This is a genomic window from Kitasatospora sp. NPDC005856 (genome assembly GCF_040629945.1).
Lineage (GTDB): Bacteria > Actinomycetota > Actinomycetes > Streptomycetales > Streptomycetaceae > Kitasatospora.
The window spans coordinates 1-41,693 of record NZ_JBEXWT010000083.1 but is presented as its reverse complement, the minus strand read 5'-3'; the positions used below and the strand labels follow the sequence as shown (position 1 = coordinate 41,693).

The 41,693-nt window shown below is 73.2% G+C and carries 43 protein-coding genes; 14 read left to right on the top strand and 29 right to left on the bottom strand.

Annotation, left to right across the window (positions count from 1 at the left end):
• A partial coding sequence (locus ABZ449_RS33665) for an amidohydrolase family protein (protein WP_360353715.1) occupies positions 1 to 497 on the top strand: 497 nt, incomplete at its 5' end.
• A 70-nt stretch (positions 498 to 567) separates the two neighbouring features.
• Here ABZ449_RS33665 and ABZ449_RS33660 read toward each other — a convergent pair.
• Positions 568 to 1,596, bottom strand: a complete 1,029-nt coding sequence (locus ABZ449_RS33660) for a hypothetical protein (protein WP_360353713.1) — start codon at positions 1,594 to 1,596, stop codon at positions 568 to 570.
• Between the two features lie 170 nt (positions 1,597 to 1,766).
• Entirely contained in the window at positions 1,767 to 3,551 is a 1,785-nt protein-coding gene (locus ABZ449_RS33655) for a diguanylate cyclase (protein ID WP_360353712.1), read from the bottom strand.
• 371 nt (positions 3,552 to 3,922) lie between these two features.
• Between ABZ449_RS33655 and ABZ449_RS33650 the strand changes: the two genes are divergently transcribed.
• Positions 3,923 to 4,450 (top strand): flavin reductase family protein, encoded by a 528-nt coding sequence (locus tag ABZ449_RS33650; RefSeq protein ID WP_360353710.1) that lies wholly within the window; start codon positions 3,923 to 3,925, stop codon positions 4,448 to 4,450.
• An 11-nt stretch (positions 4,451 to 4,461) separates the two neighbouring features.
• Here ABZ449_RS33650 and arfB read toward each other — a convergent pair whose 3' ends face one another.
• Positions 4,462 to 4,896, bottom strand: coding sequence for an alternative ribosome rescue aminoacyl-tRNA hydrolase ArfB (gene arfB, locus ABZ449_RS33645; RefSeq protein ID WP_360353708.1), 435 nt, complete (start codon positions 4,894 to 4,896; stop codon positions 4,462 to 4,464).
• Between the two features lie 107 nt (positions 4,897 to 5,003).
• On the opposite strand from arfB, the gene ABZ449_RS33640 reads away from it, so the two are divergent.
• Together ABZ449_RS33640 and ABZ449_RS33635 are read left to right on the top strand one after the other, a co-directional pair.
• A complete protein-coding gene (locus ABZ449_RS33640) occupies positions 5,004 to 5,492 on the top strand; it encodes a hypothetical protein (RefSeq protein ID WP_360353706.1) in 489 nt (162 codons plus the stop codon).
• Between the two features lie 146 nt (positions 5,493 to 5,638).
• Complete coding sequence (locus tag ABZ449_RS33635; protein WP_360353704.1) at positions 5,639 to 6,214, top strand: TerD family protein; 576 nt, start codon at positions 5,639 to 5,641, stop codon at positions 6,212 to 6,214.
• A gap of 85 nt (positions 6,215 to 6,299) precedes the next feature.
• On the opposite strand, the gene ABZ449_RS33630 is transcribed toward ABZ449_RS33635, so the two are convergent.
• From ABZ449_RS33630 to ABZ449_RS33600, 7 genes are all read right to left on the bottom strand, one after another.
• Positions 6,300 to 7,499: a hypothetical protein gene (locus tag ABZ449_RS33630; protein ID WP_360353702.1), complete on the bottom strand. Its 1,200-nt coding sequence runs from the start codon at positions 7,497 to 7,499 to the stop codon at positions 6,300 to 6,302.
• A 134-nt stretch (positions 7,500 to 7,633) separates the two neighbouring features.
• The gene (locus ABZ449_RS33625) at positions 7,634 to 8,122 is read right to left on the bottom strand and encodes a DUF3180 domain-containing protein (RefSeq protein WP_360353700.1); all 489 of its coding nucleotides are present in this window, start codon (positions 8,120 to 8,122) and stop codon (positions 7,634 to 7,636) included.
• Between the two features lie 197 nt (positions 8,123 to 8,319).
• Positions 8,320 to 8,919 (bottom strand): 2-amino-4-hydroxy-6-hydroxymethyldihydropteridine diphosphokinase, encoded by a 600-nt coding sequence (gene folK, locus ABZ449_RS33620; RefSeq protein ID WP_360353698.1) that lies wholly within the window; start codon positions 8,917 to 8,919, stop codon positions 8,320 to 8,322.
• A gap of 120 nt (positions 8,920 to 9,039) precedes the next feature.
• On the bottom strand, positions 9,040 to 9,399 hold the full coding sequence (gene folB, locus ABZ449_RS33615; protein WP_360353719.1) for a dihydroneopterin aldolase: 360 nt from the start codon (positions 9,397 to 9,399) through the stop codon (positions 9,040 to 9,042).
• 246 nt (positions 9,400 to 9,645) lie between these two features.
• Entirely contained in the window at positions 9,646 to 10,143 is a 498-nt protein-coding gene (locus ABZ449_RS33610; RefSeq protein WP_360353696.1) for a nuclear transport factor 2 family protein, read from the bottom strand.
• Positions 10,144 to 10,153: 10 nt separating this feature from the next.
• Positions 10,154 to 11,035 (bottom strand): dihydropteroate synthase, encoded by an 882-nt coding sequence (gene folP, locus ABZ449_RS33605; RefSeq protein ID WP_360353694.1) that lies wholly within the window; start codon positions 11,033 to 11,035, stop codon positions 10,154 to 10,156.
• A gap of 64 nt (positions 11,036 to 11,099) precedes the next feature.
• Positions 11,100 to 12,941, bottom strand: coding sequence for a phosphatidylglycerol lysyltransferase domain-containing protein (locus tag ABZ449_RS33600; protein ID WP_360353692.1), 1,842 nt, complete (start codon positions 12,939 to 12,941; stop codon positions 11,100 to 11,102).
• A 377-nt stretch (positions 12,942 to 13,318) separates the two neighbouring features.
• Here ABZ449_RS33600 and ABZ449_RS33595 point away from each other — a divergent pair, with 377 nt between their 5' ends.
• Together ABZ449_RS33595 and ABZ449_RS33590 are read left to right on the top strand one after the other, a co-directional pair.
• Positions 13,319 to 14,473: an alpha/beta hydrolase-fold protein gene (locus tag ABZ449_RS33595; RefSeq protein WP_360353690.1), complete on the top strand. Its 1,155-nt coding sequence runs from the start codon at positions 13,319 to 13,321 to the stop codon at positions 14,471 to 14,473.
• Positions 14,474 to 14,624: 151 nt separating this feature from the next.
• Complete coding sequence (locus ABZ449_RS33590) at positions 14,625 to 15,413, top strand: ferritin-like domain-containing protein (protein WP_360353688.1); 789 nt, start codon at positions 14,625 to 14,627, stop codon at positions 15,411 to 15,413.
• A gap of 66 nt (positions 15,414 to 15,479) precedes the next feature.
• Here the strand turns inward: ABZ449_RS33590 and folE are convergent, their stop codons facing one another.
• The 6 genes from folE to dacB all read right to left on the bottom strand — a co-directional run bounded on the left by folE (position 15,480) and on the right by dacB (position 23,432).
• Positions 15,480 to 16,085 (bottom strand): GTP cyclohydrolase I FolE, encoded by a 606-nt coding sequence (folE, locus tag ABZ449_RS33585; RefSeq protein WP_049654054.1) that lies wholly within the window; start codon positions 16,083 to 16,085, stop codon positions 15,480 to 15,482.
• Positions 16,086 to 16,192: 107 nt separating this feature from the next.
• Positions 16,193 to 18,247, bottom strand: coding sequence for an ATP-dependent zinc metalloprotease FtsH (gene ftsH / locus ABZ449_RS33580; RefSeq protein WP_360353685.1), 2,055 nt, complete (start codon positions 18,245 to 18,247; stop codon positions 16,193 to 16,195).
• 226 nt (positions 18,248 to 18,473) lie between these two features.
• A complete protein-coding gene (gene hpt, locus ABZ449_RS33575; RefSeq protein ID WP_030059589.1) occupies positions 18,474 to 19,028 on the bottom strand; it encodes a hypoxanthine phosphoribosyltransferase in 555 nt (184 codons plus the stop codon).
• A gap of 70 nt (positions 19,029 to 19,098) precedes the next feature.
• Positions 19,099 to 20,226 (bottom strand): tRNA lysidine(34) synthetase TilS, encoded by a 1,128-nt coding sequence (gene tilS / locus ABZ449_RS33570; RefSeq protein ID WP_360353683.1) that lies wholly within the window; start codon positions 20,224 to 20,226, stop codon positions 19,099 to 19,101.
• Between the two features lie 284 nt (positions 20,227 to 20,510).
• On the bottom strand, positions 20,511 to 21,683 hold the full coding sequence (locus ABZ449_RS33565) for a zinc-dependent metalloprotease (protein ID WP_360353681.1): 1,173 nt from the start codon (positions 21,681 to 21,683) through the stop codon (positions 20,511 to 20,513).
• 108 nt (positions 21,684 to 21,791) lie between these two features.
• Positions 21,792 to 23,432: a D-alanyl-D-alanine carboxypeptidase/D-alanyl-D-alanine-endopeptidase gene (gene dacB / locus ABZ449_RS33560; RefSeq protein ID WP_360353679.1), complete on the bottom strand. Its 1,641-nt coding sequence runs from the start codon at positions 23,430 to 23,432 to the stop codon at positions 21,792 to 21,794.
• A 76-nt stretch (positions 23,433 to 23,508) separates the two neighbouring features.
• Here dacB and ABZ449_RS33555 point away from each other — a divergent pair, with 76 nt between their 5' ends.
• Positions 23,509 to 24,000 (top strand): inorganic diphosphatase, encoded by a 492-nt coding sequence (locus ABZ449_RS33555; RefSeq protein WP_030059594.1) that lies wholly within the window; start codon positions 23,509 to 23,511, stop codon positions 23,998 to 24,000.
• A gap of 239 nt (positions 24,001 to 24,239) precedes the next feature.
• Here the strand turns inward: ABZ449_RS33555 and ABZ449_RS33550 are convergent, their stop codons facing one another.
• The 3 genes from ABZ449_RS33550 to ABZ449_RS33540 form a co-directional block, all read right to left on the bottom strand.
• Positions 24,240 to 24,449, bottom strand: a complete 210-nt coding sequence (locus ABZ449_RS33550) for a dodecin (RefSeq protein WP_360353677.1) — start codon at positions 24,447 to 24,449, stop codon at positions 24,240 to 24,242.
• 141 nt (positions 24,450 to 24,590) lie between these two features.
• Complete coding sequence (locus ABZ449_RS33545) at positions 24,591 to 25,550, bottom strand: asparaginase (RefSeq protein ID WP_360353675.1); 960 nt, start codon at positions 25,548 to 25,550, stop codon at positions 24,591 to 24,593.
• 72 nt (positions 25,551 to 25,622) lie between these two features.
• Complete coding sequence (locus ABZ449_RS33540) at positions 25,623 to 26,243, bottom strand: ABC transporter substrate-binding protein (RefSeq protein WP_360353673.1); 621 nt, start codon at positions 26,241 to 26,243, stop codon at positions 25,623 to 25,625.
• Between the two features lie 674 nt (positions 26,244 to 26,917).
• Between ABZ449_RS33540 and dtd the strand changes: the two genes are divergently transcribed.
• Complete coding sequence (gene dtd / locus ABZ449_RS33535) at positions 26,918 to 27,358, top strand: D-aminoacyl-tRNA deacylase (protein ID WP_360353671.1); 441 nt, start codon at positions 26,918 to 26,920, stop codon at positions 27,356 to 27,358.
• 21 nt (positions 27,359 to 27,379) lie between these two features.
• On the opposite strand, the gene ABZ449_RS33530 is transcribed toward dtd, so the two are convergent.
• The 3 genes from ABZ449_RS33530 to ABZ449_RS33520 all read right to left on the bottom strand — a co-directional run bounded on the left by ABZ449_RS33530 (position 27,380) and on the right by ABZ449_RS33520 (position 29,544).
• Complete coding sequence (locus tag ABZ449_RS33530; RefSeq protein WP_360353717.1) at positions 27,380 to 28,342, bottom strand: folate-binding protein; 963 nt, start codon at positions 28,340 to 28,342, stop codon at positions 27,380 to 27,382.
• A gap of 19 nt (positions 28,343 to 28,361) precedes the next feature.
• The gene (locus ABZ449_RS33525) at positions 28,362 to 28,844 is read right to left on the bottom strand and encodes a Fur family transcriptional regulator (protein ID WP_360353670.1); all 483 of its coding nucleotides are present in this window, start codon (positions 28,842 to 28,844) and stop codon (positions 28,362 to 28,364) included.
• Between the two features lie 115 nt (positions 28,845 to 28,959).
• Positions 28,960 to 29,544, bottom strand: a complete 585-nt coding sequence (locus ABZ449_RS33520) for an FABP family protein (RefSeq protein WP_360353668.1) — start codon at positions 29,542 to 29,544, stop codon at positions 28,960 to 28,962.
• Positions 29,545 to 29,892: 348 nt separating this feature from the next.
• On the opposite strand from ABZ449_RS33520, the gene ABZ449_RS33515 reads away from it, so the two are divergent.
• Positions 29,893 to 30,255: a DsrE family protein gene (locus ABZ449_RS33515; protein WP_030059603.1), complete on the top strand. Its 363-nt coding sequence runs from the start codon at positions 29,893 to 29,895 to the stop codon at positions 30,253 to 30,255.
• Between the two features lie 71 nt (positions 30,256 to 30,326).
• Here ABZ449_RS33515 and ABZ449_RS33510 read toward each other — a convergent pair whose 3' ends face one another.
• From ABZ449_RS33510 to ABZ449_RS33480, 7 genes are all read right to left on the bottom strand, one after another.
• Positions 30,327 to 30,599 (bottom strand): DUF3099 domain-containing protein, encoded by a 273-nt coding sequence (locus ABZ449_RS33510; RefSeq protein ID WP_360353665.1) that lies wholly within the window; start codon positions 30,597 to 30,599, stop codon positions 30,327 to 30,329.
• A 73-nt stretch (positions 30,600 to 30,672) separates the two neighbouring features.
• Positions 30,673 to 30,963, bottom strand: a complete 291-nt coding sequence (locus tag ABZ449_RS33505; RefSeq protein ID WP_030244525.1) for a DUF1416 domain-containing protein — start codon at positions 30,961 to 30,963, stop codon at positions 30,673 to 30,675.
• A gap of 39 nt (positions 30,964 to 31,002) precedes the next feature.
• A complete protein-coding gene (locus ABZ449_RS33500; RefSeq protein WP_360353663.1) occupies positions 31,003 to 31,839 on the bottom strand; it encodes a sulfurtransferase in 837 nt (278 codons plus the stop codon).
• Between the two features lie 233 nt (positions 31,840 to 32,072).
• Positions 32,073 to 32,153 (bottom strand): Ms5788A family Cys-rich leader peptide, encoded by an 81-nt coding sequence (locus ABZ449_RS33495; RefSeq protein WP_350517234.1) that lies wholly within the window; start codon positions 32,151 to 32,153, stop codon positions 32,073 to 32,075.
• Positions 32,154 to 32,477: 324 nt separating this feature from the next.
• Complete coding sequence (locus ABZ449_RS33490) at positions 32,478 to 33,209, bottom strand: DUF2993 domain-containing protein (protein ID WP_360353661.1); 732 nt, start codon at positions 33,207 to 33,209, stop codon at positions 32,478 to 32,480.
• 220 nt (positions 33,210 to 33,429) lie between these two features.
• A complete protein-coding gene (locus tag ABZ449_RS33485) occupies positions 33,430 to 34,818 on the bottom strand; it encodes a hypothetical protein (RefSeq protein WP_360353659.1) in 1,389 nt (462 codons plus the stop codon).
• Between the two features lie 5 nt (positions 34,819 to 34,823).
• A complete protein-coding gene (locus ABZ449_RS33480) occupies positions 34,824 to 35,117 on the bottom strand; it encodes a MoaD/ThiS family protein (RefSeq protein WP_360353657.1) in 294 nt (97 codons plus the stop codon).
• 730 nt (positions 35,118 to 35,847) lie between these two features.
• Between ABZ449_RS33480 and ABZ449_RS33475 the strand changes: the two genes are divergently transcribed.
• From ABZ449_RS33475 to ABZ449_RS33455, 5 genes are all read left to right on the top strand, one after another.
• Positions 35,848 to 36,579 carry a response regulator transcription factor gene (locus tag ABZ449_RS33475; protein WP_360353655.1) on the top strand — a complete coding sequence of 244 codons (732 nt, stop codon included), beginning with the start codon at positions 35,848 to 35,850 and terminating at the stop codon, positions 36,577 to 36,579.
• 191 nt (positions 36,580 to 36,770) lie between these two features.
• On the top strand, positions 36,771 to 37,829 hold the full coding sequence (locus ABZ449_RS33470) for a LacI family DNA-binding transcriptional regulator (RefSeq protein WP_360353653.1): 1,059 nt from the start codon (positions 36,771 to 36,773) through the stop codon (positions 37,827 to 37,829).
• 115 nt (positions 37,830 to 37,944) lie between these two features.
• Positions 37,945 to 39,219 carry a trypsin-like peptidase domain-containing protein gene (locus ABZ449_RS33465; protein ID WP_360353651.1) on the top strand — a complete coding sequence of 425 codons (1,275 nt, stop codon included), beginning with the start codon at positions 37,945 to 37,947 and terminating at the stop codon, positions 39,217 to 39,219.
• A 68-nt stretch (positions 39,220 to 39,287) separates the two neighbouring features.
• Entirely contained in the window at positions 39,288 to 40,061 is a 774-nt protein-coding gene (locus ABZ449_RS33460; RefSeq protein WP_360353649.1) for a response regulator transcription factor, read from the top strand.
• The gene (locus ABZ449_RS33455) at positions 40,058 to 41,551 is read left to right on the top strand and encodes a HAMP domain-containing sensor histidine kinase (protein WP_360353647.1); all 1,494 of its coding nucleotides are present in this window, start codon (positions 40,058 to 40,060) and stop codon (positions 41,549 to 41,551) included. Before ABZ449_RS33460 ends, ABZ449_RS33455 begins: the two co-directional genes overlap by 4 nt.
• The last annotated feature ends 142 nt before the right edge of the window (positions 41,552 to 41,693 follow it).

Genomic DNA, 41,693 nt, shown 5'->3' with positions numbered 1-41,693 from the left:
GCCCGATCGTCGCCCTGCTGGAGGACGAACGGGTCACCGTCGAACTCATCAACGACGGCGTGCACCTGCACCCCTCCGTCCTCGACCTCGCCTACAGCACCGCCGGCGCGAACCGCGTCGCCCTGATCACCGACGCCATGGGCGCCGCCGGCATGGGCGACGGCCTCTACCCCCTCGGCCCCCTCCAGGTCGAGGTCAAGGCCGGCGTGGCCCGGCTGGTCGAGGGCGGCGCGATCGCCGGCTCCACCCTCACCCTGGACATGGCGTTCCAGCGCGCGGTCACCGTCAACGGGCTGAGCCTGAACCAGACCGTGGAGTCGCTGTCCGCCACCCCCGCCCGGCTGCTCGGCCTGAGCGACTCGATCGGCTCGCTGGAGACGGGCAAGCTCGCCGACCTCGTCGTGGTCGACTCCCGGACCTACGGCCTGGTCGCCGTGATGCGCCGCGGCCGCTGGGTGCTCGGCGGCGAGCGGTTCTCCACCGTCAAGCCCGCCTGAGCGGCGCCCGGAACGCGACGGCCGCCCGTCCCCCTCGGGGGCGGGCGGCCGCGGCGCGTCCGGGGGCCGCTCAGGCGCTCGGCTCGATGGTGATCTGGTCGATCAGGATCGGCCCGGAGGGCACCGTGAAGGTCACCGAGTTCGACCCGGCCTGGAACTGCGGGAGTATCCAGGTGGAGAACCAGGCGGAGGTCTGGTCCTTGGGGGGCGCCCCGTAGACCTTGTAGGTCACCCCGCTCGGCCAGTCCTTGCCGTTCACCACGGCCGAGCCCTTGAGGTCCGCGCCCGTGTAGTTGTAGTGCACGCTCAGCTTGTACGTCCCGGCCGTGGCGACGTCGCCGGTCCAGGTCACCGAGCCGCCCGGCTGGAGCGTCAGGTAGCTGCCGTCGGCGGACTTGGCGCCCTTGACGCCGTTGCCGACCGGCGCGTTCTGCGCCTGGAGCTGGCCCGCGTCCACGTTCGTCGGGCCGGCGATGGCGCTCGTGGTCGCCGTGGGGGTGGCGCTCGCGTTGGTGGCCGTCGGCGCCGGAGCCCCGGTGGTCGGCGGAGCGGCGGTGCTGGTGCCGCCCTTGGCGTTGTTGTCGCCGTCCGGATCCCCGGTGGAGAGGGCTATGCCGGCCCCGATCGCTATCGCCGCGACCACCGCGACCGCGCCGATCACCGCGCCCTTGCTCCGGCCGCTGCCACGGGGCTCCTCGCCCGGCTGCGGCCGGGAGTGCTCCGCGTAGCGGGTCTGCTGGGTGGGCGCGGCACCGTACTCGGGCTGCGGCGCGGGCTGACCGTACGGGGCCTGCGGCTGGCCGCCCGGGTACCCCTGCGGCGGCATGCCCTGCTGGCCGTACGGCTGCTGGGGCTGCTGCGGCGCCCGCTGCGGCCCCCCTTGCTGGTAGTGCTGGCCGTACTGCGCGCGCCCGACCTCCATCGGCCGGCTGTACGACGTGCGCGGGACCCCCTGCTGCGGCTCCGCCGGCTGCCCGGTGGAACCGTCGGCCGGGCGGTAGAGGTAGCCGAACGGGTCGTCGTCCTGCGGGGCACCGCCCCCCTGGCCCTCGGGCACTCCGTTGCTGCCGGCGGTCGTCACGGTGGTCTGCTCCCCCATCCGGTGCGCCGCCGGCTGCGGGCGGCGCAGATCATGGACGCTGTCGTACCGGGAACCCTACCTGCCGTACGCGACAGCGGGAAAAGGCCCCTTGACAACTCACCGGTAACCCGGCCGGACCAGGGCGGACCCGCACCCGCGGCGCTCGCCCGCCCGCCCGTCCCGTCCGCTCAGCCCGCGCGCCGGTGCGAGCGCTCGCCGCGCGCGCCGCGCACCGCCCCGCCCCGGGCCCGCTTCTCGTCGTACATCCGCTCGTCGGCGGTGTGCAGCACCTCCTCGATGCTCATCCCGCAGCCGGCCCAGCCGACCCCGAGGCTCACCCCCACCCGCATCGCCCGCCCGTCGATCCGCATCGGCGGGATGATGGCGCCCCGCAGCCGGTGGGCGAGGTCCTTGGCCTCCTCGCGGCCGATCCCGTCGGCCAGCACCACGAACTCGTCACCGCCGAACCGGGCGACCGTGTCCCCGTCCCGGACGGCCTGGCTCAGCCGCCGGGCGACCTCGACCAGCACCGCGTCGCCCGCGTTGTGGCCGAACCGGTCGTTGATCGACTTGAAGCCGTCCAGGTCGCAGAAGAGGACCGCGAGCCCCTTGTCCACCGCTGCCGCGCCGCCGGAGCGGAAGGGCACCGACCAGGCGTCGCCGCCCGGCCCGTACTCGGCCGGGACCACCGCGTGCACGTGCTCCCCGTAGCCCGGGCCCAGCCCGCTCGGCAGGCCCTCGGGCAGCCCGTAGCCGTGCGCCGGCCCGGCGTACGGGTCCGCGCCCTCCAGCCCCTCGTGCGCCGTGTGCGCGCTGTAGGAGTCGGCCGGGTAGCCGTACGGCTGCGGGTAGGCCGCCTCGACCTGGCCGGCCGCGCCGACCGGCTGCGGCTGGGCGCAGAGCCGGCGGGCCAGCCGGGCCTTGAGCTCGGCGCCGTTCGGCAGCCCGGTGAGCGCGTCGTGGCTGGCCCGGTGGGCGAGCTGGAACTCGTGCCGCTTGCGGTCCTCGATGTCCTCGACGTGGGTGAGCAGGAAGCTCGGCCCTTCGGCCGCGTCCGCGACGATCGAGTTGCGCAGGCAGACCCACTGGTAGCCGCCGTCCCGCCGGGACAGCCGCAGCTCGGCGCGGCCGCTCTCGGCGCTGGTGCGCTCCAGCAGCGCCCGGTCCTCGGGGTGCACGAGGTCGGCGAAGCTCTGCTGCCGCAGCACCGCCCGGGGCCGACCGAGCAGTCGGCAGAGCGCGTCGTTGACCCTGGTCAGCTGGCCGCGCCCGGCGCCGTGCAGCTCGGTGATCGCCATCCCGCTGGGGGCGTACTCGAAGGCCTGGCGGAAGCTCTCCTCGCTGGCCCGCAGCGCCTGCTGCTCCTTCTCCAGGCGGGCCAGCGCGCGCTGCATCTCGGCCCGCAGCCGGGCGTTGCCGATCGCGATCGAGGCCTGGAGGGAGAACATCTCCAGCGCCTCGCGGGTCCACGCCCCGGGCCGCTTGCCGCTGCGCGGGCGGTCCACCGAGAGGACGCCGAGGAGGTCGCCGCCGGCGCTGTACATCGGGGCGAGCAGTCCGTCGGCGGGGTGCCAGTCGTTGGCGTACACCGGCAGCAGACCGTCCCCGATCCAGCGCGGGATGTCGCTGGCGACGGCCCAGCCGCGGTCGTACGGCAGGAAGCGCAGGGTGCCCCAGTGGTCGCTGACGCCGAGCAGCCGGTCCCAGGACTCCCGGGAGCCGACCTGGCCGAGCAGCACGGAGGGGCCGCCCATCGGGCTCTCCTCCAGCTCCCAGACGGCCGCCACCACGAGGTCGCCGTCCGGCCGGACCAGGCTGACCGCGGCGGCGTCGAAGCCGAGCCCGTGCACCGCGCCCTCGACGACGGCCTGGAGGGTGCCAGCGAGGCTGCGGGCAGCGTTGAGGTCCGCCACGACCCGGTGCAAGGTGCGGAGGGTCGCGAGACGGACGTACGGCTCCGACTCGGCTTCCATGCGGGGGCTCCCCGGCTGCTTCGGATAGTTCTTGATTGGTTATCGTCCGATTGCCAGAAGAACTGAATCACAGGGAGCACAGCGCTCGGCACGCTCGGTCAGCAATAGGCCGTCACTTGTGACTTAAATCACACGACACTAATGCGCCCTTAATCAGTTCATCTGTCCCATAGCAGGACATAAAGCGCTATCGGTACATTTCTGGTGGTCGACCGCATTGGCCCCCGGCTGAAGCCGACTGAGCCCGCCAGTCCGGCCACTTCACTCCTGAGGGTGAGTTCGACCACCGGGAGCAACCCTTCGGCCGGACCGCCGGTCCTACGACCAAGGCCCGATGCCGTTTCCCCTGGGCGACGACTACCGTGCGGTACGTGCACCCGTCCCCGCAGCCCGAAGCTGCCCCCCACGCCACGCCCGACGAGTTCCGGGCTGCCCTCTCCCAGCTCGCCGCCGGCGTGAGCCTGGTGACCGTCCACGACTCGGAGGACGGCGAGGACGTCGGCATGACCGCCACGTCCTTCCTCTCCGTGTCGCTGGAGCCGCCGCTGGTGCTGATCTCGGTCCGCGAGGACTCCCGGATGGACGAGGTGCTCTCCCGGAACGACACCTGGGCGGTCTCGCTGCTGACCGAGGGGCAGAAGACGCTCGGCTCCCGGTTCGCCATGAAGGGCCGGCTCAGCGACCGCCTGCTGTTCGCGGACACCCCGTACCGGCGCGGCCCCCGCACCGGCGCCCCGCTGATCGAGGGCGCGCTGGCCACCGTCGAGTGCCGCACCGAGCAGCGGATACCCGCCGGCGACCACACCCTGCTGCTCGGCCGCGTCCTGGAGGCCACCGTGCCCGCACCCGGCGGCCGCCCGCTGCTCTACTTCCGCGGCGGCTACCGCACCCTCGGCTGAGACGCCCCCGGCTACTCGCCGCCCCGCGGCGCCCGACGGCCCTGCTTCAGCTCGGAGCGGTGCCGCTTGTTGTCCAGCCGCCGCTCGACCATCCCCCGGCTCGGCCTGGTCGCCCGCCGGGCCTTCGGCGGCGGTGCGCACGCCTCGGTCAGCAGCGCCGACAGCCGGGCCGCGGCCGCCTCCCGGTTGCGCCACTGCGAGCGGAACTCCGAGGCCTGGACCACCAGCACCCCGCCGTCCACCAGCCGACCGGCCAGCCGCTCCAGCGCGCGCTCGCGCCACACCTCGGGCAGCGCCCTGGTCGAGGCCAGGTCGAAGCGCAGCTCGGCCTTGGAGTCGGAGGTGTTGACGTGCTGGCCACCGGGGCCGGAGGAACGCGAGAAGCGCCAGACGAGCTCGGCGTCGGGGACGACCACCGACCCCCGTACGCGGATGGGCTCGGACATGCGTCCATCATCGCGCGCCCGGCCCGCCCGGTCACGCGGTTATCGGTACGCCCCGCGCCGGCCCACCCGGTTACCCCCGGGCGCCCCGAGCCCCGACAATGGCGTACGTGATCGAGCTCGGCTACTCCCTCTCCAACCGCTTCCCCGACCCCCCGCAGACGGACTACCGCACCGCGTCCGTGCACGCCCTGCGGTACGACCTGTTCGCCGGCGACGTCTACCTGGACGGCGAGGGCGCGGAACTGTCCACCGCCTGGGGCTGGGTTCCGGTGCTCGACTTCGCCTGGGCGCTGTGCGACGTCGCCGAACTCCTGGACCGCGACCCGGACGGCGGCCGGGCCGCCCGGGTGCAGACCGCCGACCTCGACTTCACCCAGAACACCGAGCTGCTGCGCTTCGCCCGCCGCTTCAACTGGGTCGAGGTCACCGCCACCTGGCTGCCGGACGAGCCGCCGGTGGTGGTCCGCCACGGTGAACTTCGGCGCGAGGCCCGGGACTTCCTCCAGGACACGCTGGCCGACCTCTTCGACATGCACCCCGACCTGGCCGACAATCCGAACATCTGGACGCTGCAGGGCCGGTTCCCCCGGATCTGACAGCGGATCCGGCAACGGCTTTGCCCGGGCTTTGCCCTCCGATTGGCGCCCTCGAAGAATTCACGGCTCCTGCGGAACCAAGCCGACGGAGTATTGCGTTGTCCCGGGAAAAAGCGCACGAAACGAACGAAGGGACTGCAAACGTCATGCCAGTGAGCCTCTCCAAGGGTGGCAACGTCTCGCTGACCAAGGAGGCCCCCGGCCTGTCCGCGGTCACCGTCGGCCTGGGCTGGGACGTCCGCACCACGACCGGCGCCGAGTTCGACCTCGACGCCAGCGCGATCGTCCTGAACGCGGACGGCAAGGTGCTGTCCAACGCCCACTTCGTGTTCTTCAACAACACCAGCACGCCGGACAACACCGTCGTGCACACCGGTGACAACCGCACGGGTGAGGGCGCGGGCGACGACGAGGCGATCAACGTCAGCCTGTCCGGCCTGCCGGCCGAGGCCGTCAAGATCACCTTCCCGGTCACCATCTACGACGGCACCGCCCGCGGCCAGAACTTCGGCCAGGTCCGCAACGCCTACATCCGCGTGGTGAACGCGGCCGGCGGCAGCGAGATCGCCCGCTACGACCTCTCCGAGGACGCCGCCACCGAGACCGCGATGATCTTCGGCGAGCTCTACCGCAACGGCGCGGAGTGGAAGTTCCGCGCCGTCGGCCAGGGCTACGCCTCCGGCCTGGCCGGCATCGCCCAGGACTTCGGCGTCCAGATCTGACGCACCCGCGGAAAACACCGCGGCGCGGAAAGTCGGTCACTCCGACTTCCCGCGCCGCGGTTTTCGTTTCTCCGGCCGGCGGGCCTCAGCGCGAGGCGCGCAGCTCCGGCAGCTGGATCAGCTCGGTCTCGTCCTCCGGGGTCAGGTCCACCACGGTCGGCTCGCCCGGTCCGGGCCGCTCGGCCGGCTCCGCCGCCCGGGCCTCGGCCTCGGCCTTCGCGGCCACCGCCTCGTCGCCCACCACGTCCGCCAGGTCGGCGCGCTCGCCCAGTTCGGCGACGCTGCCCACCGCCGGCGCCGGGGCCGCCGGGCGTGCCGGGACTCCCGAGCCGCGGCCGAAGAAGCTGAAGCCCTGCCCGCGCGCCTGCCCGGACTGCGCCGGACGCGGCCGCTGCCGCTCCCCCTGCGCGGGCGCCGCGGCGGGGACGGCCGGCGTCCCGCCGAGCTGACCGACCGTCGCGGTCAGCTCCGGACGCACCGGCTCGGGGCCGACCGGCTCGGGACGCACCGGCTGGGGGCGCACCGGCTGGGGGCGCACCGGCTCGGGACGCACCGGGGCCTGGGCTACCGGGGCCTGCCCCGGGGTGGGCACCGAGGGCGCCACGGGGGCCGGCACGGGCACCGGGGCGGGCACCGGGGCGGTCTGATCCGCCGGGACGATCGGGGCCGCCGGGGCGATCGGCGCGGGCGCCGAGGACGCCCGCAGGGCGACCTCCGCACCCGCCGTACGCGCCCGCTGGGCCTCCTGCTCCGCCGCGCGGCGCTCCAGGAGCCGCAGCACCGCCGCCGCCCGCACGAACGCGGCCGGGCTGGCCGGGTACTTCGGACGGCTCGCGGCGAGCGCACGCTGGGTCGCCTCGGCCTCCTTGAGCGCCTGCTCGGCGACCGTCACGGCCCGCTCGCGCAGCAGCCGGGCGATCTCGGTCTCGGCCTTCGCCAGCCGCGACTTCTCCGCCGTCAGCCGCCGCCCGAACCGGGTGGCCCGCTCCTCGGCGACCTCCGCCGCGTACTCGGCCTCGGCCAGCTGCTCCTCGAACCGCTCCTCGGCGCGCAGCCGCTGTGCTGCGGACATCTCGGCGGCCGCCCGGGCCGCCTTGTCCCGCTGGCGCAGCAGCAGCGCGAAGCCGAGCGTCGCGATCAACGTCGCGATGCCCACCGAGCGCACCAGGATGGTGTCCTGACTGAAAAGCAGAGCGGCCAGTGCGGCGACCAGCAGCACGCCGGCGGCGGTGGGGGGAAAGATCCGGCCGAGGACGGAGGAATGACGGTGGCGTCCGCGAGACATGCCCAAGAAACTAGCGTGCGAATTGGGGCCGTGTCAGCCCAGGGTCCCCTTCCGCCCTTGACAGGGTGCGGTTTTTACCGCACGTGCCCGGGTTCTCACTCAAGATCACGAGAAAGGCCCTGCTCAGCGACGCCTCAGCGGTGCGACGCCGCCTGACCGCCCGGGTCGTCGTGGTTCTCCGGCAACTTGCACACGTGCTGGATCCAGAGCGCCGCCGCGATCACCGCGGCTCCCGCCAGCACCGCGAGCCCGGCCGTCACGGCCTGGTCCTTGCGGGCCGACACGTCCAGCTCGCCCAGCAGGTAGATCCCGGCCCCCGCGTAGACGCCGGTGACCACCGCGGAGACCAGCGCGCTGGCCTGCCCCAGCACCACCGCCCGGGCCGCCAGCAGCGGGTCGACCCCCTTCGCCCCGGGCTGCCGCTCGCGCACCGCCTTCAGCCGGGCCCGCAGCGACAGCGCGGTCGCCAGCAGGATCACCGCGACCGCCGCCAGCACCACCGGCGCCGCGGCCGGCACGGCCGGCAGCGTGTCCACGGAGGCCCACAGCTTGGAGCCGGCCCAGGACAGCGCCGTCGTGGCGGCGGTGATGCCGATCAGCAGGCGGAGGCGAAGCAGCTTCACTCGGAGGAGGTCCTTCCCGGGTACCGGAACCGGCCGTCCGCCCGGTGGCCCGGCGCGGCGACGCCAAGCCACCGTACCGGGCCCGGCCGGGCGGACACCCGCGCGAACGGCGGACACCTACTCGTACGGCCGGGCCCCCGGCCGAGTTCCCCGGGCCCACGGCCCCGGACCTCGCCGCCCGGAGCCCGGCCCCGGGCCTACTCCGGCAGCGTCAGCCGGATGTCCTCGCGGCGCTTCACGCCCTGCGCGTCCGGGCCGCCCAGCGCGGTCAGCAGCGCGTCCACCCGCCCGTGCCCGGGCACCTCGGCCTCCGGCTGGGCGTCCAGCCAGGGAGCGAGCACGAAGGCCCGCTCGTGCGAGCGCGGGTGCGGCAGCACCAGCTGCGGGTCGTCGCTCAGCACGCCCTCGTAGGCCAGGATGTCGACGTCCAGGGTGCGCGGGCCCCAGTGGACGGTCCGCACCCGCCCGAAGGCGTCCTCGATGGCGTTGCCGCGCTCCAGCAGGTCCCGCGGGGGCAGCGAGGTGCGCAGCACCACGACCGCGTTGTAGTAGTTCGGCTGCTCCTCGGGCCCGCCGACGGCCTCGGTCTCGTACACCGCGGAGACGGCCTTGATCCTCAGCCCCGGGGTGTCGGCGAGCGCGTCGACGGCGCCCTGGAGGGTGTCCAGCCGGTTGCCCAGGTTGCTGCCGAGCGCGATCACCGCGCAGCGCTGGCCGTGCAGCGTGGTGTCGGCCGAGTCCACCCGGCTCTCCAGGTCGAACGCGTTCGGCGTGGCGGTCGGGTCGCTGGTGCTCATGCGCCCGCCTCGCCGCGCTCGGCAGGGGCATTCACCCGTGCGCGCCCCTTGATCATTCGCTCGCTTCGCTCGCTCATCGAAAAACGTCCTCTACATCGGATACCGGGCGCGCGGCGGGGGTCATGCGCGGCCCCGGTGGATGGTCACGGTCACGTCGTCGAACGGCACGGTGATCGGGGCGTCCGGCTTGTGCACGGTGACCTCGACCTCCTCGACCGCTTCGTGCTTGAGGCACTGGTCGGCGATGCGCTGGGCCAGCGTCTCGATCAGGTCGACCGGCTCCCCGGCGATGATCGCGGTGACCTCCTCCGCCACCAACCCGTAGTGCGCGGTGCGGGTGAGGTCGTCTCCGGCCGCGGCTGGGCGGGTGTCCAGGTACAGCACCAGGTCGACCACGAAGGTCTGCCCCTCGGCGCGCTCGCGCTCGAAGACGCCGTGGTGGCCCCGGGCTCGCAGCCCCCGCAGGGTGACGCGGTCCAGCAAACGAATCACTGCTCCCAGTCGGACGGGCCCCACCCGGAGAAAGGCATGGACGGGCAGGGCGAAGGCGGGCAGCACGCCCGCCACTCCGTTTCGAATCTACCCGCGAGCACGGACAACGCCTGACCGTCCTACCCGGCACGAACCGACGCCACGCGCGCCGATACGGCGATTGACGTGAACGTTCGGTGACCACTCGGAAATTCCCGGCGACTTTCCGGCGCGGCATTTCCGCAACCGCCGGAATCAGCTCTCCTCGTCGTCGTCCCCGCTGGTCAGAACGGGTGAACCGTGGTGCGACCAGAGCTTCCACCCGGCCGGGGTGCGGCGGAACAGATTCGTCGACACGACCTTTCCGCCGACCAGTGGTCCGAGCTCGCCCTCCTCCTCCGACTCGCCGCCGGACAAGATGTTCTCGGTGCACGTGACAAGGGCCACATCACCGTGCACCTCGGCCTCGACATCGGTCAGGAAGAACTGGATGTACTCCGTGTTCATCATGATCAGCATGTACGACCTGGTCACCTGCGCCCGGCCGCGGAGCACCGGCCAGCCCGGGTGCACGCACACCACGCCGCCCTTGTCGTCGGCGTCGGCGGCACCCAGCCAGACGTCCTCGACCGCCTCCAGGTCCCCGCGTTCCAACGCCTCGTAGAGCCGCCGGTTCGCCGCGAGCACGGCCTCCAGGTCCGCCTCGCGGGCCCGCCCGGCCGTACCGCCGCTCAACCTGCCGTCACCCGTCACAGACCCTCCCTCACCCCAACCGTGCCGCGTGCTGCCAGGCCGCGACCACCCGGACGGCGTCCGCCGTGCCGGACACGTCGTGCACCCGCACCGCCCAGGCTCCGGCCCGGGCGGACAGCACCGACACCGCGGCCGTCGCGTCGTCGCGCTCCCGGGCCGGGCGCAGTTCCCCGGTTGCCGGGTCGGCGAGCAGCGTACCCAGGAACCGCTTGCGCGAAGCCGCCACGAGCACGGGACGGCCGAGCGCGGTGAGCGCGTCCAGCCTGCCGAGCAGTGCCCAGTTGTGCTCGGAGGTCTTGGCGAAGCCGAGCCCCGGGTCGAGGATCAGCTGGTCCTCCTTGACCCCGGCCGCCAGCAGGGCGTCCACCCGGTCGGTCAGCTCGGCGACCACGTCCCGCACCACGTCGCCGTAGACCGCCATCCGGTCCATGTCGGCGGACTGCCCGCGCCAGTGCATCACCACGAAGGGCGCGCCGGTCTCGGCGACCACCCGGGCCATCGCCGGGTCGGCGAGGCCGCCGGAGACGTCGTTGACGATCGTGGCGCCGGCCTCGACGGCCCGCTCGGCGACGGTGGCGCGCATGGTGTCCACGGAGACCATCACCCCGGCGTCGGCGAGCTCGCGCACCACGGGGAGCACCCGGCGCAGCTCCTCCTCCTCGGACACCCGCTGCGAGCCCGGCCGGGTGGACTCACCGCCGACGTCCACCAGGTCCGCGCCGCGGGCCCGCAGCGCGAGGCCGTGCGCGATCGCCTTGGCGGGGTCGTGCCACATCCCGCCGTCCGAGAAGGAGTCCGGCGTGACGTTGACCACGCCCATCACGGCGCAGCGCTCCAGTCGCGGCAGACCGGCCGGCAGGGAGAAGGACGGCGAATCGTTCATGTCTCCCATTATCGAACGGGGCCCCCGCCGAGGATTGTCGGCGGGGGCCCCGTTCCGTGTCGGCGGGCAGGTGCTAGGCGGCCTCGGTGACCTCGCGGGTCGACGGGACCGGCATCAGCCCCTCGCGCTGGCGCTTGCGGCCGAAGCGCGGCATGCCGAGGGTGATGAAGGCCTCCGCCTGCATCGCGGCGAAGCCGATCCGCGGCAGGTCCCGGGTGCTCGGGAAGACCAGGAAGCGCGGCTCCCACTCGGGCTGGAACTTGGCGTTGAACTTGTACAGCGACTCGATCTGGAACCAGCGCGACAGGAAGACCAGCAGCCCGCGCCAGGCGCGCAGCACCGGGCCGGCGCCGATCCGCTCACCGCGGGCCAGCGCCGAGCGGAACATCGCGAAGTTGAGCGACACCCGGCGGATGCCCATGGCACCCACCGCCTGCAGGGCGGCGACGATCAGCAGCTCGTTCAGGCCCGGGTCGGCGGCGCGGTCGCGGCGCATCAGCTCCAGCGAGATGCCGTCCGGCCCCCAGGGCACGAAGTGCAGCACGGCCTTCAGGTCGTCGCCGCTCTCGCCCTCCTCGGGCTCCTTGTGGGCGGTGACCACCACGCACTCGTCGTCCAGCGGGTCGCCGAAGCGACCGAGGGCCATCGAGAAGCCGCGCTCGGTGTCCGTGCCGCGCCAGCGGGCGGCGGCGTCGGCGATCCGGTACTTCTCCTCCGCGGTGAGCTCGGAGACCCGGCGCACCTTGCAGGAGTAGCCGTTGCGCTCGATCCGCTTGACCATCTGGCGCACGTTGCGCATGGCCCGGCCGGAGAGCGAGAAGGTGGAGGTGTCCACGATCGCCTCGTCGCCCAGCTCCAGCGCGTCCAGGCCCGCCTCACGGGTCCAGACCTCGCCGCCGACCTCGCTGCAGCCCATCACGGCCGGCACCCAGGCGTGCTCGCGGGCCTCGGCCATGAACACCTTGATCGCGCCGGGCCAGGCCTCGACGTCGCCGACCGGGTCGCCGGAGGCCAGCATCACGCCGGAGACCACCCGGTAGGAGATCGCCGCCTTGCCGGTGGGCGAGAACAGCACGCTCTTGTCGCGGCGCAGCGCGAAGTAGCCGAGCGAGTCGCGCTCGCCGTGCCGTGCGAGCAGCTCGCGGACCTTCTCCTCGTCCTCCGCGGTCAGCTCGGGCTTCGGCTTGCCCGGACGCAGCGCCAGGTAGGCGGTGGTGAAGGCGGTCAGCAGGCCGAGCCCGCCGAGCAGGTAGGCGACCAGGTCGGACATCCGGACGTTGTTGTACCGGATCGGGCCCTCGAAGCCGAACAGTCCGTACCCGACGTGCTGCAGGCGCTCGGTCAGGCCGGGGTGGCCGATCTCGTACTTGGTCCGGGTGCTCACGATCAGCAGGCCGAGCAGCACGCTGAGGACGCCCATGACGACCAGGTTGACCAGCGCCCGCCAGCGGGTGCGCGGGTCGGCCTTGGCGTAGAACTCGCGCTGGTGGACCAGCATCACGACGAGGAGCACCATCGAGACGACCGCCGGGCCGATCTGGTGCCAGCGCACGATGTGCAGCCCGGCGCTGACCGGCAGCAGCACGCAGACCGCGCGCCAGGCCCGCCGCTTGCGCCGGCGCAGCGCGTGCGCCAGCGGCACCAGCAGGATGCCGACCATCAGCGCGCCGACGGCCGCCAGGCTGGTGGTGCCGCCCGGCAGCTGCCCCGCGAAGGTGTGCACCTTGGTGTGCCGGAGCTTGGGGAACACCGCGCTGGCGACGTCCATGAGCCCGATCAGCAGACAGGCGTAGCCGACCGCTCCGGGGAGCCAGGCCCTCGGGACGGCGGACGCCTGGTTGCGCAGCGTCTGCAGGCCGCGGCGACGGCGCGACGGCTGCTCGGGGCTCGGCTCAACGGACACGGGAACGCTCATGGAAGCTCAGCGTAGAGGCTGCGGTGCGGTGTCCCGTCACTCCGGGGGAGGACGCGTGATGGACCTTCATGCCTATTCCTTCATCAGGCAATGCGCATACCAAGGACCCGGAAACGATCGGTAAACCGGGTCCGTGGCGGCGCTGCGGGTTGAGCCGGCGGTGGGAGCCGGGGGTCCGCCGCCGCGTGGCGCGACGGGGGCCCCCGGGACGCGTTACGTACGGTGGACGCCGCATTCTAGGGCGCCGGTTGCCTGTGGTTCGCCCCGCCCTTCCAGCCCGCCCGGGCGTCCGGACGGCCTAGCCGCGCCGGCCCGGCCTGACGGTCCGCCAGACCACGAAGCCCGCACCGCCAGTGTCCCACCGGAAGGCCGACGGCATGGAACTGACCAGCGACGCGCTGGTGAACTCGCTGCTCGCACTCGGCGTAGCGGCCGTGGTCACGACCCTGTGGGTCTGGCCTCGGCTGGCGCCCCAGCGTCCGCTGCCGGTGCTCGGCCGGATCGGACTGCTGACGGTCGTTCAGGCCTCCGTCCTGGCCGTGCTCGCGCTGTCGGTGAACAACTCCTTCGGGTTCTACACCTCCTGGCACGACCTGCTCAGCCCGGGCGGCGCCAAGCTCGCGCTGACCAGCAACGAGAACCACAAGGGCGGCACCCCGGTCCCCGACGCGCTGGTCCAGCCCACCACCGAGGGCGGCCTGGAGACCATCACCAACCTGCCGAAGGGCCCGCCCGAGGAGGTCGGCAGGGTCGAGTCGGTCCGGGTCAGCGGCAAGGAGACGGGCTACTCCGACCAGATGTTCGTCTACCTGCCGCCCGCGTACTTCGACCAGAAGCTCGCCCTGGTCCGCTTCCCCGTCCTGCTGGCCATCGCCGGCTACCCGGGCACCACGCTGAACCTGCTGCACGAGTTCCCGTTCGCCCAGACCGCGATCGAACTGCAGCGCTCCGGCAAGATGCCGCCGACCGTCCTGGTGATGGCCCGCCCGGCGGTCGACCCGTCCCGGGACACCGAGTGCGTGGACGTCCCCGGCGGGACGCGCACCGAGACCTGGTTCGTCAAGGACGTGCCCGAGGCCATCCGCGGCAGCTACCGGGTCGGCCGCACGGCCGGCTCCTGGGGCACCCTCGGCTACTCCACCGGCGGCAGCTGCGCGCTGCGCCTGGCGATGCGCTTCCCGAACGTCTACGGCAACGCGGCGAGCCTGCACGGCGACTTCACCGTGCGCCAGGACAACTACACCGGCGGGGACCTCTTCAACGGCGACAAGGCGCTGACCCAGCAGCACGACCTCGGCTGGCGGCTGCAGAACCTGCCCGTCCCGGCGCTCAACCTGCTGGCGGTCTCCACCCGCACGGAGGGCGACTACCCCCAGACCGTCCAGTTCGTCGACCAGGCCGCCCGGGCCGCGGCGGCCAACCCGCAGTTCACGATCGACTCGCTCTACCTGGACGACGGCGGGCACAACTTCGACAGCTGGACCAGGGAGCTCCCGGCCACGCTCGAATGGCTGGGCGCGCACCTGGGCTAGGACGGGCGCCCGGAAGGGCGCCGGGCCGGCACTAGGACAGGCGGGTGATTACCCGCCGGTCGGCCCGGACGGCCGGCGGCTCGGGGGGACGTATCGCGACCGCCCGTCGGTCACCGCCGGGCGCCGCCCCGGACCCGCGCAAGGAGGCACCGTGCTGAGCACCCGTTCGCTCTTCGACGAGATCTACCGGAACGACCAGGCGTACCAGCTGTTCTGCAGCATCGCGGCCGACGGCGAGGACCAGGGCGGCTGGGAGAACGAGCGGATCACCGCGCTCACCCGGGATCCGGTCCTCGCCCCGAAGGTCGCCCGGCACGGTGCCGACGAGCGCAAGCACGGCCGGATCTTCGCCCAGCTGCTGCACAAGCGCGGCCTGCCCAAGGTGCCCGTGCCGGACGAGGCCGACTACTGCATGCTGCTGGAGCGCCAGGGCGTCGGCCTCTCCCACGAGCGGCTGAACAGCGACGTCCCGCTGACCGACCGCGAGATCATCACCTACCTCGCGCACAGCCGGGTCACCGAACAGCGCGCCGCCGAGCAGATGCGCCAGCTGGTCAGGGTGTACGGGGACAACCCCGACCTCGGCCGGGCGATGCGGATGATCTCCGCCGACGAGGACAACCACCTCGCCTACTGCCACGAGGAGCTGCTGCGGCTGCTCTCCGAGGGCCACGGCCCGTACATCCGGCACACCCTGGAGACCAGCGCCCGCGGCGAGATCCGGACCCACCGGGACGTCGCCCTCGCCGTCACCACCCGGATGGCCCGGATCCTGCGCTGGCCGCGCTGGCAGCTCGCCCTGGTCACCCTCGGGGTGCACGCGCTCTACCTGTACGACCGCGCCTACGGCTGGCGCCGGATGGTCACCCTGCGGATGCCCGAGCGCCGCAACGCGCTGGGCACCCCGGCTCCGCCGCACGCGGAGCACGAGGTGTTCTGAGCACCGCCCGGCCGTGGGCACCGCCCGGCCGGACGTGCCCACGGCCGGGCGGTGCCCCTGGTCCGTCTAGCGGCCGATGATGAGGCTCATCGCCTCGGCCCGGGTGGCCGGGTCGCGCAGCTGGCCGCGCACGCAGGAGGTGATGGTCTTGGCGCCGGGCTTGCGGATGCCGCGCATCGACATGCACATGTGCTCGCACTCGACCACGACGATCGCCCCGCGCGGCTCCAGGATCCGCATCAGAGCGTCGGCCACCTGGCTGGTCAGGCGCTCCTGCACCTGCGGCCGGCGGGCGTAGACGTCGACCAGCCGGGCGAGCTTGGACAGCCCGGTGATCTTGCCGCTGGTGGACGGGATGTACCCGACGTGGGCCACGCCGCGGAACGGCACCAGGTGGTGCTCGCAGACCGAGGTCAGCTCGATGTCCTTGACCAGCACCATCTCGTCGTGGCCGAGGTCGAAGGTGGTGGTCAGGACGTCCTCGGGCTCCTGCCACAGGCCCGCGAATATCTCCTTGTAGGCCCGCGCCACCCGGGCCGGGGTCTCCAGCAGGCCCTCGCGGTCCGGGTCCTCACCGACGGCGAGCAACAGCTCGCGGATGGCGTTCTCGGCCCGCTTCTGGTCGAAGGTACCGACGGCGGGCGGACCGTCGAACGTCACCGGGTCGATCATGCGGGCCTCGCTTTTGTATCGGAAGACTCTGGCAGAACAGCACGGATGCCGCGCCTCCAGGGTACAAACCCTGGTGACGCGGCATCCATTCCCCGTCCAGCGGGAGGTCAGCCCTCGGTCGGCGGCTCGCCGGCCGGCATCGGCGGGAGCTTCACGACGTCCACCGGAGCGCTCTCGACGGAGGCGGCGCCGTTGGTGAGCGCCAGCTCCTTCGGGGACTGCACCGGCGGCCGGGTGGACGGCGTGCGACGGGCGGAGCCCGTCCAGGCCGGCCGGGCCGGGCGCTTGACGATCGGGGCGAAGACCTCGGCGATCTGCTCCTTGTTCAGGGTCTCCTTCTCCAGGAGCTCCAGGACCAGGTTGTCGAGCACGTCGCGGTTCTCGACCAGGATCTCCCAGGCCTCGTTGTGCGCCGTGTCGATGAGCTTCTTGACCTCTTCGTCGACCAGCCCGGCGACCTCTTCCGAGTAGTCGCGCTGGTGGCCCATCTCACGGCCCAGGAACGGCTCCGAGTTGTCGCTGCCGAACTTGATGGCACCGAGGCGCTCGGTCATGCCGTACTGGGTGACCATGGCCCGGGCCGTCGCGGTGGCCTTCTCGATGTCGTTCGAGGCGCCCGTGGTCGGGTCGTGGAAGACCAGTTCCTCCGCCGCGCGCCCGCCCATCATGTAGGCGAGCTGGTCGAGCATCTCGTTGCGGGTGGTGGAGTACTTGTCCTCGTCCGGCAGCACCATGGTGTAGCCGAGGGCCCGACCGCGGGACAGGATGGTGATCTTGTGCACCGGGTCGCTGTACTGGCAGGCCGCCGCGACCAGGGCGTGACCGCCCTCGTGGTACGCGGTGATCTTCTTCTCCTTGTCGGACATGATCCGCGTGCGCTTCTGCGGACCGGCCACGACGCGGTCGATCGCCTCGTCCAGGATGCCGTTGTCGATCAGCTTCTTGTCCGAACGGGCGGTCAGCAGCGCCGCCTCGTTGAGGACGTTCGACAGGTCGGCACCGGTGAAGCCGGGGGTGCGCTTGGCGACGGCCGACAGGTCGACGTCGGGCGCGATCGGCTTGCCCTTCTGGTGCACCTTGAGGATGTCCAGCCGGCCCTGGAGGTCGGGGCGCTCCACCGCGATCTGGCGGTCGAAGCGGCCCGGGCGCAGCAGCGCCGGGTCCAGGATGTCGGGGCGGTTGGTCGCGGCGATCAGGATCACGCCGCCCTTGACGTCGAAGCCGTCCATCTCGACCAGCAGCTGGTTGAGGGTCTGCTCGCGCTCGTCGTGGCCGCCGCCGAGGCCCGCGCCGCGGTGCCGGCCGACGGCGTCGATCTCGTCGACGAAGACGATCGCCGGGGCGTTCGCCTTGGCCTGCTCGAAGAGGTCGCGGACGCGGCTGGCGCCGACGCCGACGAACATCTCGACGAAGTCCGAGCCGGAGATGGAGTAGAACGGCACCCCGGCCTCGCCCGCGACGGCGCGCGCCAGCAGGGTCTTGCCGGTACCGGGCGGGCCGTAGAGCAGCACGCCCTTGGGGATCTTGGCGCCGACGGCCTGGAACTTGGCCGGCTCCTGGAGGAACTCCTTGATCTCGTGGAGCTCCTCGACCGCCTCGTCCGCGCCGGCGACGTCGGCGAACGTGGTCTTCGGGGTGTCCTTGGTGAGCAGCTTGGCCTTGGACTTGCCGAACTGCATGACCCGGGAGCCGCCGCCCTGCATCTGGTTCATCAGGAACAGGAAGACCAGGACGATGATCACGATCGGGAGCATCGACAGCAGCAGGCTGACGAAGGTGCTCTGCTTCTCGGGGCTGATCGTGTAGCCCTCGGCGAGCGTGCTCTGGTCCTTGTCGTTGACCTGGGCCTGGAGCTTGTCGGCGATGGCGACGCCCTGGTCGCCGATGTACGAGGCCTGGAACTTGCTGCCGGACGGGGTCTTGCCCGTACCGGCGCTGGGCAGCGTGGCGCCGTCCTTCAGCTGGATCTTGATCGTGTTCGAGTCACCGGTGGTGATCTGCGCCGACTTGACGTTGTGCGCGTCGATCGCCGCGACGACCTGACCGGTGTCCACCGTCTTGTAGCCGTTCGAGTCCGAAACGACCTGCATCAGTACGATGACGGCGAGGACGGCCAGCACGATCCACATGATCGGCGCACGGAAGTATCGCTTGACGTCCATCCATGCGGGGCGTTGCCGCCCCGTCCCTCCTGCCACTCAACGGCGCCGGGGGGCCTTTGGCCGCGGCGCATCCGATTGGTGCTCATGTGAAGAGCGGTTTATTGGACCGTACCGCAGTCCGACCCACCCATGGCGGGAGCACGGCGACACGGCTTTGCTTCTTTGTCCCCCGGGTCCAACGGGCGGGAACGGCCTACTGTTCCCGCCCGTGGTCCGAACGGGACCCTCAGCCGCCGTAGACGTGCGGGGCGAGGGTGCCGATGAAGGGGAGGTTGCGCAGCTTCTCCGCGTAGTCCAGGCCGTAACCGACCACGAACTCGTTGGGGATGTCGAAGCCGACGTACTTCACGTCGATCTCGACCTTGGCCGCGTCCGGCTTGCGGAGCAGGGTACAGACCTCCAGCGAGGCCGGACCGCGCGAACCGAGGTTGCCCAGCAGCCAGGACAGCGTCAGACCGGAGTCGATGATGTCCTCGACGATCAGGACGTCACGGCCGGCGATGTCGGTGTCCAGGTCCTTCAGGATCCGCACCACGCCGGACGACTTGGTGCCCATGCCGTACGAGGAGACGGCCATCCAGTCCATGGTGACCTGCGAGTGCAGGGCCCGGGCGAGGTCGGCCATGACCATCACGGCCCCCTTGAGGACGCCGACGATCAGCAGGTCCTTGCCTGCGTAGTCCCGGTCGATGCGCTCGGCCAGCTCCAGGAGCTTGGCGTCGATCTCGTCCTTGCTGATGAGCACCTTCGCGAGGTCAGCGCCCATGTCGTTCTGGTCCACCGGGGATACGTCCTCAAACGTTCGGGGTCTTTGTGGCCGGCGGCCGGCTCCCCGGGGCATGACCCGCCCGTCAGTCGCCCTGCCGCCGAAAGACCAGCGTGCCACACCTGCGGGTGGCCTCGACGCCCCCGGGTAGGTGCAGCGGCCCCTGTCCGCGCCATCCGGTGACCAGCAGGTCGATCGTCTCCAGGTGCCGGGCGAACAGGTCCCCGGCCGGACAGCCCGCCCGCAGCGCGGCCCGGCGCAGCACCCGGCGGCGCACGGCGGGCGGCAGTTCGGCCAGTTTCACGGCGTCCAGGGCGCCGTCGCCCGTACGGAGGTCGCGTTCGGCCAGGGAGGCCCACTGGTCGAGGGCGTCGGCGTCGTCGCGGAACAGCCGGGCGGTGCGGGCCAGCGCCTCGACCACTCCGCCGCCCAGGTGCTTCTCCAGGACCGGCAGCACCTCGTGGCGCACCCGGGAGCGGGTGTAGGCGGGATCACAGTTGTGCGGGTCGTCCCAGACCGGGATCGACTGGGCGGCGCAGGCCTGCCGGGTGGCGGCCCGGTCCAGCTCCAGCAGGGGGCGGCGGTAGCGGCCCTTCTGGGCGGGCATCCCGGCCAGCGAGCGGGCGCCGGAGCCGCGGGCCAGGCCCAGCAGCACCGTCTCGGCCTGGTCGTCCCGGGTGTGGCCGAGCAGCACCGCGATCGCTCCGTGGCGGTCGGCGGCGGCGTCCAGGGCGGCGTAGCGGGCGTCCCGGGCGGCGGCCTCCGGGCCCCCGGCGCGGCCGACCCGCACCGGGACGGCCTCCACCGGGTCGAGGCCGAGCGTGCGCAGCCGGTCGGCCACCTGGGCGGCGCGCTCGGCGGAGCCGGCCTGGAGGCCGTGGTCGACGGTGACGGCGCCGACCCGCAGGCCGATCTTGGGGGCCTCGAAGGCGGCGGCGATGGCCAGCGCCATCGAGTCCGCGCCGCCGCTGACCGCGACCAGGACCAGCGGCGAGCCGGGCGCGGCCGGGGTGCGGGGCAGCCCGGAGGGGTGGCGCGCGGCGTTGCCGATCAGGGTGGTGCCGACCGCGGCACCGACCAGCGGCGCCCCGGCCGGGCGCTCGCGCGGCTCGCGCGCGGGTGCGGTGAAGGTGGAACCGGCCTCGGCGGCGAGGTCGGTGAGCGTACGGCGAACGGCCAGGCGTATCGCGGCGACAGCGGGGTGAGGGCCCACGGCGGACGACTCCTCGACGGAGGGGGACAGGACTCGCGGCGGACGCGGCGGGAACCGCGCACCGCATGAGCGCCCGGTTACCGGGCGCTCACAGATGGTGGCAGATAGTGGCCACCCGCTACGCCACCCGCGCCCCCGGTACGACGACCGTCCCACGTTCGGGTGAATGAAGAAACGCTTCTTCACCCGTCGTCTGGCCGATTGGACCACTCGTACGAGCGGGTTTGACCGACGCGCGCCGCTTGCCGCCCGGCTCACGGCGCGCCCGCGTCAGGAGGGGTCGCTCAGCGGGCCACCCGGGCCACCCAGGCGGCCGGGTCATGGATCTCGTCCTTGGTCGGCAGGGTGTTCGGGGAGGTCCACACCCGGTTGAACCCCTCCATGCCGACCTGCTCCACCACCCCGCGCACGAACACCGCGCCGTCCTGGTACTGGCGCAGCTTCGCGTCCATGCCGAGCAGCCGGCGCAGCAGCAGGTCGAGCCGGTTGGCGCCGCGGTCCCGCCGCTGCTGGAACTTCTCCCGGATCTCGGCGACCGTCGGCACCACGGCCGGGCCGACGCCGTCCATCACCACGTCCGCGTGGCCCTCCAGCAGCGACATCACGGCCGTCAGCCGACCGAGGATCTCGCGCTGCGCGGGCGACTGGACGATCTCCAGCAGGTTCCCGGAGGAGGCGCGCTCCCGGCTGCCGCCGCCCGGCAGGCCGCCGAACGAACCCGCCGCGTCCCGCAGCCGCTCCAGCAGGGCGCCCGGGTCGACGTCCGTCTCGGCGAGGAAGGACTGCACCTCGGACTGGATGTGGTCGCGCAGCCACGGCACCGCGGTGAACTGCGTCCGGTGCGTCTCCTCGTGCAGACAGACCCAGAGCCGGAAGTCGGACGGGTCGACGTCCAGCTCCCGCTCGACGTGCACGATGTTCGGCGCCACCAGCAGCAGCCGGCCCGGGCCGGGACCGTCCGGGCCCAGCCGCGGCTTGTCGAACAGAGCGGCCGGGCTGTCCGGCGCCTCCAGCGGGGGCTCCGCCGGGGCGAAGGTCTCGTACTGGCCCAGCACCTTGGTGGACAGGAACGCCAGCAGCGCCCCGACCTCGATCCCGGTGGCCTTCTCGCCCACCGCGCCGAACACCCCGGCCGCCCCGCCGTTCGTCCGGCGCGCCTGGAGCTTCTCCACCAACGGCTGGACGACCGTGCGGAAACCCGCCACGTTGGCCCGGATCCAGCCGGGCCGGTCCACCACCAGCACCGGCGTCGCCGCGGCCCGGGACAGGCTGGACGAACGCATGCCGGTGAACGCCCGCACGTGCTCCTCCGCCTCCAGGGCGTGCCGGCGCAACTCGGCGACCACCGCCGCCGCTTCCTCCCGGCTCACTTCCGGACCCGGCCGCACCAACCTGGTCGCGGTTGCGACCGCGAGGTTCCAGTCGACCATGTCAGCACCGCCACTCGCGCTCGTCATGCCCTCACCGTACGTGCTCCCCACCACCAACGGCAGCCACCCGCCGCCAAGACCTCTCCCCCACCGGCCCGCGGCACCGCCGGCGGCCGGGGCGGGGGCCGGGCCGGGTCAGTGGCAGCCGCAGGTGGTGAGGCGGCCGGCGAAGCGGTCCATGGCGGCGCGGGCGGTGTCGACGGGGGCGGTGGTGCGGGTCATGACGGCGAAGGCGAGCAGTCGGCCGTCGGCGTCGACCGCGGTGCCCGCGAGGGTGTTGACGCCGTTGAGGGTGCCCGTCTTGGCACGGATCAGGCCGGCCGCGTCGGCGGCGCCGGACCCGGAGCCGTAGCGCTTGTTGAGGGTCCCGGTGAAGCCGGCGACCGGGAGGCCGGTGAGCACCGGGCGCAGGGTCGGGTGCTGCTCGGAGGCGGCCAGCGCGAGGAGTCGGGTCAGCACGGCGGGCGGGATCGCGTTGCCCGGGTGCAGGCCGCTGCCGTCGTTGAGGACCACGCCGCCCATCGGCACGCCGAGCCGGGTGAGTTCCTGGGTGACGGCGGCCGCGGCGCCCTCGAAACTCGCCGGCTGGTGCGCGGCGATGGCGACCTGACGGGCCATCGCCTCGGCGAGCTGGTTGTCGGAGGTGGTCAGCAGGCGTTCCACCAGCCGGACGACCGTCGGCGAGACGACGTCGCCGAGGGGAGCCGCGCCGGAGGCGGTCGGGGCGGGGGCGGGCGCCGCGGCGGGCTTGGGCTTGCCCGTCACGGTGATGCCGCGGGCGTTGAGCAGGGCGGCGAAGGTGTCGGCGGCCGCGGCCGCCGGGTTGGCGACCCGGTCCGGCGCGTCCTCCCGGCTCTTCGGGTCCACCCTGCCCTCGTCCACCATCAACGGGACCACCAGGGCGATGTTCTGCCCGTCGTGGTTCTTGTGCTGCGGGCCGCCCGCGTACAGCGACAGGTCGTAGTCCATCTGGACCGCCGTGAGGCCGAGGCCGCGGAGGCTCTCGGCGGTCTGCCGGGCGAGGAGGTCCAGCGAGGCGGGGGCGGTGTCGGCGTCGGCCGGCTGTCCACCGATCTGCACCTGGTCGGCGGGCAACGCGGTGAGCGTCGGATCGCCGCCGCCGACCAGGGTGATCGTGCCCGGGTCCGCGCCCCGGACCACCCGGGTGTGCAGCCGGGTGTCGCCCGGGATGAGGGACAGGGCCGCGACCGCGGTGGCCAGCTTGGTGGTGGAGGCGGGGGTGGCCGCGGCGTTCTCCCCTGAGCCGTACAGGAGTTGGCCGGTCGCGGCGTCCGCGACGGCGAAGTTGACCTCACCGAGGCTCTGGTCGGTGCGGACGGCGGCGAGCGCCTGCTGGAGGCCCTGCGGGGTGGGGACGGCGGCACCCGTGGCACCGTCGACGGCGGCCAGCACGGCGCCCGGCGCGGGGGCCGGGCGTGCACCGGACGCGTCGCCACCCCCGGTGGCGGGGGCGGAGCCGGTGGACGCGGGGGCGGTGGGTGCCCCGGCCCGACGGCCGGGTGCGGTGCTCGGGCCGTCGTTCGACCGGGATCCGGCGCCGCCCTTCCCGTGGTCGCCCTTCCTCCCGTCGTGGCCGCCCTGCCCGTCGTGGTCCTCGTCCTCGCCCGGCCCCGCACTGTGCCCGCCCGGCGGCGGGGACGGCTGCGCGTACGCACCGCCCGGGGTCAGGACCGCACCGACCACCAGCAGCGCCGCTCCGAACAACCCCGCGGCCGTCCCCCCGCGGCGGCGCGGCGCCCCTCCCCCTGCTCCCACCGACCGGCCCCTTTCCCGAGCACTCACTCCCGTAGGAGACACTTGGATTCTGTCAGTCCCTACCTTGGAGGAACCGTTGGAGTTCGACGTCCTTATCGAAATCCCGAAGGGCTCTCGTAACAAGTACGAGGTCGACCACGAGACCGGCCGCCTGCGGCTCGACCGGATGCTCTTCACCTCGACCCGCTACCCGGCCGACTACGGCTACGTCGAGGGCACGCTCGGCGAGGACGGCGACCCGCTGGACGCCCTGGTCATCCTGGACGAGCCGACCTTCCCGGGCTGCCTGATCAAGTGCCGCGCCATCGGCATGTTCCACATGACCGACGAGGCCGGCGGCGACGACAAGCTGCTCTGCGTCCCGGCGACCGATCCGCGCTGGGAGCACCTGCGCGACATCCACCACGTGTCGGAGTTCGACCGCCTGGAGATCCAGCACTTCTTCGAGGTCTACAAGGACCTGGAGCCGGGCAAGTCCGTCGAGGGCGCCAACTGGGTCGGCCGCGCCGAGGCCGAGGCCGAGGTCACCGCTTCGATCAAGCGTCTGGCGGAGCAGGGCGGCCACTGAGCCGTCGTTCCGATCTCATTCGATCGAGGACGGTTCGAGGCAGGTCGGGACAGCCCGGGGCCGGGGTTCGCGGATTCTCCGCGGGCCCCGGCCTCCGTCGTGTCCGGGGACGGGACGGTTTGCCGACACCCTGTCGGCACGAGGCGGACCCGCGCCGGGAGCCGGCGCCGCGGGTCGCCCGGGCCCGGTGGGGCTCCGGGCCCGGGTGGGTTTCGGGGCCGGGTGGGTTTCGGGGCCGGTCAGTCCTCCAGCCGGAAGCCGACCTTCATGCACACCTGGTAGTGCTTGATCCGGCCCTCCTCCAGGTGGCCCCGGACCTGCGAGACCTCGAACCAGTCGAGGTTGCGCAGCGTCCGGGAGGCCCGTTCCACCCCGTTGCGGATCGCGGCGTCGACGCTCTCGGTCGAGGACCCGACGATCTCGGTCACCCGGTACACATGGTCGGTCATGGCGGACTCCTCAGCTGTGCGACGGCCCCCGGTCCACCGTGCACCGACCCGGGTCCGTCCGCACCCGGACGGACCGCCGCCGACCTCGGGCCCCCTGCTCCGCAAGACCGCCCGCCGGCCCCGGAAGACCGTCCGCCGGCTCTAGAAGACCGCCCGCACCCCGCCGACCGGCACCCCGCCGCCGAGCAGCGGGGCGGCGGCGATCCGCTCGACGGTCTCCTCCGCCCCGGTGACCCCGAGCCGGCGCAGCGCGGCCGCCAGGACCGGGCCGCGGGCCCGCTCGGCGCCGTCCTCGATCTTGAAGGCCAGGGCCCGGCCGTCCGGCAGCGCGACCACCTGAACGGCCTCGGCGCCCATCTTGGACAGCGCGCCCGGCACCGCCCGCATCAGCCAGGTGTCGGCCCGGCGGGTGCCGGCCACGTACTCGGGGTGGGCGCGCATCGCGTCGGCGACCCGGCGCGGCTCGGTGCCCTCGGCGGCCAGCACCAGGCCGCGGTAGCCGCGGGCCAGCCCGGTCAGGGACACGGCCAGCAGCGGCGCGCCGCAGCCGTCCACCCCGGCGTGCGCGGCGGTCTCCCCGGTGGCCTCCTCCAGGGCCTCGCGGGCCAGCCGCTGGATCGGGTGGGCCGGGTCGAGGTAGCTCGCGGTGTCCCAGCCGTTGGCCGTGCAGGCGGCCAGCCAGCCGGCGTGCTTGCCGGAGCAGTCCATCAGGATCGGGGCGCGCCCGCCGCCGGCGGAGAGCAGCAGCTCCGCCTCGGTGTCGTCCAGCGGCAGGTCGGCCGGGGTGCGCAGGGCCGACTCGTCGAGCCCGGCGGAGCCGAGGATGCTCCGGACACCATCGAGGTGAAACGATTCTGCGGAGTGGCTGGAGGCCGCCAGCGCCAGCATCGCGCCCTCGATCGCCAGCCCGGCCCGCAGCGTGGCCACCGCCTGGAACGGCTTGGCGGTCGACCGCGGGAAGACCGGGGCGTCCGGGTCACCGAGCGCGAACTCGACCGAGCCGTCGGCCGCGAGCAGCACCAGGGAGCCGTGGTGGCGGCCCTCGACGAAACCGGAGCGCACGACCTCGGCGAGAACGGGCGCGGTGGCGGGCAGGGACATGGCGGGTGAGCCTTCCGGGGCGAGGGTGGGCCGGGCGGGAGCCGGGCCCACCGCCCGCGGTGGTTCACCCGGTCAGAGCGGCCCCCCTGCGAGCAGGTCGTCGACCCGTGCTTCCCCATCACGGTACCTGCGGGTGATCTCGGCATTGCAACCGTCGGCCGTGCGCAGCAGCCGCTGGCGCCGCCCGGACACCTCCCGCTCGTGCGCCCGCAGCCGCTCCAGCGCGGCCAGCAGCTCCTCGGCCGGGTGGGCCGCCAGGTCGGCGAGCTGGACGTCGCCCATCAGGGCGTCCGCCTCCAGCCGGGACTCCTGGGTGCGCGGCGGGCCGAGGGTGACGTGCCGGGCCGAGCGCCGCACGCTGGAGGGCGCGTCGGTCAGGATGGCCGGCAGCCGGTCCAGCAGGTCACCGGGGAGCGGATCGGAGCCGGCCGGGCCGACCGTACGGACCGGGCCCACGCCGGGCCGCCGGTCGAGTTCGGCGCGCAGGATGTCCATCCGCCCGTGCAGCAGCCGCCGCAGGTACGACAGGTCGGCCTCCTGCTCCAGGGTCTCCCGGCGCAGCACCCGCAGTTGCTCCAGGCCCAGCCGCTCCAGGTCGGGCTCGTCCCCCGCGCCCGCCTCCGGGCCGTGCGGCCCTCCGGGGGCCCGCACCCCCGGCCCGGACCGGTCCCGCGCCGCGCTGCTCGCGTCCATACCCAACCACCTGACGTCGTCCGATCCCGCCCGCTCGCGGCACCCCGTCCCTGCCGCCGGTCCGGCCCGTCCCCCGACGGACCACGCGTCCCGTCCACCGGCACGCCCCGGTAACCCCGGAGGCTCCGGTCCCCGGCCGCGGCCGCCCACCGGGACGGCACTGCCGGACGCCTGACCTACCGGCTCGACCGCCCGGCCGAACCCGGCCCGGCGCGGCGGACCTCCTGGCGCCCCGGACCCTTCGTACGGTCCACCAGCGTGCCACCCCGCCCGGCGCGCGCGCACCGCCCGTGCACCCGAACGGCCCCCTGGCGAACGGGGGTGGCTGATATGACCGGACCTTTCCGCAGGGAGAGCGGCGCCCGATTCAGCGCAGGCGCGCACCCCAGGGCGTGCAGAGCCGCTTCACGCGCCCCTGGTGTGCGCCCTGGGAAGGCGGCCGAGGAGGAGCCGGGGAGGAACCGGGGAGGCCGCTGGGGCGTACGGGACGGGTGGAGGAGGGGCTCGGCGGCGTGGCGGGTGCGCAGGGGGCGGGGAGACGGCGGATGCCCGCGGCCGGCCGGGGGCCCGCACGGGCCCGGGGGCGCGGCAGGTGCGCAGGGGGCGCGGAGGCGGCGGATACGGGCCCCCAGGGGCCCTCCGGGGGCCGTACGGCGCTCCGGCACAATGGCGGCATGCGAGCAGTGGTGCAGCGAGTGACCGAGGCCCGGGTGACCGTGGCCGGTGAGACCGTCGGCGCGATCGAGGGGCCGGGGCTCTGCGTCCTGGTCGGCGTCACCCACGACGACACCCCCGCGAAGGCCGCCCAGCTGGCCCGCAAGCTCTGGACGCTGCGACTGCTGCCCGCGAACGACGAGGGCGTCGAGCAGAGCTGCTCGGACCTCGGCGCCCCGCTGCTGGTGATCAGCCAGTTCACGCTCTACGGCGACGCCCGCAAGGGCCGCCGCCCCACCTGGAACGCCGCCGCTCGCGGCCCGGTCGCCGAGCCGCTGGTGGACGAGGTGGTGGCACAGCTGCGGGCGCTGGGCGCCAAGGTGGAGACGGGCCGGTTCGGCGCCGACATGCAGGTGGCGCTGGTGAACGACGGCCCGTTCACCGTCCTCGTCGAGGTCTGAGCGGCCCCTCCCGCCCGCCCGCTACTGCGGGACGATCACGTCCTGAGTACCGGGCACCGTGCCGGCCAGCAGCACGGCGTCCACCGGAACGTTCCGCTTGACGATCGCCAGCGCGATCGGCCCCAGCTCGTGGTGCCGGGCCGAGGAGGTCACGAAGCCCAGCGCCCGCCCGTCCGGGTCGGTGGCCAGCCGTACCTCGGTGCCGTGCGGGGGCAGCGACTCCTCGGTGCCGTCCAGGTGGAGGAAGACCAGCCGGCGCGGCGGTCGGCCCAGGTTGTGCACCCGGGCGACGGTCTCCTGACCGCGGTAGCAGCCCTTCTGCAGGTGGACGGCGGTGCGCAGCCAGTCCACCTCGTGCGGGATGGTCCGGTGGTCGGTCTCGAAACCCAGCCGGGGCCGGTGGCCCTCGATCCGCAGCGCCTCGTACGCCCAGACCCCGGCCGCCGGGCCGTACCCGGCGGTGAGCCGCTCAAGATCACCGCGCGGCACGAACAGGTCACGCCCGTAGGGGAGTTCGCGGACGGCGGCGGCGCCCTCGACGGAGGCGGTGGAGCCGGCCGGCAGGTGGACCACGGCGTACTCGGCGGTCGCGTCGGCGACCTCCACCCGGTAGAAGAACCGCATGCTGTCCAGGTAGGCCACCAGGGCCTCCTGGGTGCCCGGCTCGACGTGCGCCCAGGTGGTGGCCCCGTCGTCCACCAGGTAGAGCGCGTGCTCGACGTGCCCGTTCGGGGAGAGCACCAGCGCCTCGGCGGCCTGCTGCGGCGGCAGTTCGCTGACGTGCTGGGTGAGCAGCAGGTGCAGCCAGGAGAGCCGGTCCGGGCCGGTCACCGTGACCACGCCGCGGTGGGAGAGGTCGACGAAGCCGGCGCCCTGCGACAGGGTGCGTTGCTCGCGGAAGATGTCGCCGTAGTGGGCGGCGACACCCTCGTCGGCCCCCTCGGCGGGGACGGCTCCGGGCAGGGAAAGCAGCGGACTCTTCAGACCGGTCATACCGGCCAGCTTACGACCGGTCCCCGGCGGCCTTGGCCGTGCAGTCGGCGCAGCGGCCGAAGATGGCGAAGTGCTTGAGGTCGGTGTCGAAACCGTGCCGCTCGCGCAGGCTGTCGATCAGCGGCTGGGCGATCTCGGTGCCGGTCTCGGTGACCTTCTCGCAGTCCCGGCAGACCAGGTGCAGGTGGTGGTGGCGGCCGGCCAGGTGGTACGTCGGGGCGCCGTGGCCGAGGTGGGCGTGCGAGACCAGGCCCAGCTCCTCGAGCAGCTCCAGGGTCCGGTAGACGGTGGAGATGTTGACGCCGCTGGCGGTCCGGCGGACGTGGCAGAGGATGTCGTCGGGGGTGGCGTGGTCGAGCTCGTCGACGGCCTCCAGGACGAGCTGGCGCTGCGGGGTGAGCCGGTACCCGCGCTCGCGCAGGTCGGCCTTCCAGTCGTCGGAGAGGTGCCAGTCGCCGGAGAGCTGCCAGTCGGTGGTGCCGGTGTCCGCCACGGTACTCGTCCCTGCCAATGGTCGGGGGTCCTGAGGCAAGTGTAGGGACCGGCCGCGGGCCGGTCCCTACCTCGTGCACGGAAGTGCCGGTCCCGCGACCGGCCGCGCCACCGGCCTACTTGAAGAAGGCGATGCCGTCGTCCGGCAGGTCGTTGATGTCCTTGATCAGCTGGGCCGGGCTGAGCACCTTCTTCAGCTGCGCGGACATGTACGGGCGCAGCGGCACGTTCGGGGCGGCCTTCTCGCCGACCCAGAGCAGCTCGCCGTTGACGAAGCCGTACAGCCGCTTGCCGCCCGAGTACTCCGGGGAGCCCTCGATCCGGGCGACGGCGTCGGTGGAGACGTCGACCTGCGGCTTGCCGTCGGCCAGCTCGCCGTACCAGATCTCGACCGTGCCGTCGTCCCGGACGGAGGAGATCTCGATCCCCCGGGCACCGCTGGTGCCGTCGTGGTTGCTGGTGATGCGCCAGAACGCGTGCTCGTTCTCCAGCGGACGGACCTTCTCACCCTCGCTGTTCAGCACCCAGGTGCGGGAGCGGAACTCCAGGAAGGGGCGGCCATCGTGGCGGATCACGATCTCCTGGCCGAAGTTGCACTTCTCCGTGCCGGGGAAGTCGAAGACTCCCGCGCCCTCCCAGGTGCCGAGGAGGAAGGCGAGCGGGACGACGTCCTTGTGGAGGTCAGAGGGGATCTCGATCATGTTCCTGGTCGCTGTTCTCGTCGGTGTGGGCCTGCCTCAACCGTACGGCAGGCTCAGCGCTGGCCCTGGTACAGCTTCATCACGGAGAAGATGGCGAACCAGGTGATCAGCACGGCCATGAGGGCCAGCAGACCGTCGAAGAAGATTTCCAGACCGGACACGGGTGGCTCCCAGGCGGCGACAGTGTGGTGGATTGTGCTCCGCTTACTCTATCGGCCGGGTTCCGGCCGGTCGCGGTGAGCCCCACCACGTCGCGCTCCGCGCCGTCTTCCCGCGGCTGCCCAAGCTTTGCCCAAGGGTTCCTGGGATGCCGGACGGCGGGAGCGGCGGGACCTCTAAGGTGGCGCCATGTCGAAGAAACTGGTCATCAAGGTCACCGCAGGGGCGGACGCGCCGGAGCGGTGCTCGCAGGCGTTCACGGTGGCGGCGGTGGCCGTCGCCAGCGGGATCGAGGTCTCGCTCTGGCTGACCGGGGAGTCCTCCTGGTTCGCGCTGCCGGGCCGGGCGGCCGAGTTCGAACTGCCGCACGCGGCGCCGCTGCCGGACCTGCTGGAGTCGATCCTGGCGGCCGGCTCGGTGACGCTCTGCACCCAGTGCGCGGCCCGGCGCGGGATCGAGCAGAAGGACACCGTCGAGGGTGTCCGCATCGCGGGCGCCCAGGTGTTCGTCAGCGAGATCATGGCGGACGGCGTCCAGGCGCTGGTGTACTGAGGCCTCCCGCCGCTCCCGGGCGGCGTCACGGGCGCGGCTCGTGGTCCCTCACGGCCGCTGCTCGTGGTTCCTCACGGCCGCTGCTCGTGGTCGGGGCGGTCCCGGTCGTGGCCGGGCTCGTCCCACTCCGGGTCGTCCCATCGCGGGTCGTCCCACCAGTCGTCCTCCGGGTCCCGCTTGTTGGCGAACACCGCGGCGGCGGGCGGGATGACCATCGCGACCACGCACATGCCGATCGCCGCGCCGACCGAGAAGAACCGCACCACGCCCCAGGCCATGACGAACAGGCCCAGGCACACGCCCATCATGGCGAAGTAGTAGCGACGCCGCCGCCTTGCCTGCACCCCTCCACGGTACGGCCGAGGGCCCCTGCACGGCAGGGGCCCTCGGGGTGATCCGGAAGCTTCGCGGCTCCGGTCAGACCGCGATCGCGACCTCGACGGCGGCGCCCTGGGAGGCCACCACCTGACGGTCCACGGTCTGGCCCGGCACCAGCGCGCGCAGGGTCCACTTGCCCGGGCGGGCGAAGAACCGGAACTGGCCGGTCGCCGAGGTGGGCACCTCGGCCGTGAACTCACCGCCCTCGTCCAGCAGCCGGACGTAGCCGTTGACCGGCTCACCGTCGCGGGTCACCGAACCCTGGATGATCGTCTCGTTCGCCACGTCAACTCCTGCCAGGTCCGGGCCGCCGGCCTTCGCACCGCACATGTCTGTCTTCCCTTCTGACTTACGGGTCGAGCCGGGGGCTCAGTTGCTGCCGAGCTCGATCGGCACGCCGACCAGGCTGCCGTACTCGGTCCACGAGCCGTCGTAGTTCTTGACGTTCTCCTGGCCGAGCAGCTCGTGCAGCACGAACCAGGTGAGCGCGGAACGCTCGCCGATGCGGCAGTAGGCGATGGTGTCCTTCGCCAGGTCGATGCCCTCGGCCTCGTACAGCGCCTTGAGCTCGTCGTCGCTCTTGAAGGTGCCGTCGTCGTTGGCGTTCTTGGCCCACGGGATGTTGCGGGCGCTCGGCACGTGGCCGGGGCGCTGCGACTGCTCCTGCGGGAGGTGGGCCGGGGCCAGCAGCTTGCCGGAGAACTCGTCGGGCGAGCGGACGTCGACCAGGTTCAGGTTGCCGATGGCGGCGATCACGTCGTCGCGGAAGGCGCGGATCGAGGAGTCGGCGGCCTGCGCCGTGTACTCGGTGGCGGGGCGGGCCGGAACCTCGGCGACCAGGTCGCGGGAGTCCAGCTCCCACTTCTTGCGGCCGCCGTCCAGCAGGCGGACGTCGCCGTGGCCGTACAGCTTGAAGTACCAGTAGGCGTACGAGGCGAACCAGTTGTTGTTGCCGCCGTACAGGACCACGGTGTGGTCGTTGGCGATGCCCTTGGCGCTGAGCAGCGCCTCGAAGCCGGCCTGGTCGATGAAGTCGCGGCGGACCGGGTCCTGGAGGTCCTGCTTCCAGTCGATCCGGACGGCGTTGCGGATGTGGTTCTTCTCGTAGGCGGAGGTGTCCTCGTCGACCTCGACGATCACGACCTTCGGGTCGTCCAGGTGGGCCTGGACCCAGTCGGCGTCGACCAGGACGTCGCTGCGGCTCATGGTGGTGTTCTCCATCCGAGGGCGGTTGTACGGAAGGTGCTGCTCAGGAGGGTGCTGCAGGGTGCCCGGGTGGGAGCGGTCCGAAATCCCGTCCGAATCGTGGGACGAAGGGAGGACCGGCGCGGCCGGACGGTGAACTGCGGAGTACATCGGCGACCACCCGCTCACAGAGCCGGGCGCGATCGCCGGGAAGATCGGCGGCGGGCGTCAACTGCCCAGCCGGGGGCGCTGAATCAGCGCATTCGACACAGACAGGCGGCCACGCGGCACAGGTCTACCGCCCGCCGCTTCGTGAGGTCCGTCTGTCGCTTCATGCCGACGATGCTAGGGACACCGGAGGCCCGCTGTCATCAGCGTATCGAATAGTGGGATCAAAACGGTCGCATGGTGGGATTCGACCTCGGCTCGGCCTGCGGGGGCCCGCCGGGAGGCCGTCCGACGGTCCGCGCGGGGCGGAAACGACACCGCTCCGCGGTCCGCGCTGGACAGCGCGTCTCGCGGAGCGGAACGATTCGGCGGCACGGGGAACGGGCCGGCGACCGGGACGAGGGTCGGGACCGAGACCTGGATCTGGATCTGGATCTGGATCTGGACCTGGACCTGGACCGGGAACGCCGCCGGGCCGGGCGGGCCGGGGATCAGCCCAGGAGCTTGACGTCCTTGCCGTCGAAGGTCAGCTGGAGGCCCTCCGGCAGCGGCGCCACACCGCCGCCGCCCTCCTTGTCGGCCAGCTTCAGCCCGGCCGGCAGCGTGTCCAGGGTGAAGCTCATCGGCTCGAGCTGCTGGTTGGTGGCACCGGCCACCATCCCCGCCAGCGAGCTCAGCCGGAAGCCGTCCACCGTGACGGTGTTCCCCTTGTTGTGCACGGTGCCCTCGCCGATCGCGATCGGCCCCAGCGAGGCCTTGACCTTGCCCGGACCGGCGTAGGCCAGGGTCAGCCGCGAGTTGCCGCCCACCGGCAGCTTGGTCCCGTGCAGCAGCTGCGAGGCGGGCGGCAGCAGCTGCCCGAGGTCCTGGTAGGAGATCACCCCGCTGCCGGTGCCGCTGTCCACCGTGGCGTTGTTCATGCTGTCGCTGACCTTGACCCCGGAGAGCTGCGCCTTGAACGAGTGCAGCGCCACCCGGTGGCTGCCCTCGCCGACGGTCAGGCCCTCGGAGGAGATCCGGACGTCGTCCAGCTTCATCGACAGCACCTGGGTGAGGAACGGGAAGCCCTCGATCGAGACGTCCGGGCGCTGGCTCATCCGGCCGCTCTTCACGATCCGGTCGGCGGCCTCGTCCTCGGCCACGCCCACCGCGATCCGGTCGGCCCCCAGCAGCAGGCCGGAGAGCACCGCCAGGCCGATCGTGGCCTTCAGCCATCCGCGCATCGTGTCCCCCGTCGTCGCCGCTCGCTGTGGTCGTTCGCTGTGGTCGTTCGTCGCTGAAATCGTTCGCCGTGGGTGCTTCGCAGTAGGTGCTTCGCAGTGGGTCGTTCGCCGTTCCGCGGCGGACGCGGGACACGTCCGCCCTCGCACGACCGTACGACGTCCGGCCCCGGAACATGGTTCCGGGGCCGGAATCCGACCTGGCGCCGACCTGGCGCGAAAATCAGGCCAGCAGCTCGGTGGCGATCCAGATCAGCGGCGCGGCCACCGCCAGCGGCAGCGCCACGCCCGCCGTCATGTGCACGAAGCGGGACGGGAAGTCGTACGCCGCGACCCGGCGGCCGACCAGCGCACCCAGCCCGGCCAGCGTGCCGAGCGCCACCGGCGCCCCGACCAGCAGGCCCAGCGCCACCGCCGCGGCCAGGCCCAGCACCGGGCCCAGCTGCTTCGGCCCGGGCAGCGGCGCCGCGGCCAGCAGGGTGGCCAGCGCCACCGCGCCCACCGCGGCCGGCACCCAGTCGGCCAGCAGCAGCATGGTGCACAGCGCCGTCACCACGGTGGCCGAGCCGAGCACGGTCAGCGCGTAGAACCGCTCCTTCGGGTCCGACGGACGGAACGTCTGCAGCACCAGGACGAGCAGGAAGAACCCGCCCAGGGTGCCCACCACGGCCGCCACGCCGCCGTCGGAGTCCGCCAGCAGCACCGCCGCGTCCGCCGTGAAACCGGCCAGCGCGGCGAGCAGGATGCCCTGCCGGGCCGGCCACATGCCGTTCAGCCGGAACCAGCCGGCCGCCGTCAGCAGCTGGAGCAGCGCGACCACCAGGGCCAGCGCGATCTGCCCGAGCGCGGCGCCGCCGGCCAGCAGCGCCGCCGCGCCCGCGGTGATCAGGGCCGGCTGCAGGCCCGGGTCGATGATCGGCGAGCCGGTCCGGCCGCGCGGGCCCGCGGGCGGCGCGGGCCGCGGCGGGACGGCCGGGTCCAGCGGGCCGGGGACGGTCGGGCGCTTGAGCGTCATGGTCGGCGGATCGAAGGCCTCCGCCGGCTGCGGCGCGGGGGCCGGCTGCGGCGCGGGAGCCGCGTGCCGGGCCCGCGGCCTCGGCGGCTGCTGGAGCTGGATCGTCGGGTCCGGCTGGGGCTGCACCGGCTGCTCCGGCTGCCGACGCCGCTGCTGCCGCGACTGCTGGGGCTGCTGAGGCTGCCGGGTGGGCTGCGGCTGCGGCTGCTGGAACGACTGACGCTGATGCTGCTGATGCTGGTGGGGCTGGTGGGGCTGGTGCGGCGCGACCGGCATCGCACCGGACACCACCACCGGCGGCAGCAGCGTCGTCGCCTCGGCGTCGTCCAGAGCCGGCACCGGCGGGAGCAGGGTGGTCGCGGCCGCGTCGTCGAACGCGGGCACCGCCGGCAGCACCGCGGTCGCCGCCGCGTCGTCCGCCGGATGGCCGTACGGCGGCTGGTGGCCGGGCTGCTGCGGCGGGAAGTGCTGCTGCCCCTGCGGGTGCTGCGGCTGTGCCCGAGGCGGGTACGGCTGCTGGTGGGGCTGATGGGGCTGCTGCGGCCACTCGCCGTAGCCGCCGCGGTGCGGGTCGTTCGGGTTGTTCATGTCGGTCACGCCGCTCACCCTCCCGCGAACGGGGGGAGGACCTCCACCGTCCCGCCCTCGGTCAGGACGACGGTCGCGTGGTCGCGGCCGCCCACCTGGACCCCGTCGACCAGGTACGAGCAGTGCCCGAGCAGCCGGACGAACGTCGGCCGGTCGGCGTGCCGCCCCCTGGCCGCCGTCAGCGCCTCCGCCAGGGTCGCCGCCTCGTAAGGCTCCTCGGCCAGCCCGGCCTCGGACTTCGCCGCCGCCCAGTAGCGGATCGTCCCGCGCACCCGGGCGCCGCTCGCGGGCTCGGTGGTCGCGCCCATCGGGCCACCCCTTCTCGTCGTCCTCGCCCGGTCCCGGTGCCCCGGTCCGGCTCGCCACCGCGACGGCCGCCCGGCCACCCGAACGATGGACCCGAACAGCGCCTTCGATGTGCGTCCCCATGATGGCGTGTCCGCCGCCACGAGCGGCAATCGCCCTGGCCGGGCCGGGCAGGGGGGAACGCCCCGGCCTTCCGCCGGACCGCCCCCGGGCGGCGCCGGACCGGCGCTCGAAGCTGTGTCCAGCCTCACCCGGCGCACGCCCGAATTGGGCGAACCGCCGGATTCCCGCACTCCCGGCAGCGGAGGCGGTCGGCTATCCTCGACCACCAAGAGGGATCCGGGCAGAGTCGCCCCCGGGTCCTTTTGTGCTTTCAGGACGCCAGTACGGACGTTCTTGCGATTCGTCGGCCCACCCCCGGCGCGCAGCAGGACCGCCCCGCCTGACGCGGCACAACGACGTGCCCCGGCCGGCCGGGGAACCGACACCGGCACCGGGCCGCCACCCGGTACCGGGCCAGACCGGAGGGTTCGCGGTGATGAACAGGGCAGAAACGGTGCGCCCGGGGTTGCGGGACCCCCGGCGGACCCGCCGTCGCGCCCTGCACGCCGTCCGCTCCCTCGGTTCGCCGCGGCCGACCGTCGTCCTCCCCTCCCCCTCAGCACGTGCGCCATCCGGCTGTGGCGGCAGCCGTAACGCGACCGCGACGACCCGGAAAGGGGACCACCGGGCATGAGTTCTCTCCTCCTCCTCACCAATGCGCTGCAACCCTCCGCCGAAGTGCTGCCCGCCCTCGGCCTGCTGCTGCACAACGTCCGGGTGGCCCCCGCCGAGGGCGCGGCCCTGGTGGACACCCCCAGCGCGGACGTCATCCTGGTCGACGGCCGGCGTGACCTGCCGCAGATCCGCAGCCTCTGCCAGCTGCTGCGCTCCACCGGCATCGGCTGCCCGCTGATCCTGGTGGTGACCGAGGGCGGCCTGGCCGCCGTCACCGCCGAGTGGGGCATCGACGACGTCCTGCTGGACACCGCGGGCCCGGCCGAGGTCGAGGCCCGGCTGCGACTCGCGCTCGGCCGTCTCCAGGTCGTCACCGACGACAGTCCGATGGAGATCCGCAACGGCGACCTCTCGGTCGACGAGGCCACCTACTCCGCCAAGCTCAAGGGCCGGGCGCTCGACCTCACCTTCAAGGAGTTCGAGCTGCTCAAGTACCTCGCGCAGCACCCCGGCCGGGTCTTCACCCGGGCGCAGCTGCTCCAGGAGGTCTGGGGCTACGACTACTTCGGCGGCACCCGGACCGTGGACGTGCACGTCCGGCGGCTGCGCGCCAAGCTCGGCGTGGAGCACGAACAGCTGATCGGCACCGTGCGCAACGTCGGCTACCGCTTCGTCATCCCGGAGAAGCCCGAGAAGGGCGAGCGGGCGGACCTCGCCCAGCGCCCCGCCACCCCACTGGACGCCTGAGTCCGGGCCGGCTGGACGCCCGCGTCCGGCCGGCCCGGACCGCGCTCCGGAGCCGGGCGGGCCGTCCCCCGCCCGGCTTGTCCGGTTCCTCCCGGAGAGGCCCGTCCTCCTCTCCGGGAGGCCCGTCGGCCTGCCGAACGAGGCCCCGGACCCCACTGCCGCCCCGGAGGCCACACGCGTAGACTCCCCCCGTGGCCAAAGTGACGCGCGACGATGTAGCCCGGCTGGCTGGTACCTCGACCGCGGTCGTCAGCTACGTCATCAACAACGGGCCGCGCCCGGTCGCGCCCGCGACCCGGGAGAAGGTCCTCGCGGCGATCGAGCAGCTCGGCTACCGGCCGAACAGCGTCGCCCAGGCGATGGCCTCCCGCCGCACCAACCTGATCGGCATGGTCGTCCCGGACGCCCGCCAGCCCTTCTTCGCCGAGATGGCGCACGCCGTCGAACGGGCCGCCTCCGAGCGCGGCAAGCTCGTGCTGATCGGCAACTCCGACTACGTGGACGACCGCGAGGTGCACTACGTCCGCGCCTTCCTCGGGATGCGCGTCTCCGGCCTGATCCTGGTCAGCCAGGGCCCCTCCCAGCGCGCCGCCGAGGAGTTCGCCGCCATGGAGGGCGCCAAGGTGGTGCTGCTGCACCGCCGGCCCGAGGCGATCGACGACGTCGCGGTGGTCACCGACGACGTCGCGGGCGCCGAGGCCGTCGTGCGCCACCTGCTGGAGGTCCACGGGCACCCGCACGTGGCCTGCTTCGGCGGCCCGGTCGAGTCCCCCGCCCCCGGCGACCCGGTCATCGACCACGTCGAGGGCTGGCAGCGCGCCATGGACGCGCACGGCATCCCCACCGAGCCGTACCTGATCGACGCGCCCTTCCACCGCTACGGCGCCTTCGAGGTCGCGCTCGGCGTGCTCGGCTCGCCGGACCGGCCGCGGGCGATCTTCTGCTCCACCGACGACCAGGCGATCGGCGTGCTGCGGGCCGCCCGCGAGGTCGGCCTGCGGGTCCCGGAGGACCTCGCGGTGGCCGGCTTCGACGACGTGCCGGAGGCCGCGCTCGCCGACCCGCCGCTGACCACCGTCGCCTCCGACCGCGACGCGATGGCCCGGGCCGCGGTGGACCTGGTGCTGGACGACTCGCTGATGGTGCCCGGCTCGGACACCGAACGGGTCCGCACCTTCCCGTCCCGGCTGGTCATCCGCCGTTCCTGCGGCTGCGACGGCCCCGCCCCGGGCCGATCCGTACCGGAGTAGCCGGTTCCGCCGGGCAGGCGGCCTGACCAGGCTTTATGAGAACCGAACGGGCTTCTCTCCCCGTTCTGAGCCCGTTCTCATGAACTCCTCATGCACCGGGCAGAGCTTGGTCGGCATGAGCGAACAGCAGCGGCACCCCGACGAGCAGTACGACCCGTACCAGCCCCACGCGCCCTACGCGCGGTACCGGCCCGACGAGCGGCACGAGCAGTACGCGTCCGACGAGCGGCACGAACAGTACGCGTCCGGCGAGCAGCACGAGCAGTACGGCCCGTACCGGGCCCAGGAGCCCCGGGTGATCGAGGGCACCGTACTCGGCGGCGGTCCGGCCACCGGCGGCCCCGACACCACCGGCCCGGCCGGGTACGGCTACCGCGAGGACCACTCCGGCGGAGTCTTCGACGGCCCGCCGCCGCCCCCGCCCACCCCGCCCGAGCCGCCCACGATCCTCGGGCCGGGCTCCCCCGAGGGCCCCGGCGACCACGGCAGCCGGGCCCGGCGCGGACTGCTGCGCGGCCGGCTCGTCCTGGTCACCGCCGTCGCCGCGATCGCCGCCGTCCTCGGCGGGGTCACCGGCGGCCTGGTCGCCGCCGACCGGCAGGGCACCGACAACCGCGTCGGCACCGTCGCCAGCCCGGTCTCCGCCCGCTCCGACGGCAGCGCCGACGTGGCCGCCATCGCCGCCGCCGTCTCGCCCAGCACCGTCCAGATCACCGTCAAGACCGGCAACGGCACCGCCACCGGCACCGGCGTCGTCCTCGACACCGACGGCCGGATCCTCACCAACTACCACGTGATCGACACCGCGACCGCGGGCGGCCGGATCACCGTCACCTTCAAGGACGGCTCCACCGCCCAGGCCACCGTCACCGGCACCGACAAGGCCCTCGACGTCGCCGTGATCACCGCGACCGGCGCGAAGAACCTCACCCCCGCCGTCCTCGGCGACTCCTCCACCGTGGCCATCGGCGACCCGGTCGTCGCCATCGGCAACCCCGACGGCCTCACCGGCACCGTCACCTCCGGCATCATCAGCGCCGAGAACCGCGACGTCACCGTCCAGCTCGACGAGGGCAGCACCAGCAACAACGGCGGATTCGGCCTCCCCTTCCTGCCCGGCCTGCGCGGCACCGCCCCGCAGTCCACCAGCGGCAGCAGCACCACCTACAAGGCCTTCCAGACCGACGCCGCGCTCAACCCCGGAAACTCCGGCGGCCCGCTGATCAACGCCAACGGCCAGGTCATCGCCATCAACTCGGCGATGTACGCGCCCGGCGGCTCCGGCTCCTCCGGCGGCGGCTCGGCCGGCAGCGTCGGCCTCGGCTTCGCCATCCCGATCAACGACGTCAAGCAGGTCCTGCCGAAGCTCGAAGCCGGCCAGAACCTGTGAGCCACGCTCACTGAGACGGACAATTGCTCCCAGCAGGCCCTCCACCCGACGAGAAAGGGCACCCGCCCATGACCCCGTCCGCCGACGACCGCACCCCCGCCGAGGCCGGCCACGCCACCGCCCGGCTCCTCGTGGTCGACGACGAACCAGCACTCCGGGACGCCCTGGAGAGCAGCCTCGCCTTCGAGGGATACGAGGTCGCCACCGCCACCGACGGCTACGAGGCCCTGGAGTCCGTCGAACGCGACCGGCCCGACCTCGTCCTGCTGGACATCATGATGCCCCGGATGGACGGCCTCACCGCCGTCCGCCGGATGCGCTCGCGCGGCGACACCGTCCCCGTCCTGATGCTGACCGCCCGCGACGCCGTCGGCGACCGCGTCACCGGCCTCGACGTCGGCGCCGACGACTACCTCGCCAAGCCCTTCGAGCTCGACGAACTGCTCGCCCGCGTCCGCGCCCTGCTGCGCCGCAACGCCCTCGCCGCCGAGGCGGCCGCCCGCGCCGCCGTCGCCGAGGACGAGACCGAGGTGCTCTCCTTCGCCGACCTGCGGATGAACACCGCCACCCGCGAGGTCACCCGGGCCGGCAAGCCGATCGAACTCACCCGCACCGAGTTCATGCTGCTGGAGATGTTCCTCGCCCACCCCCGCCAGGTCCTCACCCGCGAACAGATCCTCAAGGCGGTCTGGGGCTTCGACTTCGAGCCCTCCTCCAACTCCCTGGACGTGTACGTGATGTACCTGCGCCGCAAGACCGAGCAGGGCAGCATGCCCCGCCTGATCCAGACCGTACGCGGCGTCGGCTACGCCCTGCGCCAGGCCGCCGGCACGAACGCGTGAACAACGTTCCGCCCCCTCCGCTGGCCCCTCCGCAGGTCCGGCCCCGCACACCCGGCCGCCGGCAGCGCCTCCTCCACTGGTTCCGCTCCCGCTCGCTGCGCAGCCGCCTCACCTTCCTGAGCGCGGCGGCGGTGGCGGTGGCGATCGCGCTGTCGGCACTGGCGTGCTGGTTCATCGTGGAGAAGCAGCTGTACGGGCAGGTTCGGGCGGACCTGGCGAGCGCGCCCCCGGGCATGGTCGGCAGGAACCTCACCTGCTACGACACCCCGGAACACGCCCTGGAGCGCCAACCCATCAGCGGCCTGCCGGAGACCAGCGGAGCCGCCACTCGGGACACCCAGTTCCTCGCACTCGGCAAGGGGGTCTGTCTGCCTCCTACCGCGACCAAGGCCATCGTGACCGAGCCGAAGGACTCGGCCGCCTTCACGCTCAAGCCCGGTCAGTCGATCATTCGGGAGGGCCACTACACCACCGGGGAACCCGCCCTGGTCCGGCTGACGGCGGACCCCAGGTTCACGGTGCCGGTCGTCGTCATGGTGGCCACCTCCACCCAACCCGTCGAGGAGTCCCTCCAGGGCCTCGCCATCCTCCTCGGCTCCGTCTCCGTCGGCGGCATCCTGCTCGCCGCCATCGCCGGCCGCCTGGTCGCCCGCTCCGCCCTGAAGCCCGTCGACCAGCTCACCGACGCCGTCGAGCACATCGCCCGGACCGAGGAGGTGGGCACCACCATCCCGGTCCACGGGGACGACGAGATCGCCCGGCTCTCCACCTCCTTCAACTCCATGAGCACCGCCCTCGCCAACTCCCGCGAGCGGCAGACCCGGCTGATAGCCGACGCCGGGCACGAGCTCCGCACCCCCCTGACCTCCCTGCGCACCAACGTCGACCTGCTGATCCGCAGCAACGACACCGGCCGCCCACTGCCCGCCGCGACCAAGACCAAGCTGCTGGGCAACATGAAGGCGCAGATGCAGGAGCTCACCGTCCTGATCGGCGACCTGCTGCAGCTCTCCCGTCCGGACACCCCGAAGAGCGGCCCGGCCCCCACCGTGGTCGCCCTGCACGAGATCGCCGGACGGGCCGTCGAGCGGGCCGAGCTGCGCGGGCCCGGGCTGGTCTTCGAGACCGACACCGAGCCCTGGTACGTGCGGGGCGACGCGGCCGGGCTGGAGCGGGCGGTGATCAACCTGCTGGACAACGCGGTCAAGTACAGCCCGCCCGGCGGCACCATCGAGGTCCGGCTGCGCCAGGGCGTGCTGACCGTCCGCGACCACGGCCCCGGCATCCCTCCGGACGAGCTCCAGTACGTCTTCGACCGGTTCTGGCGCTCGCCCTCCTCGCGCCAGCTGCCCGGTTCCGGCCTCGGGCTGTCGATCGTCGCGCAGAGCGTCCGGGAGGCGGGCGGAGAGGTCACCCTCGGCCCGGCCGCCGACGGCGGCCCGGGTGCGCTGGCCACCGTCCGGCTGCCCGGCGGCCCCGCGCCGGAATGACGGAGGGGTCGGGCGGGGCGCCCCGACAGCGCCCCACCCGACCCCTCCTAGATGAATGAGTCCGATGTCTTCAGTGGTCATAGGCGATGAGTGATCGCTTGATCGGGGCGTCGATGGTCCAGTTGTGCCAGATGGCGGCAGC

Coding starts and splice junctions, on each gene's coding strand:
- ABZ449_RS33500 (WP_360353663.1), bottom strand. CDS start 31,839: ATGAGCCGCAGCGACGTCCTGGTCGACGCCGACTGGGTCCAGGCCCAC.
- ABZ449_RS33495 (WP_350517234.1), bottom strand. CDS start 32,153: ATGAAGCGACAGACGGACCTCACGAAGCGGCGGGCGGTAGACCTGTGC.
- ABZ449_RS33480 (WP_360353657.1), bottom strand. CDS start 35,117: ATGGGCGCGACCACCGAGCCCGCGAGCGGCGCCCGGGTGCGCGGGACG.
- folK (WP_360353698.1), bottom strand. CDS start 8,919: ATGAGCACCAGCGACCCGACCGCCACGCCGAACGCGTTCGACCTGGAG.
- ABZ449_RS33550 (WP_360353677.1), bottom strand. CDS start 24,449: ATGACCGACCATGTGTACCGGGTGACCGAGATCGTCGGGTCCTCGACC.
- ABZ449_RS33545 (WP_360353675.1), bottom strand. CDS start 25,550: ATGTCCCTGCCCGCCACCGCGCCCGTTCTCGCCGAGGTCGTGCGCTCC.
- ABZ449_RS33630 (WP_360353702.1), bottom strand. CDS start 7,499: ATGTCTCGCGGACGCCACCGTCATTCCTCCGTCCTCGGCCGGATCTTT.
- ABZ449_RS33490 (WP_360353661.1), bottom strand. CDS start 33,209: ATGCGCGGATGGCTGAAGGCCACGATCGGCCTGGCGGTGCTCTCCGGC.
- ABZ449_RS33515 (WP_030059603.1), top strand. CDS start 29,893: ATGTCGAAGAAACTGGTCATCAAGGTCACCGCAGGGGCGGACGCGCCG.
- ABZ449_RS33505 (WP_030244525.1), bottom strand. CDS start 30,963: ATGTGCGGTGCGAAGGCCGGCGGCCCGGACCTGGCAGGAGTTGACGTG.
- arfB (WP_360353708.1), bottom strand. CDS start 4,896: ATGTCCGAGCCCATCCGCGTACGGGGGTCGGTGGTCGTCCCCGACGCC.
- ABZ449_RS33465 (WP_360353651.1), top strand. CDS start 37,945: ATGAGCGAACAGCAGCGGCACCCCGACGAGCAGTACGACCCGTACCAG.
- ABZ449_RS33565 (WP_360353681.1), bottom strand. CDS start 21,683: ATGACGAGCGCGAGTGGCGGTGCTGACATGGTCGACTGGAACCTCGCG.
- folP (WP_360353694.1), bottom strand. CDS start 11,035: ATGGGAGACATGAACGATTCGCCGTCCTTCTCCCTGCCGGCCGGTCTG.
- ABZ449_RS33540 (WP_360353673.1), bottom strand. CDS start 26,243: ATGGACGCGAGCAGCGCGGCGCGGGACCGGTCCGGGCCGGGGGTGCGG.
- folE (WP_049654054.1), bottom strand. CDS start 16,085: ATGATCGACCCGGTGACGTTCGACGGTCCGCCCGCCGTCGGTACCTTC.
- ABZ449_RS33595 (WP_360353690.1), top strand. CDS start 13,319: ATGGAACTGACCAGCGACGCGCTGGTGAACTCGCTGCTCGCACTCGGC.
- dtd (WP_360353671.1), top strand. CDS start 26,918: ATGCGAGCAGTGGTGCAGCGAGTGACCGAGGCCCGGGTGACCGTGGCC.
- ABZ449_RS33475 (WP_360353655.1), top strand. CDS start 35,848: ATGAGTTCTCTCCTCCTCCTCACCAATGCGCTGCAACCCTCCGCCGAA.
- ftsH (WP_360353685.1), bottom strand. CDS start 18,247: ATGGACGTCAAGCGATACTTCCGTGCGCCGATCATGTGGATCGTGCTG.
- ABZ449_RS33520 (WP_360353668.1), bottom strand. CDS start 29,544: ATGATCGAGATCCCCTCTGACCTCCACAAGGACGTCGTCCCGCTCGCC.
- ABZ449_RS33660 (WP_360353713.1), bottom strand. CDS start 1,596: ATGGGGGAGCAGACCACCGTGACGACCGCCGGCAGCAACGGAGTGCCC.
- ABZ449_RS33600 (WP_360353692.1), bottom strand. CDS start 12,941: ATGAGCGTTCCCGTGTCCGTTGAGCCGAGCCCCGAGCAGCCGTCGCGC.
- ABZ449_RS33635 (WP_360353704.1), top strand. CDS start 5,639: ATGCCAGTGAGCCTCTCCAAGGGTGGCAACGTCTCGCTGACCAAGGAG.
- ABZ449_RS33655 (WP_360353712.1), bottom strand. CDS start 3,551: ATGGAAGCCGAGTCGGAGCCGTACGTCCGTCTCGCGACCCTCCGCACC.
- ABZ449_RS33460 (WP_360353649.1), top strand. CDS start 39,288: ATGACCCCGTCCGCCGACGACCGCACCCCCGCCGAGGCCGGCCACGCC.